General features: G+C 38.7%; 53 protein-coding genes (2 of these 53 cut by a window edge). 38 read left to right on the forward strand and 15 right to left on the reverse strand.

Annotated features, from left to right (window positions below):
• Positions 1–151: the start of a large conductance mechanosensitive channel protein MscL gene (gene mscL, locus VK91_RS09940; RefSeq protein ID WP_009370295.1), read on the reverse strand. The gene continues 239 nt to the left of window position 1, outside the view; 151 of the gene's 390 nt are visible here — the first part of the coding sequence; the start codon lies at positions 149–151; the stop codon falls past the left edge of the window.
• A gap of 204 nt (positions 152–355) precedes the next feature.
• Here mscL and VK91_RS09945 point away from each other — a divergent pair, with 204 nt between their 5' ends.
• Positions 356–1,054 (forward strand): lytic transglycosylase domain-containing protein, encoded by a 699-nt coding sequence (locus tag VK91_RS09945; RefSeq protein WP_048392382.1) that lies wholly within the window; start codon positions 356–358, stop codon positions 1,052–1,054.
• Between the two features lie 35 nt (positions 1,055–1,089).
• Here the strand turns inward: VK91_RS09945 and VK91_RS09950 are convergent, their stop codons facing one another.
• The gene (locus VK91_RS09950) at positions 1,090–1,347 is read right to left on the reverse strand and encodes a GlsB/YeaQ/YmgE family stress response membrane protein (protein WP_004231402.1); all 258 of its coding nucleotides are present in this window, start codon (positions 1,345–1,347) and stop codon (positions 1,090–1,092) included.
• Between the two features lie 803 nt (positions 1,348–2,150).
• Between VK91_RS09950 and VK91_RS09955 the strand changes: the two genes are divergently transcribed.
• From VK91_RS09955 to VK91_RS10035, 17 genes are all read left to right on the forward strand, one after another.
• Positions 2,151–3,326: an amino acid deaminase/aldolase gene (locus VK91_RS09955; RefSeq protein WP_048392383.1), complete on the forward strand. Its 1,176-nt coding sequence runs from the start codon at positions 2,151–2,153 to the stop codon at positions 3,324–3,326.
• Positions 3,314–4,636: a D-arabinono-1,4-lactone oxidase gene (locus tag VK91_RS09960; RefSeq protein WP_048392384.1), complete on the forward strand. Its 1,323-nt coding sequence runs from the start codon at positions 3,314–3,316 to the stop codon at positions 4,634–4,636. Before VK91_RS09955 ends, VK91_RS09960 begins: the two co-directional genes overlap by 13 nt.
• Before the next feature lie 370 nt (positions 4,637–5,006).
• Positions 5,007–6,677: a dihydroxy-acid dehydratase gene (ilvD, locus tag VK91_RS09965; RefSeq protein WP_004231412.1), complete on the forward strand. Its 1,671-nt coding sequence runs from the start codon at positions 5,007–5,009 to the stop codon at positions 6,675–6,677.
• A 485-nt stretch (positions 6,678–7,162) separates the two neighbouring features.
• Entirely contained in the window at positions 7,163–8,929 is a 1,767-nt protein-coding gene (ilvB, locus tag VK91_RS09970; protein WP_048392385.1) for a biosynthetic-type acetolactate synthase large subunit, read from the forward strand.
• Positions 8,926–9,441, forward strand: coding sequence for an acetolactate synthase small subunit (gene ilvN, locus VK91_RS09975; RefSeq protein ID WP_016991907.1), 516 nt, complete (start codon positions 8,926–8,928; stop codon positions 9,439–9,441). The genes ilvB and ilvN overlap by 4 nt, the downstream gene beginning before the upstream one ends.
• Positions 9,442–9,527: 86 nt before the next feature.
• Positions 9,528–10,562 carry a ketol-acid reductoisomerase gene (gene ilvC, locus VK91_RS09980; protein ID WP_016991908.1) on the forward strand — a complete coding sequence of 345 codons (1,035 nt, stop codon included), beginning with the start codon at positions 9,528–9,530 and terminating at the stop codon, positions 10,560–10,562.
• Entirely contained in the window at positions 10,549–12,084 is a 1,536-nt protein-coding gene (locus tag VK91_RS09985) for a 2-isopropylmalate synthase (RefSeq protein ID WP_048392386.1), read from the forward strand. The genes ilvC and VK91_RS09985 overlap by 14 nt, the downstream gene beginning before the upstream one ends.
• Before the next feature lie 184 nt (positions 12,085–12,268).
• Positions 12,269–13,369: a 3-isopropylmalate dehydrogenase gene (gene leuB / locus VK91_RS09990; RefSeq protein WP_004231422.1), complete on the forward strand. Its 1,101-nt coding sequence runs from the start codon at positions 12,269–12,271 to the stop codon at positions 13,367–13,369.
• Positions 13,370–13,386: 17 nt separating this feature from the next.
• Entirely contained in the window at positions 13,387–14,796 is a 1,410-nt protein-coding gene (gene leuC, locus VK91_RS09995; protein ID WP_048392387.1) for a 3-isopropylmalate dehydratase large subunit, read from the forward strand.
• A gap of 33 nt (positions 14,797–14,829) precedes the next feature.
• Positions 14,830–15,420: a 3-isopropylmalate dehydratase small subunit gene (gene leuD / locus VK91_RS10000; RefSeq protein WP_048392388.1), complete on the forward strand. Its 591-nt coding sequence runs from the start codon at positions 14,830–14,832 to the stop codon at positions 15,418–15,420.
• Between the two features lie 407 nt (positions 15,421–15,827).
• Positions 15,828–16,712 carry a ribokinase gene (rbsK, locus tag VK91_RS10005; protein WP_048392389.1) on the forward strand — a complete coding sequence of 295 codons (885 nt, stop codon included), beginning with the start codon at positions 15,828–15,830 and terminating at the stop codon, positions 16,710–16,712.
• 256 nt (positions 16,713–16,968) lie between these two features.
• Complete coding sequence (locus VK91_RS10010) at positions 16,969–18,819, forward strand: dynamin family protein (protein ID WP_048392390.1); 1,851 nt, start codon at positions 16,969–16,971, stop codon at positions 18,817–18,819.
• Between the two features lie 104 nt (positions 18,820–18,923).
• Positions 18,924–20,144 carry an RNA-splicing ligase RtcB gene (locus VK91_RS10015; RefSeq protein WP_048392391.1) on the forward strand — a complete coding sequence of 407 codons (1,221 nt, stop codon included), beginning with the start codon at positions 18,924–18,926 and terminating at the stop codon, positions 20,142–20,144.
• Between the two features lie 72 nt (positions 20,145–20,216).
• Positions 20,217–21,218, forward strand: coding sequence for a LacI family DNA-binding transcriptional regulator (locus tag VK91_RS10020; RefSeq protein WP_231595618.1), 1,002 nt, complete (start codon positions 20,217–20,219; stop codon positions 21,216–21,218).
• 100 nt (positions 21,219–21,318) lie between these two features.
• Complete coding sequence (locus tag VK91_RS10025; protein WP_048392393.1) at positions 21,319–22,740, forward strand: aldehyde dehydrogenase family protein; 1,422 nt, start codon at positions 21,319–21,321, stop codon at positions 22,738–22,740.
• 27 nt (positions 22,741–22,767) lie between these two features.
• Positions 22,768–23,613 carry an N-acyl homoserine lactonase family protein gene (locus VK91_RS10030; protein ID WP_048392394.1) on the forward strand — a complete coding sequence of 282 codons (846 nt, stop codon included), beginning with the start codon at positions 22,768–22,770 and terminating at the stop codon, positions 23,611–23,613.
• Positions 23,614–23,630: 17 nt separating this feature from the next.
• A complete protein-coding gene (locus tag VK91_RS10035) occupies positions 23,631–24,803 on the forward strand; it encodes an iron-containing alcohol dehydrogenase (RefSeq protein WP_048392395.1) in 1,173 nt (390 codons plus the stop codon).
• Positions 24,804–24,922: 119 nt separating this feature from the next.
• Here VK91_RS10035 and VK91_RS10040 read toward each other — a convergent pair whose 3' ends face one another.
• Together VK91_RS10040 and VK91_RS10045 are read right to left on the reverse strand one after the other, a co-directional pair.
• Entirely contained in the window at positions 24,923–25,432 is a 510-nt protein-coding gene (locus VK91_RS10040; protein ID WP_048392396.1) for a ferritin, read from the reverse strand.
• A gap of 199 nt (positions 25,433–25,631) precedes the next feature.
• A complete protein-coding gene (locus tag VK91_RS10045; RefSeq protein ID WP_016994674.1) occupies positions 25,632–26,393 on the reverse strand; it encodes a TerC family protein in 762 nt (253 codons plus the stop codon).
• Between the two features lie 415 nt (positions 26,394–26,808).
• On the opposite strand from VK91_RS10045, the gene VK91_RS10050 reads away from it, so the two are divergent.
• Together VK91_RS10050 and VK91_RS10055 are read left to right on the forward strand one after the other, a co-directional pair.
• The gene (locus VK91_RS10050; RefSeq protein WP_048392397.1) at positions 26,809–28,569 is read left to right on the forward strand and encodes an ABC transporter ATP-binding protein; all 1,761 of its coding nucleotides are present in this window, start codon (positions 26,809–26,811) and stop codon (positions 28,567–28,569) included.
• A gap of 295 nt (positions 28,570–28,864) precedes the next feature.
• Positions 28,865–29,284, forward strand: a complete 420-nt coding sequence (locus VK91_RS10055) for an SRPBCC domain-containing protein (protein WP_048392398.1) — start codon at positions 28,865–28,867, stop codon at positions 29,282–29,284.
• A gap of 39 nt (positions 29,285–29,323) precedes the next feature.
• Here the strand turns inward: VK91_RS10055 and VK91_RS10060 are convergent, their stop codons facing one another.
• The 5 genes from VK91_RS10060 to VK91_RS10080 form a co-directional block, all read right to left on the reverse strand.
• Positions 29,324–30,805: a spore germination protein gene (locus tag VK91_RS10060; protein WP_048392399.1), complete on the reverse strand. Its 1,482-nt coding sequence runs from the start codon at positions 30,803–30,805 to the stop codon at positions 29,324–29,326.
• Positions 30,805–31,929 carry an endospore germination permease gene (locus VK91_RS10065; RefSeq protein WP_048392400.1) on the reverse strand — a complete coding sequence of 375 codons (1,125 nt, stop codon included), beginning with the start codon at positions 31,927–31,929 and terminating at the stop codon, positions 30,805–30,807. Before VK91_RS10065 ends, VK91_RS10060 begins: the two co-directional genes overlap by 1 nt.
• Before the next feature lie 148 nt (positions 31,930–32,077).
• Complete coding sequence (locus tag VK91_RS10070; protein WP_048392401.1) at positions 32,078–32,968, reverse strand: RsiV family protein; 891 nt, start codon at positions 32,966–32,968, stop codon at positions 32,078–32,080.
• Positions 32,961–33,479 (reverse strand): sigma-70 family RNA polymerase sigma factor, encoded by a 519-nt coding sequence (locus VK91_RS10075; RefSeq protein WP_004230723.1) that lies wholly within the window; start codon positions 33,477–33,479, stop codon positions 32,961–32,963. The genes VK91_RS10070 and VK91_RS10075 overlap by 8 nt, the downstream gene beginning before the upstream one ends.
• 154 nt (positions 33,480–33,633) lie before the next feature.
• The gene (locus tag VK91_RS10080) at positions 33,634–34,401 is read right to left on the reverse strand and encodes a TSUP family transporter (protein ID WP_048392402.1); all 768 of its coding nucleotides are present in this window, start codon (positions 34,399–34,401) and stop codon (positions 33,634–33,636) included.
• Between the two features lie 215 nt (positions 34,402–34,616).
• Here VK91_RS10080 and VK91_RS10085 point away from each other — a divergent pair, with 215 nt between their 5' ends.
• From VK91_RS10085 to VK91_RS10110, 6 genes are all read left to right on the forward strand, one after another.
• Positions 34,617–35,042: a hypothetical protein gene (locus tag VK91_RS10085; RefSeq protein WP_048392403.1), complete on the forward strand. Its 426-nt coding sequence runs from the start codon at positions 34,617–34,619 to the stop codon at positions 35,040–35,042.
• A 74-nt stretch (positions 35,043–35,116) separates the two neighbouring features.
• Positions 35,117–36,112, forward strand: coding sequence for an LLM class flavin-dependent oxidoreductase (locus VK91_RS10090; RefSeq protein ID WP_016994666.1), 996 nt, complete (start codon positions 35,117–35,119; stop codon positions 36,110–36,112).
• Between the two features lie 710 nt (positions 36,113–36,822).
• Positions 36,823–37,212 (forward strand): GntR family transcriptional regulator, encoded by a 390-nt coding sequence (locus VK91_RS10095; protein WP_004230719.1) that lies wholly within the window; start codon positions 36,823–36,825, stop codon positions 37,210–37,212.
• On the forward strand, positions 37,209–37,898 hold the full coding sequence (locus VK91_RS10100) for an ABC transporter ATP-binding protein (RefSeq protein ID WP_048392404.1): 690 nt from the start codon (positions 37,209–37,211) through the stop codon (positions 37,896–37,898). Before VK91_RS10095 ends, VK91_RS10100 begins: the two co-directional genes overlap by 4 nt.
• The gene (locus VK91_RS10105; RefSeq protein ID WP_048392405.1) at positions 37,895–38,722 is read left to right on the forward strand and encodes a hypothetical protein; all 828 of its coding nucleotides are present in this window, start codon (positions 37,895–37,897) and stop codon (positions 38,720–38,722) included. The genes VK91_RS10100 and VK91_RS10105 overlap by 4 nt, the downstream gene beginning before the upstream one ends.
• A 13-nt stretch (positions 38,723–38,735) precedes the next feature.
• Positions 38,736–39,950 carry a hypothetical protein gene (locus VK91_RS10110; protein WP_048392406.1) on the forward strand — a complete coding sequence of 405 codons (1,215 nt, stop codon included), beginning with the start codon at positions 38,736–38,738 and terminating at the stop codon, positions 39,948–39,950.
• 105 nt (positions 39,951–40,055) lie between these two features.
• Here the strand turns inward: VK91_RS10110 and yfkAB are convergent, their stop codons facing one another.
• On the reverse strand, positions 40,056–41,168 hold the full coding sequence (gene yfkAB, locus VK91_RS10115; RefSeq protein ID WP_048392407.1) for a radical SAM/CxCxxxxC motif protein YfkAB: 1,113 nt from the start codon (positions 41,166–41,168) through the stop codon (positions 40,056–40,058).
• Positions 41,169–41,441: 273 nt separating this feature from the next.
• On the opposite strand from yfkAB, the gene VK91_RS10120 reads away from it, so the two are divergent.
• From VK91_RS10120 to VK91_RS10155, 8 genes are all read left to right on the forward strand, one after another.
• Positions 41,442–42,146 carry a YjjG family noncanonical pyrimidine nucleotidase gene (locus VK91_RS10120; protein WP_004230713.1) on the forward strand — a complete coding sequence of 235 codons (705 nt, stop codon included), beginning with the start codon at positions 41,442–41,444 and terminating at the stop codon, positions 42,144–42,146.
• Positions 42,147–42,307: 161 nt separating this feature from the next.
• Complete coding sequence (gene nikA / locus VK91_RS10125) at positions 42,308–43,915, forward strand: nickel ABC transporter substrate-binding protein (protein WP_048392408.1); 1,608 nt, start codon at positions 42,308–42,310, stop codon at positions 43,913–43,915.
• Between the two features lie 5 nt (positions 43,916–43,920).
• A complete protein-coding gene (locus tag VK91_RS10130; RefSeq protein WP_048392409.1) occupies positions 43,921–44,862 on the forward strand; it encodes an ABC transporter permease in 942 nt (313 codons plus the stop codon).
• Positions 44,862–45,665: an ABC transporter permease gene (locus VK91_RS10135; protein ID WP_048392410.1), complete on the forward strand. Its 804-nt coding sequence runs from the start codon at positions 44,862–44,864 to the stop codon at positions 45,663–45,665. Before VK91_RS10130 ends, VK91_RS10135 begins: the two co-directional genes overlap by 1 nt.
• A 20-nt stretch (positions 45,666–45,685) precedes the next feature.
• On the forward strand, positions 45,686–46,558 hold the full coding sequence (locus VK91_RS10140) for an ABC transporter ATP-binding protein (RefSeq protein WP_048392411.1): 873 nt from the start codon (positions 45,686–45,688) through the stop codon (positions 46,556–46,558).
• Entirely contained in the window at positions 46,552–47,364 is an 813-nt protein-coding gene (locus tag VK91_RS10145; RefSeq protein ID WP_048392412.1) for an ABC transporter ATP-binding protein, read from the forward strand. Before VK91_RS10140 ends, VK91_RS10145 begins: the two co-directional genes overlap by 7 nt.
• A complete protein-coding gene (locus tag VK91_RS10150) occupies positions 47,361–48,557 on the forward strand; it encodes an MFS transporter (protein WP_048392413.1) in 1,197 nt (398 codons plus the stop codon). Before VK91_RS10145 ends, VK91_RS10150 begins: the two co-directional genes overlap by 4 nt.
• An 82-nt stretch (positions 48,558–48,639) precedes the next feature.
• Positions 48,640–49,275, forward strand: a complete 636-nt coding sequence (locus VK91_RS10155) for a 50S ribosomal protein L25/general stress protein Ctc (protein ID WP_048392414.1) — start codon at positions 48,640–48,642, stop codon at positions 49,273–49,275.
• 48 nt (positions 49,276–49,323) lie between these two features.
• Here the strand turns inward: VK91_RS10155 and VK91_RS10160 are convergent, their stop codons facing one another.
• The 3 genes from VK91_RS10160 to VK91_RS10170 form a co-directional block, all read right to left on the reverse strand.
• A complete protein-coding gene (locus VK91_RS10160) occupies positions 49,324–49,929 on the reverse strand; it encodes a DUF2812 domain-containing protein (protein ID WP_048392415.1) in 606 nt (201 codons plus the stop codon).
• Entirely contained in the window at positions 49,916–50,203 is a 288-nt protein-coding gene (locus VK91_RS10165; RefSeq protein WP_048392702.1) for a PadR family transcriptional regulator, read from the reverse strand. The genes VK91_RS10160 and VK91_RS10165 overlap by 14 nt, the downstream gene beginning before the upstream one ends.
• A 143-nt stretch (positions 50,204–50,346) precedes the next feature.
• The gene (locus VK91_RS10170; protein ID WP_004230690.1) at positions 50,347–50,973 is read right to left on the reverse strand and encodes a YitT family protein; all 627 of its coding nucleotides are present in this window, start codon (positions 50,971–50,973) and stop codon (positions 50,347–50,349) included.
• A gap of 163 nt (positions 50,974–51,136) precedes the next feature.
• On the opposite strand from VK91_RS10170, the gene VK91_RS10175 reads away from it, so the two are divergent.
• Together VK91_RS10175 and ade are read left to right on the forward strand one after the other, a co-directional pair.
• On the forward strand, positions 51,137–51,559 hold the full coding sequence (locus VK91_RS10175; protein WP_048392416.1) for a pyridoxamine 5'-phosphate oxidase family protein: 423 nt from the start codon (positions 51,137–51,139) through the stop codon (positions 51,557–51,559).
• A gap of 95 nt (positions 51,560–51,654) precedes the next feature.
• The gene (ade, locus tag VK91_RS10180; RefSeq protein WP_048392417.1) at positions 51,655–53,400 is read left to right on the forward strand and encodes an adenine deaminase; all 1,746 of its coding nucleotides are present in this window, start codon (positions 51,655–51,657) and stop codon (positions 53,398–53,400) included.
• A gap of 176 nt (positions 53,401–53,576) precedes the next feature.
• Here the strand turns inward: ade and VK91_RS10185 are convergent, their stop codons facing one another.
• A complete protein-coding gene (locus VK91_RS10185) occupies positions 53,577–54,371 on the reverse strand; it encodes an SDR family NAD(P)-dependent oxidoreductase (protein ID WP_048392418.1) in 795 nt (264 codons plus the stop codon).
• A 111-nt stretch (positions 54,372–54,482) separates the two neighbouring features.
• On the reverse strand, positions 54,483–55,493 hold the full coding sequence (locus VK91_RS10190) for an AraC family transcriptional regulator (RefSeq protein WP_048392419.1): 1,011 nt from the start codon (positions 55,491–55,493) through the stop codon (positions 54,483–54,485).
• A 508-nt stretch (positions 55,494–56,001) separates the two neighbouring features.
• Here VK91_RS10190 and VK91_RS10195 point away from each other — a divergent pair.
• Together VK91_RS10195 and VK91_RS10200 are read left to right on the forward strand one after the other, a co-directional pair.
• The gene (locus tag VK91_RS10195) at positions 56,002–56,541 is read left to right on the forward strand and encodes a flavodoxin family protein (RefSeq protein WP_048392420.1); all 540 of its coding nucleotides are present in this window, start codon (positions 56,002–56,004) and stop codon (positions 56,539–56,541) included.
• A gap of 261 nt (positions 56,542–56,802) precedes the next feature.
• Positions 56,803–57,671, forward strand: the 5' portion of a protein-coding gene (locus VK91_RS10200) for a LysR family transcriptional regulator (protein WP_048392704.1). It continues 31 nt past the right edge of the window; the window shows 869 of its 900 coding nt (coding positions 1–869); it begins with the start codon at positions 56,803–56,805; its stop codon lies beyond the right edge, outside the window.

The following is a 57,671-nucleotide window of genomic DNA, read 5'->3' on the forward strand; positions in this document are numbered from 1 at the left end:
CAATACCACCTGTTAAAACACCGACTAATGGCATGATGATATTTTCAACTAAGGAGGTAACAATTTTACCGAAAGCACCACCAATGACTACTGCTACTGCTAGATCGACAATATTGCCTTTCATCGCAAATTCTTTAAAGTCTTTCCACAAAATAAATTCCTCCCTATTATTATCCAATAAACGAATCAATCTGTATTTTACTATATTTTTAGCAAACCTTTCAACTGCTTTCATGGTGGAAATGATGTACTTTCATAGATGTGGAAGACTTCATTCTTTCAAAATGAAAAGATATACTGCACATTACGGAAAATTTGGTAATATAGAAAAAGAATACTAGATTAGGTGTGACGTATGGCAAAGAAAAAGAATAACAAACCTCTGTTATCACCCGCGACAAAATTGGGTATGATAGCATTATTGATTCCAATTGCAATTACCGTGTATGTTTTCACATTTTTTGCTTGGAAGGAGCTTCAAACATTACCGATATTCGAAAAGCTTGTCCAGCAAAAGGCAATTGAGGAGATTCAACAGCATTTCGATATGAAAATTCCTGAGCAATACATTTCCGTTTATGTAGCTGCAGAAGAAAAATATGGTGTACCCTGGACATTACTTGCTGCGCATCATCGTATTGAAACACGGTTCTCTACGGTAAAATCAATGGTATCATCTGCTGGGGCAGAGGGGCATATGCAATTCATGCCCTGTACATTCGTTGGCTGGCAGCATCCCACATGCTCAGGTTTGGGAAAAGGAAGCATCACAAAAACTGAATTGATGAGTCCTGAGACAATTGCTAAATATGGAGGATATGGCGTTGACGCAAATGGGGATGGAATAGCTGATCCCTATGATATTGAGGATGCAGTATTTAGTGCTGCGAATTACTTATCCAAATACGGTGCTGCGACAGGGAATATTAAGAAAGCTGTTTATCAATACAACCATAGCGAGAAATATGTTGAGGATGTGTTATATTACTACCAGTTGTATGATGATTTTCACGATGAGCTCCAAGCAGCTGTTCTCTTACATGAAAAAAAATAAAGAGCCATCACATTGGATGGCTCTTCATTACATATTTAAGTTGCTTTACGCATACCTTTTAAAATAAGGCTGACGATAAAGATCAACACGATGGCACCGATTAGTGCTGGGAACACGTAGAAATCACTTACTCTCCAGCCCCAGTTCCCTAAAACCATACTACCAATCCAAGAACCGACAATCCCTGCAATAATATTCCCGATGATGCCGCCTGGTACATCTTTACCTAAAATGACGCCAGCTAGCCATCCAAGAATTCCTCCAATAATTAAATACCAAATGAAACTAATCATTACTTTCATCTCCTTAAATTTAAGATATAATGGCGATTACTTAGTTATACCCTGAATGGAGTAGATTAAACACTGTGATTTTGTTTAGTAATTATTACATGTTGTAAATAAGGCTGTAGACAAGTGAATGCAGCTCCTTTGCTGTGCTCACTTTATAGCTAATCCACCTGCATAAACTACCGTGAAAATGTCCACATTAACTACAATTACTTCTATATTGTACATACACCGATTATCGCTTACTTCTATAGTATGTTCATGTATTCAATTCGTACCAAAAATGCATGCAACGCCCAATCGCCAGTAACAATAAAAAACAGCCATTTAACTAAATTATTTACTACAATAACCTTTTCATTCGTGAAAAAATACATTATTTTTTATTGAAACAGAATGTCAATTCTATGTGCGATTCCTTATTTCTTTGGGAGAATTTTTTGTGTAGAAAAAGAAAAATGGGTAAATTTCCACTTTTTAATAGTTTGAAAATTCTGTATAAAGGGATTATAATGTAGAAAAGGAGCGTGGTCATATGAATATGGCTGTTATGAAACGTTTAAATCGTCAAGGCTTTTTAATTGCTGGTTTGCATTTATTAGTAATGCTAAATCTTGCAGCTGATTTCTTATACGCATCGTAACCAATTTAATAGAAAGGTGAATGAAATGTTTATCCCATATTAAAACAACCGTGTAGTCTTATTGTAAAACAGGCTCACGGTTGTTTTATTTTGCTTAATTAACTGAAAAAAGGAATTATTCTGTTAAATGTCAAATACATAGTTTATACAAGGGAGTGATGAAATGACGTCAAGATTGGATCAAGCATTTTGTGATTTGGAAAGACCATTTGCATGGTTAGATTTAGATGCACTAGATAAAAATATACAAATGGTTCAAGATGCTTGTGGGGGAAAACAAATTCGTATTGCAACAAAATCGATTCGTTCTATTGAGGTCCTTCGTTATATACAAAAAAAACTTGTGAATGTTGTGGGGTTTATGACATTTACTGCAGCAGAGACCCTTTTTTTATTAGAGCAGCAGTTTGATGACTTATTGCTTGGCTATCCAGTAATGGAGGAAGCAACGATTCGTCGATTGTTGCATTTTGTAAAGGAAGGAAAAATCGTCACCTTTATGGTAGACAGACCAGAACATATCCAACTATTGGCGAAATTAGGACAAGAGATTGGCGTACGTGTACAGGTTTGCATTGATCTTAATGTTTCTAATGATTTTAAAGTATTGTATTTTGGAACAAAACGTTCGTCATTGTCTTCTCTTGAAACGTTGACACCTTTTTTACAAACCATTCAAAACACCCCTGTAATTGAAGTGGTAGGAGCGATGGGCTATGAGGCTCAAATAGCAGGGGTTGGCAATCGTCCTGCAAATGCTTTAAAAGGTAGAGTCATAGAAGCCATGCAAGTACAAGCCAAAAAGCAAGTAACGCAGTTTCGTCGATTAGCGATCGCCCATATCAAGGCTTATTTTCCAAATCTACGCTTTGTTAATGGTGGAGGATCAGGAAGTATGACGTACACCAATCAACAGAAGGAAGTAACGGAAATTACAGTTGGCTCGGCTTTTTATGCACCAGCATTGTTCGATCAATTTACACATTTACAGCTAGAAAAGGCTGCTGGATTTGCCTTACGTGTAACAAGAATGCCTGAAAAAAATATCGTTGTTTGTCATGGGGGAGGCTATACGGCTTCTGGAGCCATTGGGATGGATCGTTTGCCTGTATTCTATGACCCTACCACTTTTGCATATCTTAGCCTAGAAGGCGCAGGGGAAGTGCAAACACCTATTAAGGTCAAAGGAAAGAGTATCAATATTGGCGATACCATTTATTTTCGACATGCGAAGGCAGGAGAGCTTTGTGAGCGTTTTCAGGTCCTGCATGCTATTCGTGGGGACAAGTATGCAGGACATTACACAACATATAGGGGAGATGGACAATGTTTTCTATAGAAAAATGGCGAAATGGTGAAAAGTGGACAAACTGGGCTGGGAATGTTATTTCCTATCCGAGTGAAATGTATTTACCACACTCTATTGATGAAGTTTCAGCAATTGTGAAGCATGCGTGTCAATCAGGAAAGACAATCCGTGTCACAGGTGCTGCTCATTCTTTTAGCGCTGTGGCTATGCCTGAGCATATAGCAATTTCCTTACATAATCTGCGTGGATTAATCGCTGTGAATGAGGAAAGGCAGGAGGCAACATTATGGGCGGGGACCTACCTATATGAAATTGGACCAATGCTAGCGAAACACGGTTTTGCGTTAATCAATATGGGCGATATACAGGAGCAAACCATTGCAGGGGCAGTGTCAACTGGCACACATGGCACAGGGGTTACACTTGGTTCTCTATCGTCAGCTGTCCAGGCATGGGGATTTATAGACGGTACTGGTACTTATCAGGAACATAGGAGAGGTATGGATGATTTATCTGAAGCGCTGCATGTATCTCTTGGGATGCTAGGTGTTCTGGTCAAAGTAACGATTAAGGTCATACCACTATATGGTTTGCATTATGTGGGGGCAAGAGAAACATTGACAAATGGTCTCTCGTTATTTGCGGGGGATATTCGTCAACATCGTCATGTGGAGTGGTTTTATTTCCCTGGTAGTGAAACAATTCAAGTAAAACGGATGAATGCGGTCGCGCCTGTTTTTCAAAGTGAATGGAATAAAAAAATAGAAACGTTAAAGCTACAAATAGTAGAAAACGGGGCTTTCTTTGCGATGTCAGAGCTTTGTAAGTGGAAACCAGGTTTAAGTGGTGCCATGAGCAAGATAGCGGCTGCCAATGTGGTAGAAAGTGAAAAAGTAGGGATAAGCTATGAAATTTATCCCTCACCTCGTAGCGTGAAGTTTCAAGAGAGTGAATATGCCATCCCTTTATCACAGTTTGAAGCTTGTTTGGAGGAAATCCATGCAACCTTTAAAAAAGGGACTTTTAATGTTCATTTTCCTTTAGAGTGTCGAACAACTGCAGGCGAAGCAGGTTTTTTAAGTCCAACACAAGGGCGTGAGTCGGCTTTTATAGCCTTTCATATGTATAAGGGAATGGCAGAAGAGCCTTACTTTAAATGGGTGCATACATTGATGCAAAAATATGAAGGTCGTCCTCACTGGGGAAAACAACATCATTTAACAGCGCAAACGGTCTATGCGTTGTATCCAGAGATTGAAAGGTTTTTAAGCATTCGACACCAATACGATCCTGAACAAATATTTTTTACAGGATACTTAAAAAAGTTGTTTCTATTGTAAGCGTTATCTCTAGGATTGGATAACTTAGCTTATTCAAATATATGGGAATTTTTTATTTATCCATTTTTGTTTATTATTAAAAAATTAAAATTTGAACGAAATGTCAAAATTTTTATCAAAGCGAGATAAAACTGATGCTTAATCAGCATGTAAACGATTTCAATTTTGACAGATTTTTTTAATTGTTTAAACAATTCAAAAAATAGTGTTGACGAGACCTTTTTTTCGTACTATGATAACAACAATTTAACACGTTCGTTACAGCAGTAGTCGTCTAAGAGGCTATTACTCTATAAACAAAAATTAAAAAGACAGAACATTTTGTCTATAGCAACGAACATAGTATGGATAGCAATGAGGGGCGTTTAAAATGAGAAGTGACATGATTAAAGTAGGCGTAGATCGAGCGCCACATCGAAGTCTTTTATATGCAACAGGCAAAGTAAAAGCAAAAGATCTAGGCAAACCATTTATTGGGGTTTGTAACTCTTATATCGACATAATACCAGGTCACGTTCATTTACGTACGTTCGCTGATGTAGTGAAAGAAGCTATTATTGAAGCGGGTGGTATTCCATTCGAATTTAATACAATTGGTGTCGATGATGGTATTGCAATGGGGCATATTGGTATGCGTTATTCCTTACCAAGTCGTGAAATTATAGCAGACTCTGCTGAAACAGTTATTAATGCACATTGGTTTGATGGCGTATTTTATATTCCAAACTGTGACAAAATTACACCAGGAATGCTTATGGCAGCAGTTCGTACGAATGTACCATCTATCTTTGTTTCAGGTGGTCCAATGGAGGCAGGAACTTCTGCAGCAGGGAAACAGCTTTCCTTAACATCTGTGTTTGAAGGTGTAGGAGCACACAAATCAGGAAAAATGTCTGCGGAAGAGCTGTTGGATATTGAGAATAATGCTTGTCCGACGTGTGGTTCATGCTCAGGCATGTTTACAGCAAATTCCATGAACTGCTTAATGGAAATGCTTGGTGTTGCTTTACCTGGAAATGGTACAATCGTTGCCACTTCTGAAGAGCGTCACAAGCTGATTAAAGAAGCAGCTAAGCAATTAATTCGCATGGTCAAGGAAGACGTTAAACCTCGCGATATTATTACAAAAGAGGCAATTGATGATGCTTTTGCTCTTGATATGGCAATGGGGGGCTCCACAAATACAGTTCTTCATACATTAGCAATTGCCAATGAAGCCGAAATAGATTACAACATTGAAGATATTAATAAAGTAGCGGAAAGAGTGCCTTATTTAGCAAAAATCATGCCTGCTTCAGATATTTCAATGGATGATATTAATAAAGCGGGTGGAGTAAGTGCCATTATTAATGAATTAACATCTATTCCAGGTGCTATTCATCCAGACCGTCCAACCGTAGCAGGCGTTACAATGGGTGAGCTTGTCAAAGATTATCACATCACGAATGATCAAGTCATTCGAACAAAAGACAATCCGTATAGTGCTGTAGGTGGATTATCAGTTTTATTCGGTAACATCGCACCAGATGGCTCTGTTATTAAAGTAGGGGCCGTTGATCCTTCTATCAAAGTATTCAAGGGCGAGGCAATTGTCTTTGATTCACAAGAAGCAGCACAAGAAAACATTGATAATGGAACGGTGAAAGAGGGCCATGTAGTCGTCATTCGCTATGAAGGACCTAAGGGTGGCCCAGGGATGCCAGAAATGCTTGCACCAACATCTGCCATTCAAGGTCGAGGCCTTGGTACAAAGGTTGCATTAATTACAGATGGTCGTTTCTCAGGTGCATCTCGTGGTATTTCAATTGGCCATATTTCACCAGAAGCTGCTGAAGGCGGTCCAATCGCTTTAGTAGAAAACGGAGATATTATCGAAATTGATCTACCAAATCGTACGATTAATTTACAAGTTTCAGATGAAGTTTTAGCTGAACGTCGTGCAAAATTACCAGTCTTTGAGCCAAAAATCAAACGTGGTTGGTTAGCAAGATATTCAAAATTAGTGACGAGCGCTTCCACTGGAGGCGTAATGAAAATTTAACAACTAGATAAATAAAAACGTTGATGAGGTTAAAGGTTCTAGAGCCTTGTATCTACCAGAGAGCCGGTCGTGCTGGAAGCCGGCGATACAACTAGATCCGACATCCCCTCGGAGTGGGCTATTAAACGTGTTAACACCATTAGATAGCTCCGGGCATAGTCGAAAGTGCTCGTTATTAATGAATAAATGTTTTATGGCACTATATTGGATGCGATGTCTTTCGCATTGGTGCATAAATGCAGTCATTTATTCGCGAGGTAGCAATTATTTGCTATAAAAAAGGGTGGTACCATGGAAAGTCTTTTTCATCCCTACGTAAGGTAGTTCTTTGCGTGTGGAGAAAAAGGCTTTTTATTATTTTCACGATGCAATTGAACAGCCTCTCAACGAAAAGGATGAGAGGAATAGTCAATCCAGCTATTGACACTTCACTAATCTACAACACTGATGTGTGAGTTTGAAAGAAATGAAGGAGGCATAATTTGATGAGTGCGAATGTTTCAATCAATGAACAAGAACAATTAGCTACAACAGCAACAGCTGAACAAACCTATCAAGCGAAGGACGGTGCAGATGTATTAGTGCAGGCATTGCACGATCAAGGGGTTGAAATTGTCTTTGGCTATCCAGGAGGAGCCGTATTACAAATTTATGATGCGATGTATAAAAACCCAATTCGCCATATTTTAACAAGACATGAACAGGGTGCTATTCATGCGGCGGAAGGCTATGCTCGTGTTTCAGGTAAAACGGGCGTTGTTATTGCCACAAGTGGACCTGGTGCAACAAACCTTGTAACAGGTATTGCGGATGCCATGATCGACTCTATTCCATTGGTTGTTTTTACAGGACAGGTTGCGACATCTGTGATCGGAACAGATGCTTTCCAAGAAGCCGATATTATGGGGATTACAACACCGATTACAAAGCACAACTATCAGGTGCAGGATGTCAATGATATTCCCCGCATTGTGAAGGAAGCTTTCCATATCGCTAGCACAGGTCGTAAGGGACCAGTTGTCGTGGATTTCCCAAAAAACGTTTCCCAAATGTTGTTTGATGTAGAGAATCCACCGCAAGCACCTGATGAAATTTATTTACCAGGCTATCAGCCAACATATAAACCAAATTATTTACAAGTCCAAAAGGCGATTCAAGCCATTTCATTGGCAAAAAACCCAATCATCTTAGCGGGTGCAGGTGTTCTTTTTGCAGATGCACGTCAGGAATTAACGACTTTCGCAGAAAAATATCGTATTCCAGTAACGAATACATTGCTAGGATTGGGCTCCATCCATGGTGAACATGACTTATTCCTTGGGATGGCTGGGATGCATGGTACAGCTACAGCAAATACAGCGATCACAAAATCGGATTTATTACTCAATATTGGGGCACGATTTGATGATCGTCTAACAGGTAATCTAGCTACATTTGCACCAAATGCAACGATTATCCATATCGATATTGATCCTGCTGAAATTGGCAAAAATGTACCGACAGATATTCCAATTGTTGCTGATGCCAAGGAGGCTTTAAAAGCACTATTGAAAAAGGATTTCCAAGGTCCTGATACAGCCGATTGGTTAGCTTATTTAAGGAATCATGCGATGGAATATCCATTATGGTATTGCAAGGATACAAATACGCAAGAAATCCTACCACAAGAGGCATTGCAATTAGTGCACAAGGTAACTGAAGGTAATGCCATTGTGACGACAGATGTTGGGCAGCATCAAATGTGGGCAGCGCAATATTATCATTTAAATAATGATCATTCATGGGTAACGTCTGGTGGACTTGGTACGATGGGCTTCGGCTTCCCGGCCGCAATTGGCGCCCAATTTGCGAAGCCAGACAAAAAAGTTATTTCGATTGTAGGAGATGCAGGATTCCAAATGACGGCACAGGAGCTATCCATCCTACAGGAATTTAACTTACCAGTAAAAATAGTGATTTTGAATAATAGCTGTCTTGGCATGGTGCGTCAATGGCAACAAACATTCTATGAAGAGCGCTATTCATCATCACTTATGCCGATCCAACCAGATTTTGTTAAGTTAGCTGATGCTTATAACATTAAAGGTTATCGTATTAACACAATCGATGAAGCAAAGTCTATTTTCCGTGAGGCACTGCTGTCTGATGAGCCAGTATTAATTGACTGTCGAGTGAAACAGCTTGAATGTGTTTACCCAATGGTAGCACCTGGCACAGGCTTACATGAAATGATTGGGGTGAAAAAAAATTGAAGCGAGTAATTACCGTAACTGTGATTAACCAAAGTGGTGTATTAAACCGTTTGACAGGTTTATTGATGAAGCGTCAGTTCAATATTGAATCGATTACAGTAGGTCATACGGAGCAACCGAATTTTTCAAAGATGACCTTCGTTGTCAATATAGAGGACGAACGCAAAATTGAGCAACTAGTGAAACAGCTATCCAAGCAAATTGATGTGTTAAAGGTCAATGACATTACCGATAAATCGATTGTTCTGCGAGAGCTAGCACTAGTAAAGGTGATTTCCCCACCAAATTTACGTTTGGAAATGAATTCAATTGTTGAACCGTTCCGCGCCCAAATTATTGATACAGCCAAAAATGTTGTGACGTATCAAGTAGTAGGGCATCCAGAGAAGATTGATGCCTTTATCGAACTCATTCGACCATATGGCATTAAAGAACTTACACGTACAGGGGCAACTGCCTCCGTTCGTGAAACACAAAAAGTCTCAAACCCGCAGCTCTCTATTTTAAAATAGTTTGCATATAAAAATGAATAGCTTTATAGACAGAGCAAGTATCTAAAGCTATAAAAAACAAAACATATTCTAGGAGGAAATTAACAATGGCTACAATGTACTATGAGCAAAATATCAACGAGGACGTATTAAAAGGAAAGAAAATCGCAATTATCGGTTACGGTTCACAAGGTCATGCACATGCTTTAAACCTTAAAGAATCAGGTTTTGACGTGGTAGTAGGGGTTCGTCCAGGTGGATCCTTCGATGCGGCAAAAGCAGATGGTATTGACGTGAAAACAGTGGCTGAAGCAGCACAAGAAGCAGATGTTATCCAAATTCTACTACCAGATGAGCGCCAAAAAGCAGTTTATGAAGCGGAAATTGCGCCACATTTACAAGCTGGTAAAGCATTGATGTTTGCACACGGCTTCAATATCCATTTCGGTCAAATTACACCACCAGCAGACGTTGACGTATTTTTAGTAGCACCAAAAGGACCAGGACATCTAGTTCGTCGTCAATTCCAAGAAGGTGCTGGGGTACCAGGACTATTCGCTATTCACCAAGATGCTACAGGCCAAGCAAAAGATTTAGCACTTGCGTATGGTAAAGGAATCGGTGCTGCACGTGGTGGGCTTCTTGAAACAACATTCAAAGAAGAAACAGAGACAGATTTATTCGGTGAACAAGCGGTACTTTGTGGTGGTGCAACACAACTAGTAAGAGCAGGATTCGAAACATTAGTAGAAGCTGGTTATCAACCAGAATTAGCCTACTTTGAAACACTACATGAACTTAAATTAATTGTTGACCTAATGTTTGAGGGCGGTATGGCAACAATGCGCTACTCAGTTTCAGATACAGCAGAGTGGGGAGATTATGTTGCAGGACCACGCATTATCGATGAGTCTGTAAAAGCTCGTATGAAAGACGTATTAACAGATATCCAAGATGGTACATTTGCTCGTCGTTGGATTCAAGAAAATGAAAATGGTCGTCCAGAATATACAAAATTCAAAGAAGCTGGTGCGAACCATCAAATCGAAGAAGTAGGCGCAAAACTACGTGCTATGATGCCATTCATCAACGAAGGTAAAGAAAAAGTTGTGAGAGAAGTGGCGACAAGTGCGAAAAATTGATATTTTCGATACTACGCTTCGCGATGGTGAACAATCTGCTGGGATCAACTTAAACACAGCCGAGAAGATTGAAATTGCCAAACAATTAGAGCGCCTTGGTGTGACAATTATAGAAGCAGGATTTCCTGCTTCGTCACCTGGTGACTTTGATGCAGTCCATCGCATTGCAGGTACAGTAAAAAATTCCATTGTGACGGGGCTAGCTCGCTGTATCCAAAAGGATATTGATGCTACATGGGAAGCGATAAAAGTAGCACAACAGCCACATATTCACATTTTTCTAGCCACATCACCTATTCATATGGAATACAAATTAAAAAAATCCCCTGAGCAAGTGGTGGAGCAAGCGGTAGAGGCTGTTAAATACGCTAAAAAGTACTTCCCACTTGTACAATGGTCTGCCGAGGATGCATTCCGCTCTGATCGTGAATTTTTAGTGCGAATTATGAACGAAGTGGTTGCTGCTGGTGCAACAACGATTAATGTTCCAGACACTGTAGGGTATGCATCCCCGCAAGAATATGGTGCATTATTTAAGTTCCTACTGGAAAATGTCAAAGGTGCTGACAAAGTGAAATTCTCTGCCCATTGTCATGATGATTTAGGGATGGCAACAGCTAACACGATTGCCGCAATAGAAAATGGTGCTGCACAAGTCGAAGGAACAATCAATGGTATCGGCGAACGCGCAGGTAATGTGGCACTCGAGGAAATTGCTGTAGCACTTCATATTCGCAAGGATATTTATCAGGTGCAAACGGGCATTCAGTTGCAAGAAATTAAACGTACGTCTCAATTAGTCAGTAAATTGACAAATGTTGTGATTCAGCCAAATAAAGCGATTGTAGGAAGAAATGCATTTGCACACGAATCGGGCATCCATCAAGACGGTGTCTTAAAAAATCCAGAAACCTATGAAATTATTTCACCTGCTTTAATCGGCGAAGGCGAAATTCCATTAGTTCTCGGGAAACATTCTGGTCGTGCAGCCTTCCGTGATCGTGCGGAAACAATGGGCTTCCATCTTTCTGATGAAAAGTTGAACAAAGCATTTGTGGAATTTAAAAAATTGGCTGATCGTAAAAAAGAAATTACAGAGGAAGATTTACTTACTCTTCTTACTGAGCAACAAGTTCAAGTAGAAGATGTACCACTCTTTGAGTTGAAAATGGTGCAGGTGCAATATGGTACTGAAAATATTCCTACAGCTACAGCCATTGTGCTTACACCTGAGGGACTAGAAAAAACCGTTGTAGCTACTGGCTCTGGTTCAGTAGAAGCGATTTTTAATACACTGGAGCAACTTGTACCTGGAGCTGTACATGTCATTGATTACCGTGTGACATCGGTTGGCAAAGGACGAGATGCACTGGGTGAAGCGGTTATTAATATTCGCTATGATGAGGTTTCGACTACAGGCCGTAATTCCTCTCAAGATGTTTTAGAAGCATCGGCAAAAGCTTATTTAAATGCTATTAACCGTCATTTAATTCAAGCAAGCCTTCGCGCACATCCTGTATAGGTTTCTGAGGTAGTGAATTGTATGAAGTACCATTCACAAGTCGGATGCAATGATGTCATGGCGTATTGTATCAATTAACCAAAAATTACGCTTAGACGTAATGACTACGCTCACCTCGATAAAAGGTAGGTGAGCGTCTTTACTAAATTAGCGAATACGCTATACAAAGAAAGGTGTTTTGACGATGGAGAGAAAAATTACAGTACTTCCCGGTGATGGAATTGGGCCAGAGGTTGTTGCTTCTGCTGTACGTGTATTACAGGTGATTGGTAAACGATTTAATCATACATTTCATTTAGGATATGCAACAATTGGTGGTGCTGCGATTGACCAGCATAATAATCCATTACCTGATGAAACAATCGAGATGTGTGAAAATAGTGATGCGATTTTATTAGGAGCTGTAGGTGGTCCAAAGTGGGATCAAAACCCTCCTGAATTGCGCCCAGAGAAAGGGTTACTACGAATTCGGAAACACTTCGATTTATTTGCCAATCTACGTCCAGTAAAGGCGTTCCCGAGTTTACTAGATGCTTCACCATTAAAGCGTGAAGTGGCTGAAAACGTTGATTTAATGATTGTACGTGAACTAACAGGCGGCGTATACTTCGGGGAACCACGTATGCGTACTGAAAATGGCGCAATTGATACAACGGTTTACTCTAAAGCAGAGGTAGAGCGTATCGTTGAAAATGCCTTTGAACTAGCACGTTTACGTGGTGGCAAATTATGCTCTGTTGACAAGGCGAATGTGCTTGAAACAAGTCGCTTATGGCGTGAAGTTGTAGAAGCAAAGAAAAAAGAGTATCCAGATGTAATCGTAGAACATAACCTAGTAGACTCTGTCGCAATGAAACTTATTACAAATCCTGGACACTATGATGTAGTCGTTACTGAAAATATGTTTGGTGATATTTTAAGTGATGAAGCATCTGTTATTACTGGTTCTCTAGGTGTTTTACCATCCGCATCCATTCGTGGTGATAATTTTGGCTTATATGAACCAGTACATGGCTCCGCACCAGAAATTGCAGGGCAAGGTGTAGCAAATCCTGCTGCAACCATTTTATCCGTAGCGATGATGCTGCAATATTCATTTGGCTTAAAAGAAGAAGCAGCAGAAATTGAACGCGCGGTAAGTGCAGTATTTGATGATGGCTACTTTACAGCAGATCTTGCTCGTGACGGCAGTCGTATTTTATCAACTAATGAATGGACAGATAAGGTAATTAACGAAATTGATACTAGCTTTGTATCACAAAGTATTATGACAACATATATTTAAAGAAATAGGTGAAGACAATGGGTAAAAATATAATTGAAAAGATTTGGGATAAACATGTTGTTTATCAGGAAGAGGGCAAACCGGACCTGTTATATATTGATCTTCATTTAATTCATGAAGTAACATCTCCGCAAGCTTTTGAAGGGTTACGCATGAACGGACGTAAAGTGCGTCGTCCTGATTTAAGCTTTGCGACAATGGATCATAACGTACCAACAAAAAATTTACCAACTATCCATGATCCCATTGCGCGCAATCAAATCGAAACATTAGCTAAAAATGCTGAGGAATTTGGCGTTGAGTTAGCAGGCATGGGTCACCCTGACCAAGGGATTGTCCATGTGATTGGGCCAGAGCTTGGATTAACACAGCCTGGTAAAACCATTGTTTGTGGTGATTCTCATACATCGACTCACGGTGCCTTTGGGGCCATTGCATTTGGTATTGGAACATCTGAAGTGGAGCATGTATTATCGACGCAAACATTATGGCAAAATAAGCCGAAAACGATGGAGATTCGTGTTGAAGGGGAGCTACCAGTTGGGGTAGCGGCAAAGGATATTATTCTAGCCATCATTGCCAAGTTCGGAATAGGTGTTGGTACAGGACATATTGTGGAATTCACTGGAGAGGCTATCCACAAACTATCTATGGAAGAACGCATGACGATTTGTAATATGTCAATTGAGGCAGGCGCAAAAGCAGGGCTTATCTCACCTGATCAAACAACAGTCGATTATATTCGTGGACGCAAATATGCACCGCAGGGAGAAAAATTGGAAGAAGCAGCCGCTTACTGGTTAAGTCTTGCTTCAGACGAAGATGCAACGTACGATACGGTTCGTATTATAAAAGCTGAAGAAATTGAACCAATCATTACGTGGGGAACAAACCCATCGATGGGTACTGGTGTTTCTGGGCATGTTCCAACACAAGCAGATTATGAGGATGAATCAGACAAGGCGGCACTTCAAAAAGCACTTGCCTATATGGGCTTAGAGGAAGGCCAGCCATTAACATCCATTGACATCCAGCATGTCTTCATTGGCTCCTGTACAAACTCACGCATTAGTGATTTGCGTGCAGCTGCTGATGTCATCAAAGGGCGTAAGGTGCATGACAAGGTCACAGCCATCGTTGTCCCAGGCTCACATACAACGAAAAAACAAGCAGAGGCAGAAGGTTTAGATAAAATATTTATGGATGCAGGCTTTGAATGGCGAGAATCTGGTTGCTCGATGTGTCTTGCGATGAATGATGACGTCGTACCAGCTGGAGAACGCTGTGCCTCTACCTCAAACCGCAACTTTGAAGGACGTCAGGGCGCTGGAGCTCGTACACATTTAGTGTCACCACCAATGGCAGCAGCCGCTGCGATTGCAGGTCACTTCGTCGATGTACGTGAATTTGTGAAGGAAACAGTGTAAGTCTTGCTTTACTCGGGAAGGGATGATTGAAAAATGGAACCAATTAATATCGTAAATAGTGTCATCACACCACTTGATCGAAAAAATGTTGATACCGATCAAATTATTTCAAAAGAATTTCTAAAACGTATTGAGCGCACAGGTTTTGGACAGTTTTTATTTTACCATTGGCGTTTCGATGCACAAGGGAATGAAATAGCTGACTTTGTATTAAATAAACCTGAATTTAAAGAATCTAAAATTCTAGTGGCGCAAGATAATTTCGGCTGTGGCTCCTCTCGTGAACATGCACCATGGGCAATTTTAGATTACGGTTTTAACGTTGTGATTGCACCTTCTTTTGCAGATATTTTCCATAATAACTGCTTCAAAAACGGTATCTTACCGATTAAGCTAACAGAATCGGAATGTGATGCTATTTTAGCAAAAGGCTTAGCAAAGCCCTATAGTATGGAAGTAAATCTTGCAGAGCAAACCGTAACAGGGGAAGATGGTACAGTCTATCATTTTACAATTGACCCATACTATAAAGAAACGTTACTGAATGGCTGGGATGAAATCGCCTTAACCTTTAAATATGAGGACCACATTGCCGCATATGAGGCGAAGCGAGTAGCCTATTAATTGATATGACTGAAGACAAGTTTTATGTTGTCTTCAGTTTTTTTGTGTTTGTAGTGCATTTCCTATATGAAATTATTTATAATAAAGGAAACATCAAATGCGAAGGTGGCACTATGTTATCATTATAATAATATTTGTATATTAAAGGACAAATCCAGCCAGTTTTTGAAAGCGTCATCTGAAGCATTGCTTCGCATAACAGGAAGATAGCCTGAGTGACTAGATCGTTTTCATTTAACGAGTAAAAGAAGCTCGTATCGATTTACAGTAAGTGAAAGAATTTAGGGCATCCCTAAAACAGTCGATAGGTTTTTAGTTTATACGAATTTTTATATTGTTTGCTACTGAAATGATACTACTCATTTCAGTTGTTTTTTGTTTGATCAAAAGATGAAAGGTGGAATTTCATGATTACAGTTATAGGAAGTTTAAATATGGATTTAGTTGTACAAATGAATGCTTTTCCAAAGCAGGGGGAAACCATTCTAGGTAACTCGTTTCAAACAGTTCCAGGAGGAAAAGGGGCTAATCAAGCAGTTGCCGCAGCTCGTCTTGGCAGTGAGGTGGCGATGGTTGGCTGTTTAGGGAATGATCATTTTGGTGAGACATTACATGCCGCTTTACAGCAAGAGCAGATTCAGACAAACGCCATTGTAAAAAGCACCACTGCTCCTACAGGCATTGCTAATATACTTATTTACAATAACGATAATCGAATTGTTGTCGTACCTGGAGCTAATTATGACCTAAGCATATCCCATCTTGAAGCTTCAAAAGAGTTGATACAAAAAAGTCACTTGGTAATTATACAGCTTGAAATCCCTAAAGAGACGACAGCCCATGCCATTCATTTATGTAAAGAAGCGGGTGTTCCGGTACTGTTAAACCCTGCTCCAGCAGCCAATTTTGATGTGCAGTGGATGGACGATATTACCTATTTAACACCTAACGAGACAGAATGTGCTGAAATTTTTAACGAGCCTGTGGAACAAGTTTTAGAAAAATATCCTAATAAATTAATCGTGACGCTAGGAAGTGATGGTGCACGTTATTTCGATGGCTCCTATCCAATTCATGTTCCAGGTTATATGACAACAGTCGTGGATACAACGGGCGCAGGTGATACCTTTAATGGTGCTTTAGCCTATGCTTTAGTAGAAGGGCAATCGTTGGATGAGGCTGTATATTTTGCTAATATCGCTGCTTCCTTATCTGTAGAGAAACTAGGTGCCCAAGGTGGAATGCCATTACTTGGAGCTGTTTATGCACGTATGGCTGGTTTGGAGGGATAGGACAAAGGTCAGCTATTCAGCAACCTTAGAGAGAAATCTCCAAGCCTAATACTTCTAAACTCATAGCTGGGACTATTCCCTTTAGTCTGTGTAGCAATCATATATGAAGCAGACAGGAAATAGGTGTAAGGATGAATTCCTATTTGTCGTATAAACGTATAAGTATATTGTCCTCTTTTCATCAATCCATGTATTAGAAAAGCCATAGTTTCATTTATAATGGTCTTATAGATACATACGAAAAGAGGTTTTGAGGATGACGAACATTGACAATACGCCAATCGAAAATACAACCTCAGCGAATAATATTTTGCCGCAATTTGTTGACCAACTACGACACTTGTATGGCATCATCGTCCAAAATACATATGTGAAAGATACAGCAAAACATTTAAATCGAATCATTCAAGATGCCAATAACCAGACGATGATTTTAATAGTTGGAAAAGAGCGGGTGGGCAAAACAACACTTGTGAATGGACTTCTAGGACGCGAAATATTATCGGTAGATGATCAGCATCCAACAAGTGTAAATACGTTTATACGCTACGGCGAGCAAGAAGAGATTAAAGCTTATTTTTTAGATGGTGTTGTCGCTGTATTTGATCTCAGTAAATTAGAGCTACTAACAACTGGCGATACGTTTGCTTCCCAGATTTTACGTGAACACTTAGATTATCTAGAAGTCTATTTGAAAAATGATTTATTAAAATCCGTGACAATAATTGATTCTGTGTCATTAGAAGCAGGCGGAGGAGAAATGGCTTATTTTTCAGAGGCGCTTATGAACCGTGTTGATGAAATTTTCTGGGTGTTACGCGCTGGTTCAATGGCAATGGATGCTGAACTTCTCTTGATTGAAACGTTAAAGAATAAAGGTGTTGAACCTTTATGTGTCATCAACGGCATCGATGATGAGGAACATGCCACAGCATTTATGGACTCTGAACAACAACGTATTGGTCATTTGATGAGTGATTTTATAGGGATTTCAGCAATTAATGCACTAGTAGCCAAACAAACAGACAGTCATGAGCTTTGGCAAAAAAGTCAGTATGATCAATTAATTGCTCACATTCATCGTGTGGCTGAAAATAGTGATAAAAAAACATATGCCATCCTAATTCGCTTCTTACAATGGCTTGAACGATTCCGCTTCGAATTAACTGTAATTCCACAACGAGATCCATTTCAATCTGCTGTAGAGAATATTGAAAAATACGCAGGCGATACCCAATATGAATATTCTCGCTATCAACGTGACTTAGCAATTGTCAAAGAATATGAGCAAGAATATGAACAGGTAGCGAACACGTTTAAACAGGTTCAAACACTGTATCAGCTATTACAAACGATAGCGCAACATGATTATTTACACGATTCCAAGGTGGAAGAATTTACTGAAATTGCTGTGCACTATCAACAAATGTTGCGTGAATACCGCAACATGCACAGTGAGTATTTACGCGAATATGAGCGTTTAGATGCACAACATAAAAAAATTCATGGTAAAGGTCTTATGAAAGCTTTCTTTGGCCAACATACGCAAAATGAATTTTTCAAAGAGCGTGTTCAAAAACTCAATGAGCAGCAAGAGGTTTGTGTCGCCCAATATGCCAAGGTACAACAAGCAGAGGTTTCAATGCTACAGGCGATTCGAGATACCCAGCCTTTTTTGATTGACTTAGTGAAAGTACGCATGAGCCGTATTGAACAAAAGGTACAGAAACTAAATCAACAGCGTGCAAAAGATAAGCGTCAGTTAAAGCGCTATGCTGAAAAATTAAATGAATTTTCTTGCTTAATCGAAGCACAGGGTTATATAAAAGAGCATCTTCAACCATTTTTAATGAATGAGCAAATGCCGTTGAAATCGAAGGATATTGCCATGCTTGAGGAAACTGTGCAGGCTATTTTAGCCATTGATTTATCAAACAATGGCTTACTCGCAAGAAGTCAAATGAATAATAAAATGGAAAGTATTGCAATACCTTTTGAGGTGCAAGAAAAATATCCCCTGCAAATGCTTGACTTAAGGGAAGAAGATGTAAAATCAAATGATATACCCGAAATACCTAAAAAATTAGTTGTACAATATGAAGATTAGGTTTTCACCAAACGTTCTAAAAGTAGCATGCTTTTAGAACGTTTTCTTTATGATATGAAACAAATCATTCCAGTTTTACGTATAAGTAGTAAGGAGGGATACACTTGATTGAAATAAATGGACGCTTCACGAATGCAAAAATCTTTTCGCAAACAGCATTACAAACAGCTGTTGATCAGATTCAAGAATTAACAGACCAGGCTTTTATGGCAGGCACTAAAGTACGTATTATGCCAGATTATCATGCGGGTAAAGGATGTGTCATTGGCACGACCATCCAATTGCAAGACCGTGTTGTACCCAATCTTGTCGGCATTGATGTGGGGTGTGGTGTATTTGTAGCACAACTTGACGTAACAACAGTTGATTTTGCTCAACTCGATGCCATCATTCGCACATATGTACCAAGTGGGCAGGATATTCATAAAGAAGTATCGCCAAGCCGACATTTTGTAGAGTTTGAAGGTAAACAATTTCGAGCAAGCGGCTTGAAAGACGACTATACGAACTTGTCATTAGGTACACTTGGGGGAGGCAACCATTTTATTGAACTTGCCAAAGATGAAGATGATCAGCACTATTTGCTCATCCATACGGGGTCACGCTATGTAGGGGCAAAGGTTGCTAATTGGCATCAAAAAAGAGCTTATGAAAATTTACGTCGAGAAGATTTGACAGAAAAAATAGAAGCAATGAAACAGCAAGGACGACAACAAGAGATTCAATCCATGATACAAGCCTATAAAGAACAAACACCGTTCGTTCCGAAAGACTTGTCATATTTAGAGGGGGGAGCTTTCCATGATTATATCCATGATATGAAGATTGCACAGCAATTTGCACGGATGAATCGTTGGACCATTGCAGAAACCATTGCTAAACAGATGGATTGGCATTTTACGGATACGTTTGATACGATTCATAACTATATCGATACAGAAACGATGACGCTTCGCAAAGGGGCTGTTCGTGCAAATAAAGATGAAAAGCTAGTTATTCCAATGAATATGCGGGATGGATCTCTGATTTGTAAAGGGAAAGGCAATGCGGAATGGAATTATTCAGCCCCCCATGGAGCAGGACGCATGTTTTCACGACGCGCAGCGAAAAAAGCTTTGAATATGGCCGATTTTAAAGATACGATGCAGGGGATTTGGACAACATCAGTCAATGAAGAAACATTGGATGAGGCACCAATGGCCTATAAGCCGATGACAGAAATTACTTCTGCGATTGGGGAAACTGTAGATATTGTCAAAGTTATTAAACCTGTTTATAACTTTAAAGCGAGTGAAGCTACAAAGCCATATGAGCGAAAGCGTTAAGGTAGAGAAAGAATCATCACTATAATCATTATTCTATAGATGATATAATATAGCTTCACAATGATGAAATGGGTGGTTTTTTTGGTATCTTCAAAAGATGTGGCGAAGCATGCTGGTGTCTCACAAACAACTGTATCTAGAGTATTGAATACACCAGAGCTTGTAAAGCCAAAAACAATTGAAAAAGTAATGCAGGCGATAGAGGAACTAAACTATGTGCCAAATGATATAGCAAGATCGCTTGTTCAGAAAAAAACAGGCATTATTACATTGATTTCGGGGCCCTTACACAACCCTTTTTTTGTTGATACAACTACAGCCATCGTGAATTATGTTAATGCACGTGGCTATAAAGTTAATGTCTATTTTGGCACAGAGGATAATCTTAATTCAATCTACAATGCCGTTTTAGAAACGAAAGCAGACGCAATTATATTGTCTTCTATGTTGTATCAAGATGATTTATTTTATAAACTAGAAAAACTAGCTATTCCATTTATTATGTTTAACCGTAAGCATAAAGAGAATAGACATTTTGTAGAAATTGATAATGTTCAAGCAGGTTACCTTGCGACCAAGCATGTCCTATCATTAGGGCATGACTCTTTATGTTGGATAGGGGGTCCACATCAAATGAGTACCTTCTATGGACGCTATCTGGGATTTGAACAAGCTTTACAGGATTATGGGCTAGATGCAAAATTAGTGCCTACTTTTTTAACGAACACCAATAAAATGGATATTGAACGTGCGTTTGCAGAGCTTTTACAACTCGAAAAAAGACCAACAGCTATTTGTGCTGCTACGGATGCCATTGCCATTGAAATATTGAATCTTTGTTTAGAGAGAGGTTTTCAGGTTCCGAGAGATTTTAATATCATTGGTATTGATAATGTAGAGCTTAGTAAACATCACTCTATTGCCTTAACAACAGTAGGTTTAACATCAGAAGAGAACTTAGGTTTTATTGCTATCGAAAAATTATTTGAGGTAATGGAGAAAAAAAGTACTTGCATTAGACAAACAGAGTCTGTTAAGATTTTCCCAAGAAATACAACGTGTAAAATAAACTGATAGACCATCAGTTTATTTTTTACACCAAAATGGTTACGTATTCATTTCTTTATTTTCTGAAATGAATACGTAACCATAAAAAGAAAGGAGTGAATTACGATTGAAAAAGGGCTTATGGATTAATGGAGAATGGAAGATGACTGCTGAATGGATGGAGATCCATGCTCCCTATTCACAAGAGGTATTGGCACACTTTGCGATGGCCACTGAAAAAGATGTACAGGAGGCCATTGAAAGTGCGCATGCTGCAGCTCCTCAAATGGCTGCATTAACTGCTTTTCAACGAGCAGAGATATTAGAGCAGTTATCCACCCTTTTTGCAGAAAATAGAGATGAAGCAGCAAGTATCATTGCAATGGAATCAGCCAAACCGTTAAAGTATGCTTACGCTGAAATTGATCGCACAGTTGAAACCTATAAATTTGCGGCAGAAGAAGCAAAGCGACTTACTGGTGAAATGGTTCCAATGGATGCATCAAAAAATGGAGAGGGGCGCTTTGCTTATACATTAAGAGAGCCAATCGGTGTTGTGGCAGCGATTACACCATTTAACTTTCCGCAAAATCTAGTAGCACACAAAGTTGGGCCAGCATTAGCTGCAGGCAATACGATTGTATTGAAACCTGCCACACAAACAGCGCTATCCGCCCATTTTTTGGCAAAATTATTGGCGCAAACAAATTTACCAGCAGGTGCCTTTAATCTTGTAACTGGACAAGGTAAATTAGTAGGCGATGCATTTTTAGCACATCCAAATGTTAAGATGATAACGTTTACAGGAAGTCCAGCGGTAGGGATTTCTCTACGCAATCGTGCAGGCTTGAAGAAAGTAACCTTAGAATTAGGTTCCAATGCAGGCGTAATTATCGATGAAGGGGTACAACTAGAGCGTATTATGGATCGCATTGTGATGGGGGCATTTTCCAACCAAGGTCAAGTCTGTATTTCTTTACAACGTATCTATGTCATGGAAAGTATGGTGGAGGAATTTTTAATACGGCTGAAGGAAAAAATAGAGCAGCTTACAATTGGTGATCCAATGGATAATCAAACAGATCTTGCTATGATGATTTCACAAGCTGAACAACAGCGTGCTTATCAATGGATTAAAGAGGCAGTAGCTGAAGGGGCACAAGTAATTACAGGTGGTCACATTGACAATCATATTTTATTGCCCACTGTTTTATATAATGTTCAGCCACAGAGTCGTGTATCCTGTGAAGAAATTTTTGCACCTGTTGTTATCGTTAATACGGTATCCACCATTGATGAAGGGATAGCGGCTATCAATAATTCTCACTATGGCCTACAGGCAGGCATCTTCACTCCTTCTATTCAGACAGCTTTTCAGGCTACAAAAGCATTGCACGTTGGTGGAGTCATCATTAATGATGTACCTACTTATCGAGTAGATCACATGCCATATGGTGGTGTAAAGGAAAGCGGCACAGGCCGTGAAGGCATTAAATATGCGTTAGAAGAAATGACGGAAATGAAGCTAGTAATTTGGAATAACCAATAACTAATAATCACGAATGGAGATGGGAAAATGAAAATGATTAAACAACATCCAAAATTGTATGTGATGGACAATGGTACGATGCGAATGGATAAAAATTATATGATTGCGATGCACAATCCCGCAACCATCGATCATCCAAACCAGCCAAATGAATTTGTTGAATTCCCTGTTTATACAGTATTGATTGATCATCCAGAAGGCAAAATTCTATTTGATACTGCATGCAATCCAAACTCGATGGGTCCAGAAGGGCGATGGGGTGAATTTACGCAAAAAGCATTTCCTATTAATATGCCAGAAGAATGCTATTTACATCATCGTCTAGAAGAATTAAATGTTCGTCCAGAGGATATCAAATATGTTGTTGCTTCCCATTTGCATCTCGACCATGCAGGGTGCTTAGAACTCTTTACAAATGCCACAATTATTGTACAGGAAGATGAGTTTAATGGCACATTACAAACATATGCTAGAAACGTGAAAGACGGTGCCTATGTTTGGGGTGACATTGATATGTGGATTAAAAACAATCTACAATGGCGCTTAATCAAACGTGGCGAGGATCATGTAAAACTAGCTGAAGGGATACAAGTATTAAATTTTGGTAGTGGTCATGCTTGGGGAATGCTAGGTTTGCATATTCAAATGCCTGACACAGGTGGTATTATTTTAGCCTCAGATGCCATTTATACGGCAGAAAGCTTTGGGCCTCCTGTCAAGCCACCAGGCATTATCTACGATTCTGTAGGCTATAATTCAACAGTGGAACGGATTCGAAGACTAGCAAATGAAACAAATTCACAGGTATGGTTTGGCCATGATCCTATTCAATTTAAATCATTTAGAAAATCAACGGAAGGCTATTATGAATAGATAGGAGTAGAGAAGCCATGCATAAATTAACCTTTACGCCTGCTAGCTATACTGGCTGGGGCTGTTTGAGTCAGCTTCTGCTAGAGGTAAAGAAGTTTAACGCTCACAATATTTTGATCGTGACAGATCCATTATTAAAAGAAATAGGTCTAACGGACAATGTTGAAAAGCCTTTGATTGAGAAAGGCTATACAACGACCATTTATACGGATATTGCACCAGAGCCTCCGCTTGCAATTGGCGAAAAACTGGTTGATTTTACGAGAAAGCATCCATTTGATTTGGTGATTGGTGTAGGTGGGGGCAGTGCACTGGATTTAGCGAAGCTTGCCGCCGTATTAGCAAAACATGATGGAAAAGTTGCAGATTATTTAAACCTAACAGGAACGAAAACATTGGATAATAAGGGGTTACCTAAAATTTTAATTCCTACCACTTCTGGGACAGGCTCAGAGGTTACAAATATTTCTGTGCTATCACTGGATACGACCAAGGATGTTGTGACACATGATTATTTATTAGCGGATGTAGCGATTGTAGATCCTGCCTTAACGATTTCCTTACCATCGAAGGTAACGGCTGCGACTGGGGTAGACGCGTTAACTCATGCGATAGAAGCCTATGTATCAGTAAATGCGAATGCAGTAACAGATGCACTTGCACTACAAGCTATCCGTTTAATTAGCCAGTCAATCCGAACAGCTGTCCATAATGGGCAAGACAAGCAAGCGCGCACAGATATGAGTTATGGCAGCTATTTAGCAGGGTTAGCCTTTTTCAATGCCGGTGTAGCAGGCGTCCATGCTTTAGCCTATCCCCTGGGAGGTCAGTTCCATATAGCTCATGGTGATTCCAATGCAGTACTATTACCATATGTCATGGGGTATATTCGTCAAAGCTGTGAAAAACGAATGAAAGATATTTTAGATGCCATGGGGATATCATCTTCCTATTTATCGCAAGAAGAGGCTTCCTATAAATGTGTTGATGCCTTACAACAACTCGTTCAAGATGTGAAAATTCCCTCAACATTACAAGGATTCAATATCCCTGCATCAGCACTTGAACAGCTAACAGAGGATGCTACAAAACAAACGCGTATTTTAGCGCGAAGTCCAATGCCATTAGAGCGTGAAGATATCTATCAAATCTATCAAGCTGCCTTTGATGGAGTGGTAAGAGAACCATAAAGAACCTGAGAAACGTTGATTTTTCAACGTTTCTCTTTTATTGCATCTTTTGAAAATCCCACAAGCAAGATAGATACCTAAAAAAATCTGCCTTAATGGCAGATTTTTTATAAGAAATATTATGCTTCTGTATCTGGTGTAAATGTACGTGTAGCCAATTCTGCATCTAGCATAAAGATTGCGTTTGAGTCAGTTTCGATACGCTCGATTTTACGAATTAATGTATCAAATGTAGATTCTTCTTCTACTTGCTCGTCGATAAACCATTTTAAGAAGGCCATTGTCGCATGCTCACGTTCATCTAAAGCAATGTCTGATAAATTGTAAATACGGCGTGTTACTTCTTTTTCGTGTGATAGAGCCGTTTTAAAGGCATCTAAAATGGATTCGAAATGATTGCCTGGGCTTTCAAAACCTTGAATTGTTGCGCGGTAGCCCATATCACTTAAGAAATTATAAAATTTCATGGCATGGAAGCGTTCTTCTTCTGCTTGTACTAAAAAGAAGTTAGCGAAGCCATCATAATCTTGATCTGTGCAATAGGCTGCCATTGCCATATAGGCATGCGCAGAGTAGAATTCAAAATTCATTTGTTCATTAAGAGCTGTGTGTAGTTTTTCAGATAACATAAAAGTTTTCCTCCTTTTGCAGTAAATGACTTCTTTACTAGTATACAGCGTAGAGGCAGTAACATACAAAAAATTTAATTTTTAAAGCAATTCATGCAAAAAATAATTGATATTCGTTCTCAATTAGAAAATACCTTCTTTTATATTTTTAAGAAAATAAAAAAATCGCCCCGATCGTAATCGAAGCGATTTTTCATTATTATTGTTCTTGTTTCTTTTGATTTTTGACACCGATTAGGTAGCCACCTAATGCGATAGCAATTAAGACAATCCAGAAAATAGCTTTCCAAAGAGTGGAGTGGGGGAATTCGTGTGGAATCACACCCAATTTTTCATGTGCTAATGTTAATACAGCTAATTTTACACCAACCCAGCCGACAATTAGGAAAGCAGCTGTTTCAAGTGATGGGAATTTGTCGAGAACCTTTACAAACCAACGAGCTGCGAAACGCATCATGATGACACCAATAATACCACCTAAGAACATCACTGCGAACTGACCTGCGTTAATACCGCCAATATCAAAATCACCGATATGTGGAAGTGTGACAGCAATGGCAACCGCCGCAAGAATAGAATCCACAGCAAATGCGATATCAGCAAGTTCTACTTTTACAACCGTCATCCAGAAGCCAGATTGTTTTTTCGGCTCTTGAATTTCTTCGGAGTTTTGAGATGCTTTCCGCGAATCATAAATATGCTTAATAGACATAAACAGTAGATAAGCTGCACCTATTGCTTGAATCTGCCAGAAATTAACGAGCGTTGTAATAAGGAATAATGCGGCAAAACGGAAAACAAACGCCCCCACCAATCCATACAATAAAGCTTTTTGTTGTTGTGCCTTTGGTAAATGCTTAACCATAACAGCCATTACGACGGCGTTGTCTGCTGCTAACAAACCTTCTAGTACAATTAATACGACAAGTACCCATGCGTATTCTAAAAATATTGCCTCCAAATTTATTGCCTCCTTTAATTGTTGAACAGAAATGAATGGCTTGCTAACTTATGCTTTCCCTATTTTAAGCAAAAGAAAAAGACCCCTGCCTAAAAAATAGGCAAAGGTCTTGCTAAGCAATTAACTGTTCGTTGCACAGAAAGTGTTCTGTGTGACAAGAAATGCCATCACACCCGATGGTAATATACCATGTAATGACGAATGTGAATCAGATGCTTCGATCGCATCTGCTAGCTACTCCCCTTTGACAATAAAGTCAAAAGCTATTCAATTCTTACTAACATAGTAACATGCAACATTTTAAAAGTAAATAAAAATATACTGCTATGGAGAAAAAATACTTTTCCGTTACGTTTGCACAAATGGTACTATTAAAAGATAGGCAAAATTTTTACAACTTAGAGAGGAGACAAACATGTATAGAAAATTTTTTTCCTACTACAAGCCACATAAACGATTGTTTGTCATCGATTTTTCGAGTGCCATTATTGTAGCAATCTTAGAGCTTGCGTTTCCATTGGCTGTTCAATGGTTTATCGATGAGTTATTGCCAACAGGGGATTGGGGCATGATCGTGAAAATAAGTGTCCTATTACTGCTTGTTTATGCCATTAGTACATTATTGAACTTTATCGTTAACTATTTAGGACATAAACTAGGCATAAATATCGAAACGGATATGCGTCAGGAATTATTTACGCATGTACAAAGGCAATCATTCCGATTCTTTGATAATACGAAAACAGGTCATATTATGAGTCGCATTACCAATGATTTGTTTGATATAGGTGAGTTTGCCCATCATGGACCAGAGGATCTCTTTATTGCGATCATGACCTTTGTTGGGGCCTTTGCCATTATGTTTAATGTCAATCCAACACTCGCTTTGATTGCAGCGATTATGGTGCCATTTTTAACATGGCTTGTGACATTTAGTAATATAAAAATGAACAATGCTTGGAAAACGATGTATGGCAAAATTGCTGATGTGAACGGACGTGTAGAGGATAGTGTGTCTGGTGTCCGTGTTGTAAAATCCTTTACAAATGAAGATTTTGAAATTAAACGCTTTAAGGAGCAAAATGGATTTTTCCGTACGGCTAAATTATATGCCTATAAAATTATGGCAGGGACACACTCCAGTATTTACATGATGACGCGCCTCCTTACATTAATGGTGTTAGTGGTCGGCGCTTGGCTAAGCTTTAATGGGAAATTATCTTATGGGGAGCTAGTGAGCTTTGTTTTATATACGAATGTCCTGATTAAACCAATTGATAAAATTAGTGCTTTATTAGAGCTTTATCCGAAAGGAATGGCTGGCTTTAAGCGCTTCCGTGAATTAATTGAACAGGAGCCAGAAATTCAAGATCGTGAGGATGCAAAGGTTATTAAACATTTAGATGGAAATATTGCCTTCAATCACGTTCATTTTAATTATGATGCATCCAAACAGGTTTTACATGATATATCATTTGATGTAAAAGCTGGCCAAACCATTGCCTTTGTAGGGCCTTCGGGTGCTGGTAAAACTACAATCTGCTCATTGATTCCTCGATTTTATGAGGTGACAAAAGGCGCTATTACGATTGATGGTATCGATATACGTAATATGACACAAGCGTCATTACGTGCTCAAATTGGTATCGTACAGCAGGACGTCTTTTTATTTACAGGTACGATTCGTGAAAACATTGCCTATGGAAAATTAGATGCAAGTGAAGCGGAAATTCGAGAGGCAGCGAAAAAAGCACATCTAGAGGCATTTATTGCAGAGCTGCCCGATGGCTATGATACACAAATAGGTGAACGTGGCTTAAAATTATCAGGAGGACAAAAGCAACGACTAGCGATTGCTCGTATGTTCCTAAAGAACCCGCCTATCTTAATTTTAGACGAGGCAACCTCTGCCTTAGATACAGAAACAGAAATGATTATTCAGCAATCGTTAACAGAGCTTGCTGAAAATCGTACTACACTAGTTATTGCCCATCGACTGGCAACTATTCGCAATGCTGATCGTGTATTAGTTGTGACACCGAAGGGCATTGAAGAGGATGGCACCTATGATGAGCTAGTGGCTCAAAATGGGATTTTTGCAAAGCTTCATCATATTCAATTTCGCAAGGGACAAACAGAACAAAGCGTTCAGAAAGAGTTTGTGGAATTGTCGTAAATGAAGGAGGGGGAGATTGTTTTTTTAAACAATTTCCCTTTTTTGGTTGCTTCCCTTAGTTACTTGTACAACTGCTCATGTTGTAGCCAAAGGACACTGACATGCATAGTGAAGGTTTATGTGGAAAGAGGGAATCGATTGAAGGTAATGCCATCGAATATGCATAGGGTAACAGGTCAAATCTTTTATATGGAAAATGGAACATTCATTTATGAATCATAGAAGGAATGTTTAGCAGGTAAATCGAATAGAACATTACAGTTCACAATAAAGGTCATAAAATAGAGGTGCAGCAATGGATAACGAAAAAATTATCGGTCAAACGAAAAGTGTGGGTTTTCAAATTGGGGTTAGAAGGACATTTCCAATTTCGCAGGAGCAAGCATGGGCATTGATTACGACAACAGAAGGAGTACGTACATGGCTGGGGGAAGACACTTCAGTTATATTCGAACCTGGGTACAAATATCATTCAAAGTCAGGGACAGGCGAAATCAGGATTGTTAAACCATTAGAGCAGCTTCGATTGACTTGGCAAAAGGAAGAGTGGTCAAAACCATCTACCGTACAAATCCGTATTTTACCCAAAGAGCGTAATAAAACAACCATTAGCTTTCATCAAGAACATCTTTCTGATCAGACAGTACGAGAAGAAATGAAAGGTCATTGGGAAAGTGTACTGGACCTTATAAAAGAAAGAGTCCAAAATAGTTGAGCGAATAAAAATAGCATCCCTTCACAATGGATAGGGATGCTATTTGTTTTTATGTGGAGAATCTTTGTTCTCATGCCCTTTTGAAGTTCGTGTATAATCCTGAGGAGCAAGCGCTTTGTTCCGCTCTGTATAGCCTTTGGGTGATAATCGAAAGATGGATTTTTTAATGGTTGCCCAATTTAGATCTGTTGCTAGATTCATGTAAGAGTAGCCGTAAATTCGAATATTACTTAAATAAAGCAGTGTCAGGTATAAAGAAACAAAGAAGCCAAATAACCCGAAAAAGGCACTAGCAAAGATAAAGGCAACGCGTAATATGCTAACTGAAGTAACAAGTGACTGATTCACTAATGTAAAGGAAGCAATGGTAGAAATAGCGATGACAACGATCATTTCAGGACTCGTTACACCTGCTCGAATGGCTGCATCCCCAATAATTAATCCACCTACAACACTGATGGTCCCACCAATAACGGAAGGGAGACGCAAGCCTGCTTCACGAAATAATTCAAACATCAGCAACATCAGCAACATTTCAAGCGAAGAGGGGAGCGGTAAGCCAGCCTTCGCTTGCACGACGGTTGCGAGTAGTTGAAGCGGCAATTGGTTTTGGTGATAGGTTGTCAAGGCAAGCCAGAATGCAGGAAGTAGTAAGCCGATTAAAATACCAAATATTCTTAATAATCGTTCGAGTGAACTGAAAATAATAGGATATTCATTATCCTCAGCTGATTTCAGTAAAAGAAACAAATTGACAGGGGTAATGATGGCATAGGCGACGCCATCTACAAAAATAATAAAGCGTCCTCTTGCTAAGGCCTGAACCGCATAATCAGGTCGTCCAGTATAATCAAACTTCGGAAAAAGCTTGGAATTTTTATTCACCCGTTCCATCAATAAATCGCCACTAAAAACAATATCTGTATCAACAGCAGCAAGCTGCTTTTTGATGCCATGTAAAATATCCATATCCACAATATCATCAAAATAAAGAATGGCTACCGTAGTTTTTGATCGTTTCCCAAGCTCCACTTTTTCCACACAAAATGAATTGGTCGGCAAACGTTTTCTTATGAGTGCGATATTGACGCGAATATCTTCAATGAAATTATCTCTGGGCCCTTTAACAAGAACCTCCATGCGCGTTTCTTCAGGCTGGCGATTCGGCTTTTGGGCAATATTGCTTGCATATAAAAGATTGTCTTCGTCAAAATACAACAACAAGAAGCCACTATAGACAAAAGTTATCAGCTGTTCCTTGTCTTGTACTTTTTGAATACTTGGAACATGAAGATGCCTTGCGATATTCTCTTCAAAGGGAACCTCATCCAAATGATCATATAAATATTGAATACGTTGAATAATCACTTCATTAAGCATTTGTTGATCAATCATAGCATCACACGTAATAAAGTGTACTTTCTGCTGATTAAACATATATTCCTGAAATTGAATATCTGCTGATTTTTGAAATAATTTTCTGAGCGTACTAAGATCTAGCGCTTGTTCTTGCTGAGGCATTATGATTCACCACTTTTCTTATCTTGTTTTTCAGTTTTCCCCTTTTTAGAAGATTTATCCGACAAGAAAGCTACGACTACGAAAAATATTGACAGTAAAAAGAAAAAAATAAAAGTGGCTGCCAGAATATAATTTCCTTTTACTTTTAAAAATAGGCTTTCATTTAGCATGATTAATGGTAAACAAAGAATAAAGAAGGGAGGAGCAAGCATTTGCCATATACGCTTGGGATCTCCTGTCATCTTCAATAAATCTGCCACAATGTACAAAAGGAAGCTAACACGAATAAAGGTTCCTGTCAGCCATTGATAAATGGAGAAAAAGTCAAGATGCTCGATATAGCGACCGATTGTCACTAATCCCCATTCTTCGTAGGCAGGATAGCGTTGCTTAGCCGCTTCATTCGGTCCAAATTCTGTAATGGCTCCAATTAAAGGTCCTAATGTCAGTCCTACTAAAATAGCCAGCATAATAGCAAAGTGGTACCAGCGAATACGTTCCTTAAATTGATGCTGTAAAAATAGCAACATTAAAAGCTCAATAAACCCTGATGCAGGGAAAATCATACCTCGCAAGACAGGCTGGAATCCATGTTCAAAAAATGGACGTAATAATTCATAATCTTTTACCTGCATGTTCGTAAAGGCCACGAAAAAGCCAAAGATAACTACTCCGAATAATACAAAAACGTTTAAAATGACGAGCGTCTGTAAGCTAGTCGTTACAAGAAGAATACACAGAATGACGTAGATAAATAGTAAGATAATTACAGGGGTTTGCGGTAAAAATGTAGTATTAATCCATTGCAGTGTTTCAACCATTGTAAAAGCTGCGATAATCATTAAAAAAATAGCAACTGTATAAATAACAATAGTAGAGCCAATTTTCCCGATTTTTGAATCGAGCCAATCTCGGATGGGCTCCTGATTAGATTTTGATTGAATATATACTAATAAAAATAGCCAAAAGAAAATAATTCCTCCAGCAAACAATACGGATAGCCAGCCATCTCTTTTGGCCACATCTAGTAGCGGAGGAATAATGGTTACATGATTTTTTAAGCCAATAACAGTCATTGATAGGAAGATGACATGTAAAATACTGATTGATCCTACACTTTTCATGTTGAAAACCCTCTAACATTGATTGATACATATTAGCTTTGACAAAAAAAGTCGGCTTTATAAGCAGAAAATGGTATGGTTTCATGAAAAAACGAGGTATTGGATGACACCATCATCCAATACCTCGTCATAGGAAAAGTAAGCTAAATTAATGAATATATTTTGTGCTTACAAGATCGTCTTTTAAGACATCTGTTGGGATTTCAAACTCTACAACGCCCATATAGCCAGGTGCCACTTCATATTTATCAAAGGAAATCACAAGCTTGCCTTTATCAGAAATGTAGAATTGCTGATCAGGTTTAATAGTTGTAAATTCCTCCATTAACTCTTCATCGGCAAGGCCAGCACCCTTTACCCAATAAACTTTATCTTGATTCGATTCAGCTATTTGTGTACGCATTTGTTCTTTAATATTTTCACTAATTGTTTCAATATAGTGTTGATCTTTAAAGAGCATAGGTAAAGTAATTAAAATTTCGTTTTCTTTATCGATCGTATCGTATTCCATCACCGTTGAAGAAGAAGCAACGGTATTCACTACATAACGGCCAATCGACAAAATTTGTTCGTTATCAGTTTTGATTTCGTAGCCACTATCAATACCTAAATGACCACCGCCATTTAATTTTAAATCGCCCACTTCTGCCATAAATTCATCGTAAAGTGTCTTACCTTCTGCACGATATTTTTCATTTAATGTATTCGCCAGATCTTGATTTTCTAAGTTTTCAATAGAAGGTACTTTAATGTTGGCATCATAATTATCTTCAGCCACTTCATATTCTGTCCAAGTCAATACTTTTATCACACTACCAACCACGGGAATTTCTGAGAGTGTGCGTGCCATTGCAGGACTTACATTTAAACCTGCTGTAAATAGCATGGCTGCAGCGGCAGATCCAAGGACCCATTGAGGTGTACGATTTTTTTTCTTTTTTCGACCTTGCTTAAGTGCTTTTTCAACCACGAAGTCTAGCTCTTTTGGAATCGGGACTTTCATATATTGTTTTTCTAACTCCTGTAATTTTTTATCCATGTGCAGTTTCTCCCTTCACATCTTCCAATTGGATTTTCAATAGTTTTAATGCTTTATAAAGACGCGATTTGGCTGTACTCAACTTAATGTCGAGGATGTTCGCCACGTCAGCGAGTTTTAAATCCTCGAAATAATGGAGAATGACAACCTCTCGATACATTTGCGGGAGTTCATCCAACGCATGCTCCAAGTCAACATTCTCATAAACATCCTCTTGAGCAGGTGTTAAATATTGTAATGTATCATCATCTGTCACTTGTAAGCGTTTATGCTTACGTAAAAAATCTATGGCTGTACGGACAACTATTTTATAAAACCAGCTTTTCATATAGGTCACATTCTCAAGTCGATCTAATGAAAGCATAGCTTTTTGGATACTGTCTTGTACAACATCTAGTGCGTCCTGTTCATTTTTTGTATAGCTATACGCGAGCAAATAAAAACGCTCTTTTTGTTCTCGAATGAATTGGACAAACACCTCTTCATGTTGAAATGCATTTCTTGTTCTCATGTCCAAAGAAGCTCCTTTTTTAACATTGTCAAATTGTATACATTTACTAGACGTACGAGGAGAGGTAAAAAGTTGATACCATGAAAAAAACTTACCCCAATTGAGATAAGTTTGATCCTTCTATAGTATTGGCATACGTTAGTATAACGGCTGATCATGAAAAATAGTCATATGTATTTTTCAAGAGTAATAGAATGGTCACAACGATAAATAATTTACGTACATAGCCACTGCCGCGTTTAATGGCAAATTTTGAACCAACAATAGCTCCTGCAATTTGCGCAAGACCCATTGGTAATCCATAGGCATAATTTATTTGTCCTAAGTATATAAACATAAGGAGGGCAGCTACATTACTGCCGAAATTTAAAAATTTGGCGTTTCCTGCTGATTGTAAAAAATCAAAGCCAACTATGAGAAAAGCAAAGAGTAGAAACGAGCCTGTCCCAGGACCTAAAAAGCCATCATAAAAGCCAATAAGTGTAATCACGAAAACAAAAATAATAGAACGCTTAGGGGTTAATTGTTTAAAGGTGGTCATACTGCCCCAGTCTTTTTTAAAGATGGTATAAATGGCAACGACTGCAAGCATAATCAGCATTAATGGCTTCAGTACACTTGGGTCCATTAAGTGGACAATCCAAGCACCCAGCATAGAGCCAAAAAAGACGAAGGGGAATAGCTTATAGACGGCTTTTATATCTAGTTTACCAGAGCGATAAAATGTCACTGTGCTAGTAAGGGAACCCATTGTACCTGCCAATTTATTGGTTGCTACTGCAGCAGAGGGAGGAAGACCAACGAACATAAGAGCTGGTAATGAGATAAGCCCACCTCCTCCAACCACTGAATCAATAAAGGCTGCTAAAAAACCGAAGAGGATTAAAATTAATAAAATATTTACATCTAAATCAAAAGGCACAAAAGGTCATCTCTTTTCTATCATAATAATCTGATAGTAGCGAACTGAGGATAGGCTGTAAATACTCTAGCTGCTATTTTTTAATAGAAATAAATGAAGTGATCCAATAGGAAATGACGATAATTTCTACATAACTCAAAAAAATTCTACTTGGAGTCATTATTTTGATGTATTATGTAGATAATGGTGTTTTTACGTAAAGGGGACGTGATGACATGAGTTTAGGAAATCATATACGTGTATTTCTCTGTGTTGTGTTTATGGGAGTACTTGTAGGGTATGTCTTTAATGCAAAAAAAGATATAACAGATCATGAGTATATTGATACCGTAAAGGAAGGCTATTTGGAGAATTTTTCAGATGTCACAGTTCGAAATGCGTTTAATTACGCTTTTTATGAACCTTACTGGCGCTATTATGAAGCAAAAACTGGGGAGCAAGTTGTAGAATTGTCAGGTGATATTACGTTTCAAGACGAAAAAGGACATGCTATTCTCCAATTTGTCGTGAACGAACAAACGCAGCAATTTTCCCTAGAGGCAATGAAATTTAAAGAAGTCGTATTAAACCAGCAACAACAACAAAAGCTTGTTGGCATGGTCTATCACACTTGGGAAAAGAAACAACTAGCTTATGAGTAAGGTTTTTTATTTTGTAAATCATCCAAACTGTATTACAGTAAAAGGGGGAGCTAGAGACAGAGAGGATGTTTTACATGAGATTAAGTATTTTAGATCAAATGCCGATTCCAAAAGGTCATTCTGCAGAAGAGGCCTTCCAACGTACAGAACAGCTGGCATTGCTAGGTGAAGAGCTTGGCTATCACCGTATGTGGCTTGCTGAACACCATAATAGCCAGTCATTAGCGAGTTCAGCTCCTGAAGTAACTGCTGCTTTTTTAGCTGCTAAAACACAGCGGCTTCGCATTGGTACGGGTGGTGTCATGATGATGCATTATTCACCCTATAAGCTAGCAGAGGTCTTTAAAACATTATCGGGGCTGGCACCCAATCGTATTGATTTTGGTGTGGGGAGAGCTCCTGGTGGTGATCATGCCGCTATCTATGCCTTGGCAGAGGGAAGACGACAACGCTTCACAGAACAGTATGATAAGCTAGAAATCATATTAAAACTAATGAATAATCAAAAAACAGGTGAACATGTCTATGATCAAGTCGTTGCAGCTCCTGCTCATATTTCATTACCAGAGGCTTGGTTACTAGGTTCTAGTGGTCAGAGCGCAATGCAGGCTGGCCAGCTGGGAGTAGGCTATTCGTATGCACAATTTTTCACGGGCAATATGTCAAAGGATATCTTTGATGCCTATAAAGCCTATTTTACGCCTTCTTATTATATGGATAAACCACAAATCATTGTGACATATGCAGCAACAGTTGCCCCAACCCTAGAAGAAGCGGAATATTTAGCTAAACCGATTGATATTTCTCGTCTTCAATTAATGAAAGGGCAAATCATTCAAACGATGTCACCCGAAGAAGCGAAAGATTATCCATTAACTGAAATGGATAAATTGACGATTGACAATAATCGCAAGGCGAATCTTGTCGGGACACCCCAAGACATTGCTGCTTTTTTAAGCGCTGAGCAAGAACGCTATGGCTTTGATGAAGTGATGCTAAATTGCAATCAATATGAATTAGAAAGTCGTTTAAATACCTATAGATTCCTTGCAAAGGAATTAATTAGATAAGAGGAAAAGCCATATTCATCTGAATATGGCTTTTATGTATTTAGCTGAATTAAAATAACGGCTTTACAATTAGAAAAACCCGGAAATGAATTTCCGGGTCTGATTACCACTTACATTTTCTGCTCCATGACACACTGCCTCGCTTCCGCATAGGATCTTAAGATATTCCTAAGAAATCTGTACTTTAGCTTATTCAGTTTTGATGGTCCTTCTGAGTTATCGATCAATCGCACTCATCGGGTTAACCCTCCTAGTCATTGGATTTGAAGTGAAATCTTTAATAGTATAGCTCAACTTCTATTTCTTATACCTCTTGTGAACATAAAATATTTTTTGTGCTAAAAAATAATTACAAGAAAACATACAGTCATTACCAGTTAACAATGAAGATAAAAACACTCGTCTGTTTGAAGAAAAGTATATTTGCATCCATGATGTATGCTACTTGTACAACTGGATGTGATTTTAATTATTGATAGATATTTCCATAAATGTGGTTGACTTAAAATGTGTATTAAGCATATAATACATTTCAAGAAGTGTATTAACTGTTTAATACATTTTTTTATTGTCGGTGTATTAAGCGCTTAATACGCTGAGGTGTTAACGAGAGAAAAAATATGTTCATATTGATAGGTGCAACCCATCATTCTACATACTGTGTATTAAGTGTTTAATACGCGGAATTAATTTTTGAGGAGTTGAGTTATTTGACTATAAATTTTAATAATCGGGACCCGGTGTATGTCCAAGTGATTCGGCATTTGAAAGAACAAATTGCCAAGGGATTTTATGAGCCAGGTCAGGAGATTCCATCCAGAAGGGAATTAGCCAATCAGTTAAAGATAAACCCAAATACTGCGCAACGAGCTTATAAGGAAATGGAGGAACAAGGATTGATTTTTACAGAGGGGAATATGCCTAGCTGCATTACGAAAGATGAAGCAGTCCTTAAAAATGTCCGTGAGGAATTGATTATCGAAGCGGTTGACTTATTTTTAGGCTCTATTAAATCTATCGATGTGCCTTTAGCCGAAGTATTGGAACTTGTAAAGAAAAAACATGATGCCGAAAGCGGAGAAGCGGAGGAATCGAAATGATAGAAGTAAAAAATGTTAACAAGAAATACGGCAGGAAACAGGTTTTAAAAGACATTTCTTTTACTGCAGAAAAAGGAGAGATTACTTGTTTAATAGGAATAAATGGTGTAGGTAAGACGACCATTATGAAAGCTATTATGGCGCTCACACCAATTAATAGTGGTGAAATTTTAATGGATGGAGAAAAAATCACAAAAGAAAGTTTTGAAAAAATAACCTTCATCCCAGACACAATAACGATGTTGCCACAAATGAAAATCAATGAAGCTTTTGCGTTCATGGCTGATTTTTATAAAAGCTGGAATCCTCAGAGGGCAGAAGAATTACTACAATTTTTTAAACTTGATCCGAATGAACGTATTGCTAACTTATCGAAAGGAAATACAGCAAAAGTGAATATGCTACTGGGATTGTCACTTGATGTCGATTATTTACTGATGGATGAACCATTCTCTGGCATTGATATTTTCTCTCGTGAGCAGATTGCAGAGGTGTTTACAAGCCATTTAATTGAAGAACGTGGTGTCATTATAACAACGCATGAAATTAGTGATATTGAGCATTTGATTGATAAAGCAGTTCTTATGGATGACGGTGCAGTATTGAGGGAATTTAGCGTGGAGGAAGTACGTGAAAATGAAGGGAAATCAGTGGTTGATGTGATGAGGGAGGTATATCGAGCATGAAAAACTATTTAAAACTTGTTAATTTTGAAGTAAATCGATTTTTTAAATTGTATTTGATTTTAATAGGCTTGACCATGCTCAGCCAGCTTATAGGAGCGGGAATTATCTCACAAACCTATATGAAAAATGCTAAACAGTTGATGGCAGAAAACCAGTTATCCATGAACCAGTATGTGGAGCAATACGGGACTTTTTCTTTCGATCGATTCACTGATTCAGAATGGTTTCTGCTGCCAATCTTTTTTTGTATCGCCATGTTGATGATTTATGTTTTCTTTATTTGGTATCGAGATTGGTTTGGTAAAAATACATTTATTTACAGATTATTCATGTTACCAACTGAAAGAATCGCCATTTATTTTGCGAAATTAACGACGATTATGCTTTTAGTTCTTGGCTTGATTGCTTTGCAAATCTTGCTAATTTTGATGGAAAAACAAATAGTGAATAAGATTATACCAATAGACCTCCAATCAAATTTCTCAATTTATGCTAGTTCTACTTTAAATATGTGGAGGTGGCTGTATCCGACTAGCTTTACAGAGTTTATCCTGGTATATGCACTTGGGTTACTTTTCGTGGCAGTAATATTTACCGCGATTTTAATTGAGCGAAGTTATGGTTTAAAAGGGATTTTTTACGCTATTTTTTATGGCTTACTGTCACTTGGGGTATTTTTTGCTCCAATCCTATTAGTTAATGTTTATACAAATTACTTTTACCCACTTGAAATTTTCTTAATGGTACTGGTAACGAGCATGATCGTTTTAGGCAGTGCCATTTGGATTGCGAATCATTTATTAAAATATAAAATCAGGGTCTAGAGGAGGTATAACAATGAAAAAATATTGGAAAACAATCAGTATTTGTTTCTTCATCGTGGTGTTTATCAGTTCTTACTATATCCAAAAAACAGCAATGGCTTCTAAAAATGATAGATCCTATAAAATTGAAACGATCAGCGGAAATAAGGAAGAAATCGAAAATCTTATTCTTCAAACAAGTTATCAGAGTAATGATCTTTATCATATGTTGTACATATCAAAGGATGGTTCCACGAATCCCAATAATCAGTCTTTTTTTAGAGATTTGATGGCACCGAATGAACCTATGATTCTTCGAAAATATATTGAGGAACACCGTAATTTTATGCGAGGGAAAGAATTTGATCCAAGAAAATATTTTGAAGACAAATCACGTTTGATTTACACAACGTTTTTAGATGATGGTCGAAAAGAAGCTAGCAATGTCGTAACGCTTCAAATTGATACACTTGATAAAATTACAAATGACAGTTCTTCCTTTAAAATCGATATACCAGTCAAAGCAAGCTATGATTGGATTAATGTGAATGACATTTACGTGGGAAATGGAAAAATAAATATATTAACAACCAACTATTTATCAGCCAATTATTTTATAAAAGGTAGGGAAGAGTTGCATGTCTATTCGATTGATGAGAACAAGAAGGAATTAGTAAAGGATGCCATCCTTGCAGAATTAGTGTCAGAAGAAAGAGGCACTTCCAGTATCCGTATTTTTAATGAATACAATACTACTACTCAAAACGAAAATTATTATTTATATATGGTAGAAAAATACAGTGATCGAAAAGAAGATACTGAGCTAGAAGTTATCTCTAGTCAAATATATCTCTATAATAATGCCAAGAATGAAGCAGAGGAATGGACTATGCCAGAAGAATTAAAACCCTATCGGAAGTCAATGCTGATTCATAAAGAAACGATATACATTCCTGTTTATTCAGCCAATGGTCTAACATTGAATCGTTATCATATTGAAAAGAAGCAGTGGGAAGAACCCTTAACCCTTCAATATTCAAGCATTGCGAATGAGAATGATGCTCCATATTTACGTATAGCAGAGGGGAAATTTTATTTAGTATATCGTGTTTCTGATGGACAGTGGTTGTCTATCGTTGATTTACGTACAGGTGGATTGATTTATGAAGGGAAAATCATTTCCGAAGACAAAAAAAATCAAGAGGCGGATTCCTCTCTTAGGATCGAACAATTATATACGATGCATTAAAGAGCAGGTAGAAGGACAACCTACAATTTATAACCCCATATGTAAAAGAAACTCCATGTTGATCAGTCTTTGTTCAACATGGAGTTTCTTTCGTTATCGATGAACTTATACACGAGCAGAGCCACTCACAAACGCGGCCTCAGGATAATACATATTTTTTACAAGTACATTTGGCCCTAAGCATTTGACTGCTGGACAATGGCAGTTAAGCGATTTTGCCAAGTCGGTTGCCATCCATTTATCAAAAATCAATGGTAGTTCGTCATGCACAATATTGCCGAGGGCTGGTGTGTCACCAAAGTCGGTAACAATCACATCGCCTGTAAAGATATTGATATTCAATCGTGAACGACCGTCGGGGTCATTACGCATTGTGACATTCTTCGCAGTGCGGAGACGTTGTAACAGCTTTTGATCTTCTTCATTCATGCTACATGGGTAGAATGGTAGTGTACCAAACAACATCCATGTATTGTCATCTCGAATATCTAACAGGTGATGAATGGCTTCACGTGTTTCCTCTAGTGATAAAGAAGTAAGTGCACTTGCAAAGTCGGATGGGTACATTGGATGCACCTCATGACGTGCACATTTCATCTCATGGATGATTTGGTGATGAATATGTTCTAAGTATGGTAAAGTTTTTTTGTTTAACATTGTTTCTGCTGATACCATTACGCCATGTTCAGCTAGCATTTTTGAGTTATCAATCATGCGTTGGAATAAGGCTGCACGTTGGTCATATGTTGGTTTGCGTTCCATCATTGCAAAGCCCGTTTCCACAAACTCATCGATTGTTCCCCAGTTATGGGAAATATGAAGGACATCAAGATAAGGCGCAATCAGTAAATAACGTGCTGGTTCCAATGTTAGGTTGGAGTTAATTTGTGTCCGTACACCACGTTCATGCGCATATTTTAAAAGTGGCAGCACATAATTCTGGACTGACTTTTTACTCATCATAGGTTCTCCACCAGTAATGCTGAGCGTTTTTAAATGGGGTATTTCATCTAATCGTTTTATAATTAATTCAATCGGTAATGCCTCAGGGTCTTTATTTTGTAATGTATAGCCTACTGCACAGTGGGCACAGCGCATATTACAAAGTGTTGTTGTTGTAAATTCAATATTTGATAGTGTCATTTGTCCATGCTGTTCTACATCTAAATAGGCTTCCCAAGGATCATAGACAGGTGTTATTTTTTGTAAGGTCGTCATCTTTCGTACATCTTCCTTTCTAGCATTCTATTGTCTCATATTCAACGATAATTTCAAATATGAAATTGCAGAACGAGCTATTTTAGGGCTAGTCGAACATTTTTTTCAATATAGAAAAAGTTCCCTAGTTTCAATGGACGGATAAGCATGTGTATAAAGCGCATACATGTTCTAATATTCTGTCATAGGACATTTTACTGTTATTTTTCATAAAAAACGTTATCATGATATAGAGTAAATAGTCACAATGCATCGAAGAAAGTGGGAATGAACATGACGAAATATGAGATATTATTGTTTGACGTAGATGATACATTACTAGATTTTGATTTAGCTGAAAATGCAGCACTTGACCGCATGTTCAGAGAGGAAAAGATAGCCACTACGCCCGAGATGATTGCGCGCTACAAAGAAATTAATGAATCGATGTGGCGAGCTTTTGAGCGTGGGGAAGTGACAAAAAATACACTACATAATACAAGATTTGCGGTTGCTTTAAAGGAATTTGGGATGGAGGTCGATGGCGTCTACTTTGAATCGCTATTCCAAAAATACTTACAGGAAGCACATCATTATGTAGAGGGAGCTTATGAAGTCATCGCTCAACTAGCCAATCACTATCATTTGTATGTCGTATCAAATGGCGTAACGTTGACACAGAATAAACGACTAGTGGATGCCGATTTAGCACAATATTTTAAAGGCATCTTTATCTCCGAGCAAACGGGCTATCAAAAACCAATGCCGGCCTTTTTTGATTATGTATTTGAGCGGATTGAGCATTTTGATAAAGCTAAAACGCTTATAATCGGCGATTCTTTGACATCAGACATTAAAGGCGGATTGCTGTCAGGCATTGATACATGCTGGTTTAACATCCGCAATGTTGAAAATACGAGTGATATTGAACCACATTATGAAATTAAAAAATTGCATGAGTTACATGAGCTATTGCATACAAAAATAGCACTATATTAAGACAGAAGGCACTTCCTTTGTTCCGTGGACAGAGGAGGTGTTTTTTTATGTCTTTAAGATTTATTTTTGAATATCTACTTTACAAAAAGTCATGAATCATTTAAAATTCGATTTTGAATGATAATAGTAATCATTACTATTTAAGTGAAGGGGAAAGTATATTGAAAAAAATAATGAGTTTACTAGTTCTATTGATTGTGAGTGGAAGTATGCTTGTGGCCTGCGGAAATTCAGATGACAAGACAAAAAAAGACAAGGCAAAAGGTGAAAATGAACATGTTTTAACCATTTCTTGGCCAAAGGATATTGGAGAAGTAAATCCACACCTGTATGCACCAAATGAAATGTTTGCTCAGGCAATGTTATACGATCCGCTTGTACGCTATGGAAATGATGGGCAAATAGAGCCAGGATTAGCAACAGCATGGGAAATGTCTCAAGACGGTAAGAGCTACATATTTACATTACGAGACAATGTCTTGTATTCAGACGGCTCTCAGCTTACGGCAGACAATGTTAAACGTAATATCGAAACTGTAGTGGAGAATATTGCACCGCATAGTTGGCTAGAAGTGGTGGCAGTCATTGATCGGGTAGAAGTCTTAGATAAGCTGAAATTACAGATTCATTTAAAAGAGCCTTACTATCCATTTTTACAGGAGTTAACGTTGATTCGTCCATTACGTATGTTAGGGGATAGTGGCTTCCCAGCAAGTGGGACAACCAAAGATGGCATTGAAAAAGCGGTTGGAACAGGTCCTTGGATTTTAACTGATTACAAGCAAGACAATTTTGCTGAGTTTTCACGTAATGAGCATTATTGGGGAGAGAAGCCTAAGCTAGAAAAAGTCATCGTCAAAATTATTCCTGATTCACAAGCACGTATGATGGCACTTGAAAAAGGAGATATTGATTTAATTTTCGGAAGTGGTCAATTAGCACCTGAGGAACTCCGAGCTTTGGAGAAAAATCCCCAATATCAAACGCTAATTTCTGAACCTTCCTCTACTAGAATACTATCTTTCAATTCAGACTATGGCGTGACACAAGATAAAGATGTCAGACTTGCTTTGCAGTATGCTTTTGATCGACAAACAATTATTGAACATGTATTAAATGGCATTGAACAAGAGGCCAAGTCTTTATTTGCTCCAGGATTTCCGTATAGTGATATTCCATTTGAGTCTTACAGCTATGATTTAGAAAAAGCCCAGCAACTATTGGATAAAGCAGGCTGGATCTTTGAAGAAGGGGCTCCGTTTCGATCCAAAGACGGTCAAGCACTGACCATCACAATTCCATATAACAGTAATGACCAAGTGCATAAATCTATATTTGAATATTTACAGGGCGCATGGCGTGAATTAGGCGTAGATGTCAAATTGATTGGAGAAGAAGATCAACTTTTCCGAACGCGAAGTAAAACAGGTGAGTTCAATGTCATTATGAATGATACGTGGGGGGCACCTTATGATCCCCATATGTATTTACGAATGATGACGGGGGAAAAGCAAATTGGCCATTATGCGTTAAAAGGCACAGCACATTCAGAACAATTAGCAGCAAATATTGCGAAAGTGATTCGCTCAACTGATGAATCAGAGAGACAGAGCCTGTATGAAGCCATTTTACAAACCATTCATGAAGAGGCGATTTTCATGCCATTATCTTATCGGACAAATTATTTGGTGGCCAATCAACGTCTAGCCAATTTATCGTTTTCTATGCAGCAATTTGAAGTGCCGCTGAATCAATATGAGGTGAAGTAGTCAAAATGGTGCCATTTTTTGTTAAACGGATAGCAAGTATGTTACTGGCGTTGTTTGGTATTACCATCATCGCCTTTGGATTAATTCGCTTTATTCCTGTTGATCCTGTTGAAGCTTATTTTACAATCAATCAAATTCCTGCTACTGAAGAGGCCATGACAAGTATGCGTGAAGAAATGGGGCTAGATCAACCTTTGTGGATGCAATATATTGCTTGGCTCAGCCATGCATTGCAATTAGATTTTGGAACATCCTTTGTATCGAAAAAGGCTGTGGCAACAGAACTTTTTCCACGCTTTGAGACGACATTTCTTTTAGCGGTAACAGCATTAGTCATAATTATTGTCAGTAGCTTGGCTATTGGTATTTGGTCTGCAAGAAAAAACGGTGGATGGCTGGATTGGTTTACACGTACCACGATCTTTACAATCGCATCCATGCCCAGTTTTTGGCTGGCCTTTCTCTTCATTTACACCGTGGCTTTGAAATGGGGTGTACTACCTCTCATGGGGTGGGGAAGTTTTGCTCATGTCATTTTACCATCGATAACACTGGCTTTAGGATTTATCCCTTATTACATTAGGCTCATCCGCTCAAGCATGAGAGAAGAAATGAAGAAACCGCATGTTCTATTTGCCCGTGCTAGAGGTGTAAAAGAAACGGTTATTTTGCGTACACATATTTTCAAAGGCATTTTACCACAACTTATCACATCCCTTGCCATGACCTGTGGAGGCCTATTAGGGGGGGCAGCGATTATTGAGAATGTTTTTGCCATTTCTGGCGTAGGGCACTTTATTGTGGAGGCTATGTTAGCAAGAGACTACGCTGTACTACAAGCTTTTATCGTCATCATTGGGGGATTATATATCACCGTCAATTTTATAGCAGATATACTTTGTGCGGTTATTGATCCACGTGTCAGGCTGAAAGGAGGCGCTCTTTAATGAAAAAGCATCTGTCACTCATCATCAGTAGCTTGCTTGTACTTGTGCTAGTTGTGATGGCTCTATTTGCTCCTTGGTTAGCGCCTCATGATCCTTATACAACAGATATAGCCAATAAATTACAGGGATTTTCTATGCATTACCCCTTAGGTACAGATCACCTAGGGCGCTGTGTGCTCTCTCGTTTATTATTTGGTACGCGCACCTCTCTGCTACTAGCCTCTGGCGTACTATTCATTACCTTAATCATTAGCATCATCGTAGGGTGTCTGGCAGGGTACATCGGTGGGCTGGTTGATCTAGTATTAATGCGTATTTGTGATGTTCTGCTCTCCATTCCTGATTTTATTTTTGCCCTGGTCATTGTAGGTGCGTTAGGTGGTGGCGTTAAAAATATGTTTGTGGCAATTTGTTTTGTGTCGTGGGTAGGTTTTGCGCGTATTATTCGCAATATGGTGCGTTCTTTAAAAGAAAGCACTTATGTACAATATGCACGGCTGACAGGTGTACCGAAACGAAAAATTATAAGGAGGCATATATTGCCGTTTGTCTTTCCACAAATATTTTTGTTAAAACTAATCGGGCTTGGCTCCACAATACTTTTAATTTCGGAGCTGTCGTTTTTAGGGCTAGGTGTTACGGCACCGATGGCAGAATGGGGCATGATGATTAATGATAGTAAAACCTATTTAATGAGTGAACCAACGCTTATGTTTATACCAGGTATCATGATCTCATTAACCGTTCTTATTTTTAATTGGTTTGGGGATGCCCTTCGTACGGCTATGGACGCCAAAGTATAAGAAGAAGAAGAGGTGACAATATGTTAGAGATAAGGGATTTGTCAATTACGCTTCAAACAGCACAGGGACCTAAAAAAGTTGTGCAGCATGTTGATTTCCAGATTCCAACTGGTACAACGCTTGGTATTGTCGGGGAAAGTGGTAGCGGTAAAACGATGCTATGTTATGCCATCTTGCAACTGTTTCGGGAGTCCCGAAACTATGAGGGAGACATTTTATTGGAAGGGCGTTCCTTACTGGGAATGGATGAACAGCAGCTGCGAGGCCTTCGGGGCAATGACGTAGCATGTATATTGCAGAATCCTATGGCTATGTTTAATCCTATTATAACAATAGGAGAGCATATGATTGAAACATTACAAGCACACCGGTCGCTCAGTAAAAAACAAGCATTGCACATAGCAACTGAGCAACTTGCTTTTTTTCAATTGACCGATTCAAGACTGTTAAAAAAATATCCTCACGAGTTAAGCGGTGGCATGCTTCAACGTGTCATGATTGCCATGGCTATGAGTCTTCGTCCAAAGCTTTTGCTTGCAGATGAGCCAACAACAGCCCTTGATACGATGACACAGCTCAAGGTTTTAGAGGAATTGTCTCATTGTCAGCAACAATATCAGACAACGATGCTGATTGTGTCACATGATCTTGGCGTCATTGCCCGCATGGCAGATCAAATTGTTGTTATGCGAAGAGGGAAAATCATGGAATATGGTCCAGCCGAACGGCTATTACAAAACCCTGTTCATTCCTATACCAAAGCATTAGTCGCAGCTAAAAGGAAGGATGATCAACTTGAAAAACTTGTGGATAGCTGGTCAGGTGATACAAACGGAATTCTATATGAACTAGACACGAACTATTGGGTAAGACAGGAGGAAAACCGATGTTAGAAATCCAACAAGTATCTAAAACCTATCGAAAAAAGAGATTGTTTGGGGAACATGAAACAATAGAAGCTGTGAAAAATATGTCATTCACCTTGAAGCAAGGGGGTTGCTTAGCCATTGTCGGAGAGAGCGGTAGTGGCAAAACCACACTAGGAAAGCTGATAATAGGTATGGAAAAGCCAGATAGCGGTACCATTCACTTCGATCATATTAATCTAGCAACGACATCTAAAGAAGAGAAGAAGCTATTACAAAAAAATATTCAAATCGTTTTTCAAGATTGCCATAGTGCTGTGAATCCGAAAATGAAGATTCAAGACATCATTGCAGAGCCAATGAATTGTCATTTACAGTTGACAAAACAACAACAGCTAGAAAAAATAAAGGAGCTTTTAGTACAGGTGGGACTATCTGAGAGAGATGCTCAAAAATACCCTCATCAATTAAGTGGTGGTCAGTTACAGCGAGTGACCATCGCAAGGGCGATAGCAACAGAGCCTAAGCTCATCATCTTAGATGAATCCATTAATAGCTTAGATATATTGGTACAAATCAGTATCCTAAAACTTCTGAAACAATTGCAACAGGAGAGAGGCTTCAGTTATTTATTTATTACTCACGATTTACACGCAGTTAGTTTGTTTGCAGATGAAGTAGCTGTTGTAGACCAGGGTGAAGTGGTTGAATTTCTTCATGATGTGTCTCAAATTCCATGTATGACCCATCCGATAAGCCAACGCTTATTAGCCTCTAGATTACCTATAAATCGTCAAGAAATTTCTTCGTTGCAAGGGGAGCAAGTCTCATGAAACTTCAGCCTTTATCCCTTCGCATGATGCAATTATATGGACTTGCGGTTATTTTTTTTACCGCCAATGCCGTGTTGACAGTTATTTTTCCATTAGAAGCAGCGGATGGGGGGTACTTGGAGGGTGAAATTGGAGTCATGATGGCCATGTATATGCTTGTTTGTATGCTATTAAGACCTTTTGCTGGCCAAATGGTCGCCAAGCATAGTCCTTATACGATTATGCAATGGCTGTTAGTAGGCCATGCACTTGCACTGCTTATCTATGTCATATTTGGTATTGATAGTGTTTTTTTAGTACGAGTCCTACAGGGTATCATCACCGCTTTCTTTTCTATGGCGATGCAGCTAGGTATTACAGTTGTCTTACACGACCATGATCGGGGGCAAGGCATGTCGATGTATTCCTTATCCAGTGTTGTACCTGGTTTATATGGACCTGCAGTAGCGCTACTCTTGTGGACGCAATTGGATAGTCAGGATTTATTAATCTTTGTGGTTATGTTGGCTCTTCTGCCACTACTGTTTTTTATTGGCTCACCTTTACCAAAAGCAAAGGAAGACACAGAAGTTGTGACAACAAGAGAGCTGTTAGCCGCCATGAAGGGGGTAAAACAACACAAGGGGCTAGTCATATCAGCAATCGTTATGGTTCTTGGTGCTGCTATTTTTGGCGCCATCACCACCTTTTTACCATTGTTTATGCTGACCGAGGGAGTGGGGAATCCAGCTATTTATTTAACGTTACAGGCATTGGTCGTGGTGGGTAGTCGCTTTGTATTGCGACGCTCTATTCCTTCAGATGGACAATGGCATCCGAAATTTATTGCATGTGTGCTTTTCAGCTCCATATTGGGCACAACGTTGCTTGCTGTTTTACCTGAAATAGGATCTTTTGTCTATATTTCCGCTGTTTTCAATGGCCTTGCCTCAGCGATGCTATATCCGACAATTACTACATATATGTCGTTTGTTGTACCACAAGAATCGAGAAATGTTTTGCTAGGTTTATTTTTAGCTACCTATGATTTAGGCTTTGGGTTGGGTGGGTTTTTGATGGGCTTTATTGTGCAATTTACATCCTATATGGTCATGTTTATGGTTTGTACGGTTTTAGCGATTATCGCACTCTGTGTTGTATTGCGTAACGGTAATCCCGAAAGGCAAATTATCACTACCATACTGACCAAATAATCGCGTGCTTGCTATGTATAAAATACAATAGAAAAGGCAAAACCTTTTATGAGACTAGTTTCCATGAAAGGGGAAATATTCGATGAATATGGTTTTAACTGCCAGTAAACGTCAAAAGGGACAACAATCTTCTTTAACACAGCTTCGACAAAATGGGGGCATTCCAGGTGTAGTTTACGGCTTTCAAATGGAATCAACGGCAATTATGTTAGATGCGAGAGCCTTTGCAAAAATGTTAGCTACACACGGTACGAAAAGTGTTTTCCAATTAGATGTTGAAGGAAAACGCATTAATGCAGTTTTAACAGAGGTACAACGTTGTGCATTAAAAGGGAATGTTAAGCATGTGGATTTTAAATCCATCAATATGTCAGAGGAGCTAGAAGTGGATATTCCAGTGACTGTAATTGGGGATGCAGTTGGAGTTGCTGATGGCGGATTCCTGCTCCAGCCTAATCGTGAAGTGCGTATTAAAGTGAAGCCAACTGACATTCCAGAAACCATTGAAATAGATGTTACAAATGTTGCAATTGGGACTTCTCTATACGTCGGAGATATTCGTCAACAGTTCTCGTTTGAAATTTTACAAGAGGATGACTACACACTTGTGACGATTACACCACCGGCTGCTGAAAACGTACAGGAAGATGATACAGTGGACGATACACCAGAAGTGATGGAAGCAACAGGACAAAATACTGCTGAACCAGAAGCATAAAGGAAAGAGGAGCCTCCTTACACTACGTAAGGGGCTCCTTGTTATTTGCTATAAAAATTGCTGTATGGATTTACGATAACGATAATAGAGTGTGATGTAAATACTACAAGTTGCTAAAAATAGCCATGGTGGAAGAAAGCGCATGATGGCAAAGGGTGTTTCAAATAAAAAAGCAAAAAGGAAGGCAGAACCTTCTTTATCCCATAAACCTGGGGTATAATATGCGCTTTTTATACTGAAAAAGGGAGCGACGTTATCGTTGCCATTAAAAATCATTAAGAAGATAAGTGAGAGTATTGCCCAATTGCTTGCATGTTTCATTAAACGTTTATATTTCGCAATGTGGGAATCATGATCTGAAAATAATTCATCATTACCATCTTTACTTTTTGTCCAATAAAAAGTGCCATCATATGATTTTTCTTTTACTATACGCCAGCCAAAATCTTCATGTAATTGCTTATAGGTTGCTTTCTTTTCTTTCCGAAGCTCCTGCTGACAATCAATCCGAATAACTTGTTCAAGATTTTCAGTAGGCTGAAATGTATAAATACCTGCTGAGTTTATGTGAGAGCATATCCAACCCTTGGCTAACATTTCGTTTAACCAACGCTCTTCCTTTTCGATATCAAAAAAGATTTTAAACTTTATCATGTTCGCCAGCTCCCTCGTATAAAGATAAAATGTGCTGCAATCTTTGTTGCTCTGCCGCTAATATTTCTAGACCCTCTTCTGTGGTTTGATAAACCTTGCGTCTTGTATCCTGGGTCTCAACAGGCGCGATCCAATGATATTTTAATAAATTTTCAATGGCTCCATACATAGTGCCGGCAGCAATCCTTACACTACCTGCGCTCATTTCCTCGATTTTTTGCATCATGGCATAGCCATGTAGCGGTTCACGTAAGGCAAGTAGAATATAATGCATGGTTTCGGATAAAGGTAATAATTTATGTTTTTTCACATCTTCACCTCAAATATACAGTTGGACTATATAGTTTGATTATATATAGTTGAACTGTATATTTCAACTGTAAAAAAGACAATGCAAAAATGCATTGTCTTTAAAGTTTAGACAACAGCGCTTTTCACGCCTGTCCATCGCATAAATAATTTTTCGTTATAGGATAAGGCAAATTGTACGATTGGTCCAAGCCCAAATGCCATAAATACCGTACCGATGCCTATAGGACCGCCAAGTAGGAAGCCAATGATTGCAACTGTTACTTCCATTGTTGTACGAGAGCGAGTCACACTCCAGCCAAGCTTATGAACCATCATCAGCATGAGTGTATCACGCGGTCCAATACCTAAATTTGCTACCATATACATTCCACAGCCCCAGCCTAGTAACACTAACCCTGTAAGGTAAGAAATAAGTTGCATCCAAAAACCATCAATATCAGGTAACCAATAGTTGAAAATATCAATAAAAATGCCTGCCAAAAACATATCGATAAACGTTCCAGGTAAAGGGAACTTTTTCGTAATCAGCATATCAAACGCTAAAATAGCAAGTCCCAAAATAATGGACCATGAACCGATTGATAGGCCTACTGTTTTTGTTAAGCCAATATGTAGTACATCCCATGAGCCCACTCCAAAGAGTTGGCCTTTAATTGTTAATGTGATACCAAAAGAAAGTACGATAATGCCTGTTATGAAAAACAAACAGCGCGTAAAAAAAGCTTGTTTCATTTTTAACCCTCATTCATTCGAAAATTCCTGTTGTCCATCCAGTTATTATAACAATAGATTTTCAATATGCCCGAAGATTGTCATTTCACATTTTTCAAAAAAAGACCGTTTAGCTTTCTTGGAAGAGGGCAAAATAGATATATAGATGAAAGGATGGGATATTATGACTTCTGTACGTGATGAAATTTTAGAAGTGTTAAATCGAGAAAAGATTGGCACAATGGCGACTGTAGAAAATGGCAAACCTTACTCACGATACATGACATTCCAGCATGAAGATTTTGTATTGTATACAGTGACGAATAAGCATTCAGAAAAAATGGAAGAGCTGCGCAAAAACCCATATACCCATATTTTATATGGCTACGAAAATGGTGGCTTTGGTGATACGTATGTGGAAATAGAAGGCAAACTTACTGAAGTACATGAAGAAGGGATAAAAAATAAACTAGCCGAATTTTTTACAAGTATCTTTATTGGCAATCAGGATGAAATGGTGACATTAAAGATTGAGCCTATTCGTATGCGCTTGATGAATAAAAAAGGGCAACCACCTAAAGAGCTAGAATTTTCGAACGACCATTGATCAATGGTCGTTTTTTACTGATGTAGCGATAAATAGTTGCAATGGCTAGCATCTTTTTGGCATGATAGTTCTTAAAAGAAAAAGGAGTATAAGTTATGTCGATAAAATTACAGCAGCTAACACAAAATGTATTATCATCTCAAGGAAAATTAGAGGCAGATTTTATACTGAGAAATGCGCAAATTGCGGATGTTTTTTCGTTAACATGGCAAAAAGCAGATATCGTCGTGAAGAATGGGATGATTGTGGCTCTAGATCGCACGAATAAGTTTCACGCTAAACAGGAAGAGGATGCGGCAGGAGGCTATGTCATTCCTGGTTTAATTGATGGTCATATACATATTGAGTCTTCTATGTTGACACCAGGGGAATTTAGTCGTGTTTTACTTCCTCATGGGATTACAACGGTGATAACTGATCCTCATGAGATCGCCAATGTCGCAGGAGCAGAAGGCATTCAATTTATGCTAGATGATGCACAAAAGGCAGATATGGATATTTTTGTGATGCTGCCATCAAGTGTGCCAGGTACACAGTTTGAAAATGCAGGCGCTACACTAACAGCTAAGGATTTGGCTCCATTTCTACAACATGAACAGGTTCGTGGATTAGCTGAGGTGATGGATTTCCCAGCGGTATTAAATGGGCAAGAGGACATGCTTCAGAAAATTTTATTATCGCAGGAAGCAAATTTAGTCATTGATGGGCATTGTGCAGGCTTACAAAGCGAACAAATTACAGGCTATCGAGCTGCGGGTATTCACACAGATCATGAATGTGTAACGGCTGAGGAAGCCATTAACCGTGTAGAGCAGGGGATGTATGTGCTAATCCGAGAGGGCTCAGCCGCGAAAAACTTACGTGACTTATTGCCAGCTGTCCAGTCACATAATGCTCGTCGCTTTGGTTTTTGTACAGATGATAAATATGTGGATGAGTTAATCGACGAAGGCAGCATCAATTATGATATCGCCATGGCAATAGCTGAAGGGATGCAACCATTGCAAGCAATCCAGTTAGCAACCGTTAACACCGCAGAATGCTATCGTTTATTAGATCGAGGTGTACTTGCACCAGGCTATAAGGCAGATTTTGTGTTAGTAGAGAATTTGTCAACAATGCAGGCAAAGGCCGTATGGAAAAATGGGCAGAAAGTGGCTGAAAATGGTAAAATGCTGACAAATCGTCAAGAGCCAGTTGTGCCTGCTCATATCCATCAATCTGTCCATTTACCAACCATTACAAAGGATAGGCTACAACTAGCATTCACAAAGGGTACAAAGGCGAATGTAATGGAGATTGTGCCGAATCAGCTAATTACCAATCATGTAATAATGGATGTACCTGTAAAGGATGGTTTTTTCGTCCCTTCTGTAGAACAAGATTTACTGAAACTAGCCGTCATCGAACGTCATCATCAGCTACACACGACAGGTTTAGGAATTGTTAAAGGCTTTGGCTTACAAAAAGGAGCAGTAGCCACAACAGTAGCTCATGATTCCCATAATGCCCTTGTTGTAGGAACAAATGATGAGGATATGGTCCTGGCGCTTACACGCATTCAGGAAATCCAAGGGGGCTTTGTGATCGTTGCGGATGGCCAAATTCTAGCGGAGATGCCATTAACCATTGGTGGCTTGATGACAGATGTACCAGCTCAACAGGCAAAGGAGCAGCTAGCAGGCTTGCACAGGGCATTAAAGACGCTTAATCCAACATTAGATTTCCATTTTTTACTAACGTTTTCTTTTGTGGCATTACCAGTTATTCCTACTTTAAAGCTAACAGATACAGGATTATTTGATGTGACAACCTTCCAGCATATCTCAGTAGAAGCATAGACGGTAGAACGACCTAATTGCGGTAAGCGATTAGGTCGTTTATTATCATTCTGTATACCGTAATTTGGTAAATCTTTTTTTACGTCGTGGAAATATATTTTCCCATATGCTCCTTCTGCTCATTCATTGAGCAATATGCAGCCATGCGATTTATCGTCATGGAGACGAGGGGAATGTTAAAAAATTGTCGGTACCATACCACCATCCATACGAATCGGTGAACCTTTAAATGCAGATGCAAATGGACTACATATAAATGTAGTTATTCTCCCTATTTCGATGGGTTTGATAAATCTTTGGATTTCTGATTGAGGTAGGTTTGTCATCATAAATTCTCTCTCTTTCTCAGAAAAACTCATGTCTTTATTAGGAAACATACCATCAATTATTTGATACACATTCTCAGAGAGTGTTGGTCCTGGCATGATTGTATTAATTGTAACCTCTCTTCCTATTGTTAATTTAGATAGGCTTTTTGACAAAGATAATAGCATCGTTTTTGTCATGCAATATTGAGGCATTTGTCCCGAGGGCATAATTGCTTCTTCACTTGCAATAAAAATAATGCGACCAAAATTATTTTCCAACATTTTAGGCAAGTAAAATTTAGATAATCCATTTGCCGCAAGAACATTAGTACGAAAGTATTTTTCCCATGTATCATCATCAACATCTTCATATGGCATAATTTCATAGATACCCATATTGTTCACTAAAATATCAATACAGGGATATTTTTCAAATAAAGCTTCTCTTTGATGTATATCAGCAATATCGGCTGTAGCATTTTGTGGAAAAGTAGATGGATAAGTTAATTTAATTTCATTTACAGTGCGTTGTACCTCTTCATCATTTCGTCCATTTATTAGTACGTTCACACCTTCTTTGGCTAGTTCGATAGCGATTGCTTTCCCTATACCTCTTGTAGATCCGGTCACTAAAGCTGTTTTATTGTTCAATCCTATATCCATATTACATTGCTCCTCTATCTATTCTGATTTTCTAAAGTGGATGTAAAAATAAAACTCCAACTTTTTTGAATGTCTGACTATTGCTATTGTGTTTCAAAATTTTATATTTATCTAATTTGTTCCTACATGTTTAGAACGCCAATTTGAAGGCGTATCACCTTCCCAAAGGTGGAAGGCACGGTAAAACGAGTTCTGATCTTCGTATCCAATCAGGAAGGCGACATCTTTAATATCAAGCGAGGGGTCTGCTAGATACTCGCGTGCCTGATCACGTCGAACTTGTGTTAACAAAAACTTAAAGCTCGTGCATTCGTTAGTAAGCCTGCGCTGCAAGGTACGGTCGCTCATTCCTAACTCGCTCGCGACTGTCTGTATGTCAGGGCGTCCTCCTGCTAAGCTTCGTTTTATTATCCATTTAACCATCTCAGTGAAGGAACTGCTAAGTTGGTGCTCATTCAACGATTGATCCAGAAGAGGGGTCAACATTTCCAGTAACTCTAAGTTATATGAGGCAAAGTGACGATCCAGATCCCCACGGTGTATCGTCAACCGGTTACACGTTGCACCCATTTGGATACTGCAACCGAAATACTCTTCAAGGGTCTGTACATCGCCCATAGGATGTGAAAATTCAACTAACTTTGCTTCTATCGGTTGACCTGTCCCCCGACGTCCGAGCTCAAGAAGAAATGCAAGTGTGATACCAACCAGCATAGGTGGACCAGGTTGCTCAGTATAGGCCCAATCTAGTTCGATTGTACAATCCTCACCTTCCTCAGTGATACGCAAGCTTTCAGGCGGACACAGTTGTTTGTACCGTACCATTCTCTTTAACGCATCACGATAATCACGTGCATGGTAGGCTACTAGGACAGTAGGTGGGTAATGAGTTGGTTCAAAGCTAGTCGCTAGTTTGATGATTCCTTTAGCAGTGTCGTCAATGATATCGGAATAAGCCTGCCACATCGAAAAATATTGGGTTATAGAGACGACTGATTCCTTAATAATAGTGATAGGTAGCCGTGCTTTTCGAACCACGTCTTGCGGGGCAATTCCTACTTGACGTAATCCTTCCCAAAATCCCAAAGGCATTTTAATACGATTAGAGGTATGTAACAACATCAATTTGAGGCTCCTTCATCATGTATATTTATTGTTCATATCGTGATTTTTGCCCTGCTTTGTTTGAACGGGACAGTTTATATAGTATCTTCTCAATCAAGCCTTGTAACTAGCGAACAGTGACTACTAACTTGCTATGTGCGACAAATTTTTAGAAAACAAGAATATTAATGCTTGGATCAATGCAATACTTTGTTAACTTTAGCACATCTTAATCACTATCATTCGCAGTATTCATTTTTCTCTTTTACAATATCCTCGTTTCTTAAAAACTAAAGAGATATTTTGATTTTTCTCAAGATATTTAATACAGAATAGGGTATAGAAGCTCAATACAGCAAAAAAATGTTTATATCTTTATACATTTTGCAAAAGAGCAACCCCTTTAAAATCATTTTTTTCGATTGATTTTATCGAAATAATCATCTTTATCGAATTGTAAATTCATAATAAGATATAGGTATACGGGAACAATAGTAAAAACTTCAAGGAAACGGGGATATTCTAAATGTCAATAGCAGTTATTTACGGTGGCAATCGGTCGAATGGGAATGTAGAGACTTTAACAAAATTAGCCACTCAAGGCCTAATGATTGAAGAAATTTATCTAAAGGACTGTGTTATTCAGCCAATAATCGATAAGCGTCATGCTGCGGAAGGGTTCACAGATGTCAGCGATGATTATAACGCCGTCATTGACCGTATTCTTCCACATGATATTCTTATATTTTCTACGCCTATTTATTGGTATAGTATGACAGGAGCAATGAAGAACTTTATTGATCGATGGTCACAAACCTTAAGAGACCCGAATTATCCTGATTTTAAAGCATTAATGTCTTCTAAAAAAGCATATGTCATTGCAGTTGGTGGAGATGAGCCTTATATAAAGGGGTTACCAATGATTCAGCAATTTCAACATATTTTTGATTTTGTTGGGATAACCTTTGAGGGATATATTCTAGGAGAAGGAAACAAGCCAGGCGAGATCCTTCAAGATCTAAAAGCATTGTCTGCAGCTGATCATCTTAGAAAAGACTTACAATAAGTCGACCTTATTGCCTTTAGATGATATTGACTATTTTTATAGCACAATACAATGAAACGAATTTGGAGGAAAGAAGTCTCCAAATTCGTTTCTCTTTATATGATAAAAGGTTCTTTTGATGTTAGATATTTACTTGCGCTATTGGTAAATGCAGCCATCTCTTTCTTTCAGCTACAAACTAGTGTATATTGGATTTTATTATCGAAAAGGATGAATGTTTCAACAAAAACTATCGAAGAAATAGATGAAGGGGTTCAAGTGATGGATATTAAGCAGCTTCAAACGTTTTTTACAGCAGCTGAAACATTAAGCTTTACACAGACAGCCCAGCTTCTTGACTACGCTCAATCGAGTATTACAGCTCAGATAAAAACATTAGAACAAGAGTTAGGTGTTCATCTTTTTGAGCGGCTTGGCAAGCGCATTATTCTCACAGAAGAGGGCAAGCGTCTACAGCATTATGCAAAAAAAATGCTTGAGCTAGACCGTGAAATGAAAAAAGCTATATCCAACGAGCAGGAGCAAGTCCTATTGAAGGTAGGGGCACAGGAAAGTCAGTGTGTCTATCGACTACCAAGTATTTTAAAGCAATTTCAACAAGCACACCCGCAAGTGAAAATCATTTTCAAGCCTGTGCATACAACAGCTATTGCAAAGGATTTATTACAAGCTGGTAAACTTGATATTGCATTGATAACGGACACTTATCAGGAAACAGCCATGCTCAATCGAGAGCGATTGATTCAGGAACAGCTTGTTTTTGTGAGTGCCCCCAAAGAAATTAGTCAGCCTCTATCGGCTCAACAAATTTCAACTGAAACGATGTTGTTAACAGAAACAGGGTGCTCCTATCGTAATCATTTAGAGGCACAGCTACAGCAAGAGGGTGTCAATCCCTTACAAATGATTGAATTCGCCAGTATTGAAGCAATCAAGCAATGTGTGATGGCAGGGTTAGGTATTACATTTTTACCTAAAATGGTTGTAGAGAAGGAGCTGGAAAGTGGGCAATTAATGGAAGTACCGTCCACAATTGATTTAGCGCCAATTTATACAGATATTGCATGGCATAAAGATAAGCATATGCATCCCTGTCTCGAAGATTTTATTGCCATCGCCAAACATAGCTA

The organism is Lysinibacillus sp. LK3 (assembly GCF_001043675.1).
Lineage (GTDB): Bacteria > Bacillota > Bacilli > Bacillales_A > Planococcaceae > Lysinibacillus > Lysinibacillus capsici.

What these genes read in the sequence shown, in the direction of transcription:
- VK91_RS09945 (WP_048392382.1), top strand. Translation starts at nt 356, where the DNA reads ATGGCAAAGAAAAAGAATAACAAACCTCTGTTATCACCCGCGACAAAA.
- VK91_RS09950 (WP_004231402.1), bottom strand. Translation starts at nt 1,347, where the DNA reads ATGATTAGTTTCATTTGGTATTTAATTATTGGAGGAATTCTTGGATGG.
- VK91_RS09955 (WP_048392383.1), top strand. Translation starts at nt 2,151, where the DNA reads ATGACGTCAAGATTGGATCAAGCATTTTGTGATTTGGAAAGACCATTT.
- VK91_RS09960 (WP_048392384.1), top strand. Translation starts at nt 3,314, where the DNA reads ATGTTTTCTATAGAAAAATGGCGAAATGGTGAAAAGTGGACAAACTGG.
- ilvD (WP_004231412.1), top strand. Translation starts at nt 5,007, where the DNA reads ATGAGAAGTGACATGATTAAAGTAGGCGTAGATCGAGCGCCACATCGA.
- ilvB (WP_048392385.1), top strand. Translation starts at nt 7,163, where the DNA reads ATGAGTGCGAATGTTTCAATCAATGAACAAGAACAATTAGCTACAACA.
- ilvC (WP_016991908.1), top strand. Translation starts at nt 9,528, where the DNA reads ATGGCTACAATGTACTATGAGCAAAATATCAACGAGGACGTATTAAAA.
- leuB (WP_004231422.1), top strand. Translation starts at nt 12,269, where the DNA reads ATGGAGAGAAAAATTACAGTACTTCCCGGTGATGGAATTGGGCCAGAG.
- leuC (WP_048392387.1), top strand. Translation starts at nt 13,387, where the DNA reads ATGGGTAAAAATATAATTGAAAAGATTTGGGATAAACATGTTGTTTAT.
- leuD (WP_048392388.1), top strand. Translation starts at nt 14,830, where the DNA reads ATGGAACCAATTAATATCGTAAATAGTGTCATCACACCACTTGATCGA.
- rbsK (WP_048392389.1), top strand. Translation starts at nt 15,828, where the DNA reads ATGATTACAGTTATAGGAAGTTTAAATATGGATTTAGTTGTACAAATG.
- VK91_RS10010 (WP_048392390.1), top strand. Translation starts at nt 16,969, where the DNA reads ATGACGAACATTGACAATACGCCAATCGAAAATACAACCTCAGCGAAT.
- VK91_RS10030 (WP_048392394.1), top strand. Translation starts at nt 22,768, where the DNA reads ATGAAAATGATTAAACAACATCCAAAATTGTATGTGATGGACAATGGT.
- VK91_RS10035 (WP_048392395.1), top strand. Translation starts at nt 23,631, where the DNA reads ATGCATAAATTAACCTTTACGCCTGCTAGCTATACTGGCTGGGGCTGT.
- VK91_RS10040 (WP_048392396.1), bottom strand. Translation starts at nt 25,432, where the DNA reads ATGTTATCTGAAAAACTACACACAGCTCTTAATGAACAAATGAATTTT.
- VK91_RS10050 (WP_048392397.1), top strand. Translation starts at nt 26,809, where the DNA reads ATGTATAGAAAATTTTTTTCCTACTACAAGCCACATAAACGATTGTTT.
- VK91_RS10055 (WP_048392398.1), top strand. Translation starts at nt 28,865, where the DNA reads ATGGATAACGAAAAAATTATCGGTCAAACGAAAAGTGTGGGTTTTCAA.
- VK91_RS10060 (WP_048392399.1), bottom strand. Translation starts at nt 30,805, where the DNA reads ATGCCTCAGCAAGAACAAGCGCTAGATCTTAGTACGCTCAGAAAATTA.
- VK91_RS10065 (WP_048392400.1), bottom strand. Translation starts at nt 31,929, where the DNA reads ATGAAAAGTGTAGGATCAATCAGTATTTTACATGTCATCTTCCTATCA.
- VK91_RS10070 (WP_048392401.1), bottom strand. Translation starts at nt 32,968, where the DNA reads ATGGATAAAAAATTACAGGAGTTAGAAAAACAATATATGAAAGTCCCG.
- VK91_RS10075 (WP_004230723.1), bottom strand. Translation starts at nt 33,479, where the DNA reads ATGAGAACAAGAAATGCATTTCAACATGAAGAGGTGTTTGTCCAATTC.
- VK91_RS10085 (WP_048392403.1), top strand. Translation starts at nt 34,617, where the DNA reads ATGAGTTTAGGAAATCATATACGTGTATTTCTCTGTGTTGTGTTTATG.
- VK91_RS10090 (WP_016994666.1), top strand. Translation starts at nt 35,117, where the DNA reads ATGAGATTAAGTATTTTAGATCAAATGCCGATTCCAAAAGGTCATTCT.
- VK91_RS10100 (WP_048392404.1), top strand. Translation starts at nt 37,209, where the DNA reads ATGATAGAAGTAAAAAATGTTAACAAGAAATACGGCAGGAAACAGGTT.
- VK91_RS10105 (WP_048392405.1), top strand. Translation starts at nt 37,895, where the DNA reads ATGAAAAACTATTTAAAACTTGTTAATTTTGAAGTAAATCGATTTTTT.
- VK91_RS10110 (WP_048392406.1), top strand. Translation starts at nt 38,736, where the DNA reads ATGAAAAAATATTGGAAAACAATCAGTATTTGTTTCTTCATCGTGGTG.
- yfkAB (WP_048392407.1), bottom strand. Translation starts at nt 41,168, where the DNA reads ATGACGACCTTACAAAAAATAACACCTGTCTATGATCCTTGGGAAGCC.
- VK91_RS10120 (WP_004230713.1), top strand. Translation starts at nt 41,442, where the DNA reads ATGACGAAATATGAGATATTATTGTTTGACGTAGATGATACATTACTA.
- VK91_RS10130 (WP_048392409.1), top strand. Translation starts at nt 43,921, where the DNA reads ATGGTGCCATTTTTTGTTAAACGGATAGCAAGTATGTTACTGGCGTTG.
- VK91_RS10135 (WP_048392410.1), top strand. Translation starts at nt 44,862, where the DNA reads ATGAAAAAGCATCTGTCACTCATCATCAGTAGCTTGCTTGTACTTGTG.
- VK91_RS10140 (WP_048392411.1), top strand. Translation starts at nt 45,686, where the DNA reads ATGTTAGAGATAAGGGATTTGTCAATTACGCTTCAAACAGCACAGGGA.
- VK91_RS10145 (WP_048392412.1), top strand. Translation starts at nt 46,552, where the DNA reads ATGTTAGAAATCCAACAAGTATCTAAAACCTATCGAAAAAAGAGATTG.
- VK91_RS10150 (WP_048392413.1), top strand. Translation starts at nt 47,361, where the DNA reads ATGAAACTTCAGCCTTTATCCCTTCGCATGATGCAATTATATGGACTT.
- VK91_RS10155 (WP_048392414.1), top strand. Translation starts at nt 48,640, where the DNA reads ATGAATATGGTTTTAACTGCCAGTAAACGTCAAAAGGGACAACAATCT.
- VK91_RS10160 (WP_048392415.1), bottom strand. Translation starts at nt 49,929, where the DNA reads ATGATAAAGTTTAAAATCTTTTTTGATATCGAAAAGGAAGAGCGTTGG.
- VK91_RS10165 (WP_048392702.1), bottom strand. Translation starts at nt 50,203, where the DNA reads ATGCATTATATTCTACTTGCCTTACGTGAACCGCTACATGGCTATGCC.
- VK91_RS10170 (WP_004230690.1), bottom strand. Translation starts at nt 50,973, where the DNA reads ATGAAACAAGCTTTTTTTACGCGCTGTTTGTTTTTCATAACAGGCATT.
- VK91_RS10175 (WP_048392416.1), top strand. Translation starts at nt 51,137, where the DNA reads ATGACTTCTGTACGTGATGAAATTTTAGAAGTGTTAAATCGAGAAAAG.
- ade (WP_048392417.1), top strand. Translation starts at nt 51,655, where the DNA reads ATGTCGATAAAATTACAGCAGCTAACACAAAATGTATTATCATCTCAA.
- VK91_RS10185 (WP_048392418.1), bottom strand. Translation starts at nt 54,371, where the DNA reads ATGGATATAGGATTGAACAATAAAACAGCTTTAGTGACCGGATCTACA.
- VK91_RS10190 (WP_048392419.1), bottom strand. Translation starts at nt 55,493, where the DNA reads ATGTTGTTACATACCTCTAATCGTATTAAAATGCCTTTGGGATTTTGG.
- VK91_RS10195 (WP_048392420.1), top strand. Translation starts at nt 56,002, where the DNA reads ATGTCAATAGCAGTTATTTACGGTGGCAATCGGTCGAATGGGAATGTA.